At 54.7% G+C, this 55,650-nt stretch carries 61 protein-coding genes and 2 tRNA genes (2 of these 63 running past the window's edge); 29 read left to right on the top strand and 34 right to left on the bottom strand.

Annotated features, from left to right (window positions below; genetic code table 11):
• A protein-coding gene (nrdD, locus tag IFU29_RS17505) for an anaerobic ribonucleoside-triphosphate reductase (RefSeq protein WP_191935048.1) crosses the window boundary here: on the top strand, positions 1-1,865 show its 3' portion. The gene continues 274 nt to the left of window position 1, outside the view; the window shows 1,865 of its 2,139 coding nt (coding positions 275-2,139); its start codon lies beyond the left edge, outside the window; it ends in the stop codon at positions 1,863-1,865.
• On the top strand, positions 1,862-2,326 hold the full coding sequence (gene nrdG, locus IFU29_RS17500) for an anaerobic ribonucleoside-triphosphate reductase-activating protein (RefSeq protein WP_191935047.1): 465 nt from the start codon (positions 1,862-1,864) through the stop codon (positions 2,324-2,326). The genes nrdD and nrdG overlap by 4 nt, the downstream gene beginning before the upstream one ends.
• A gap of 2 nt (positions 2,327-2,328) precedes the next feature.
• Here nrdG and IFU29_RS17495 read toward each other — a convergent pair whose 3' ends face one another.
• Genes IFU29_RS17495 through IFU29_RS17485 form a run of 3 tightly spaced genes read right to left on the bottom strand, consistent with a single transcriptional unit; the run spans position 2,329 to position 4,577 of the window.
• On the bottom strand, positions 2,329-3,525 hold the full coding sequence (locus tag IFU29_RS17495; RefSeq protein ID WP_191935046.1) for a glutathionylspermidine synthase family protein: 1,197 nt from the start codon (positions 3,523-3,525) through the stop codon (positions 2,329-2,331).
• A gap of 2 nt (positions 3,526-3,527) precedes the next feature.
• On the bottom strand, positions 3,528-4,151 hold the full coding sequence (locus IFU29_RS17490; RefSeq protein WP_191935045.1) for a DUF1190 domain-containing protein: 624 nt from the start codon (positions 4,149-4,151) through the stop codon (positions 3,528-3,530).
• A 27-nt stretch (positions 4,152-4,178) separates the two neighbouring features.
• Entirely contained in the window at positions 4,179-4,577 is a 399-nt protein-coding gene (locus IFU29_RS17485) for a DUF350 domain-containing protein (RefSeq protein ID WP_191935044.1), read from the bottom strand.
• Positions 4,578-4,788: 211 nt separating this feature from the next.
• On the opposite strand from IFU29_RS17485, the gene IFU29_RS17480 reads away from it, so the two are divergent.
• Together IFU29_RS17480 and IFU29_RS17475 are read left to right on the top strand one after the other, a co-directional pair.
• Positions 4,789-5,310: a type 1 glutamine amidotransferase domain-containing protein gene (locus IFU29_RS17480; RefSeq protein WP_191935043.1), complete on the top strand. Its 522-nt coding sequence runs from the start codon at positions 4,789-4,791 to the stop codon at positions 5,308-5,310.
• Between the two features lie 101 nt (positions 5,311-5,411).
• Positions 5,412-5,717: a GIY-YIG nuclease family protein gene (locus IFU29_RS17475; protein ID WP_191935042.1), complete on the top strand. Its 306-nt coding sequence runs from the start codon at positions 5,412-5,414 to the stop codon at positions 5,715-5,717.
• On the opposite strand, the gene IFU29_RS17470 is transcribed toward IFU29_RS17475, so the two are convergent.
• On the bottom strand, positions 5,704-6,207 hold the full coding sequence (locus tag IFU29_RS17470) for a GNAT family N-acetyltransferase (RefSeq protein WP_191935041.1): 504 nt from the start codon (positions 6,205-6,207) through the stop codon (positions 5,704-5,706). The two genes, IFU29_RS17475 and IFU29_RS17470, sit on opposite strands and share 14 nt — an antisense overlap.
• Positions 6,201-6,725 (bottom strand): ubiquinone anaerobic biosynthesis accessory factor UbiT, encoded by a 525-nt coding sequence (ubiT, locus tag IFU29_RS17465; RefSeq protein ID WP_423244848.1) that lies wholly within the window; start codon positions 6,723-6,725, stop codon positions 6,201-6,203. Before ubiT ends, IFU29_RS17470 begins: the two co-directional genes overlap by 7 nt.
• A gap of 208 nt (positions 6,726-6,933) precedes the next feature.
• Here ubiT and ubiU point away from each other — a divergent pair, with 208 nt between their 5' ends.
• The 3 genes from ubiU (at position 6,934) to IFU29_RS17450 (ending at position 10,021) form a co-directional block, all read left to right on the top strand.
• The gene (gene ubiU, locus IFU29_RS17460; protein WP_191935039.1) at positions 6,934-7,929 is read left to right on the top strand and encodes a ubiquinone anaerobic biosynthesis protein UbiU; all 996 of its coding nucleotides are present in this window, start codon (positions 6,934-6,936) and stop codon (positions 7,927-7,929) included.
• A gap of 8 nt (positions 7,930-7,937) precedes the next feature.
• Positions 7,938-8,816: a U32 family peptidase gene (locus IFU29_RS17455; protein WP_191935038.1), complete on the top strand. Its 879-nt coding sequence runs from the start codon at positions 7,938-7,940 to the stop codon at positions 8,814-8,816.
• 197 nt (positions 8,817-9,013) lie between these two features.
• Positions 9,014-10,021, top strand: a complete 1,008-nt coding sequence (locus IFU29_RS17450; RefSeq protein WP_191935037.1) for a luciferase-like monooxygenase — start codon at positions 9,014-9,016, stop codon at positions 10,019-10,021.
• 62 nt (positions 10,022-10,083) lie between these two features.
• Here IFU29_RS17450 and IFU29_RS17445 read toward each other — a convergent pair whose 3' ends face one another.
• The 17 genes from IFU29_RS17445 to rlmE all read right to left on the bottom strand — a co-directional run bounded on the left by IFU29_RS17445 (position 10,084) and on the right by rlmE (position 28,241).
• A complete protein-coding gene (locus tag IFU29_RS17445) occupies positions 10,084-12,003 on the bottom strand; it encodes a DEAD/DEAH family ATP-dependent RNA helicase (RefSeq protein ID WP_062744448.1) in 1,920 nt (639 codons plus the stop codon).
• A 16-nt stretch (positions 12,004-12,019) separates the two neighbouring features.
• Positions 12,020-12,076 carry a protein YrbN gene (yrbN, locus tag IFU29_RS22865; protein WP_098053093.1) on the bottom strand — a complete coding sequence of 19 codons (57 nt, stop codon included), beginning with the start codon at positions 12,074-12,076 and terminating at the stop codon, positions 12,020-12,022.
• Between the two features lie 103 nt (positions 12,077-12,179).
• Positions 12,180-13,064: a lipoprotein NlpI gene (gene nlpI / locus IFU29_RS17435; protein WP_191935036.1), complete on the bottom strand. Its 885-nt coding sequence runs from the start codon at positions 13,062-13,064 to the stop codon at positions 12,180-12,182.
• A gap of 129 nt (positions 13,065-13,193) precedes the next feature.
• On the bottom strand, positions 13,194-15,323 hold the full coding sequence (gene pnp, locus IFU29_RS17430; protein WP_191935035.1) for a polyribonucleotide nucleotidyltransferase: 2,130 nt from the start codon (positions 15,321-15,323) through the stop codon (positions 13,194-13,196).
• A gap of 308 nt (positions 15,324-15,631) precedes the next feature.
• Positions 15,632-15,901 (bottom strand): 30S ribosomal protein S15, encoded by a 270-nt coding sequence (gene rpsO / locus IFU29_RS17425; protein WP_062744451.1) that lies wholly within the window; start codon positions 15,899-15,901, stop codon positions 15,632-15,634.
• A gap of 107 nt (positions 15,902-16,008) precedes the next feature.
• Positions 16,009-16,953 (bottom strand): tRNA pseudouridine(55) synthase TruB, encoded by a 945-nt coding sequence (truB, locus tag IFU29_RS17420; protein ID WP_191935034.1) that lies wholly within the window; start codon positions 16,951-16,953, stop codon positions 16,009-16,011.
• A complete protein-coding gene (gene rbfA, locus IFU29_RS17415) occupies positions 16,953-17,378 on the bottom strand; it encodes a 30S ribosome-binding factor RbfA (protein WP_062744453.1) in 426 nt (141 codons plus the stop codon). The genes truB and rbfA overlap by 1 nt, the downstream gene beginning before the upstream one ends.
• A gap of 74 nt (positions 17,379-17,452) precedes the next feature.
• On the bottom strand, positions 17,453-20,146 hold the full coding sequence (gene infB / locus IFU29_RS17410) for a translation initiation factor IF-2 (protein ID WP_191935033.1): 2,694 nt from the start codon (positions 20,144-20,146) through the stop codon (positions 17,453-17,455).
• Positions 20,147-20,170: 24 nt separating this feature from the next.
• Entirely contained in the window at positions 20,171-21,676 is a 1,506-nt protein-coding gene (gene nusA, locus IFU29_RS17405) for a transcription termination factor NusA (protein WP_062744455.1), read from the bottom strand.
• Positions 21,677-21,700: 24 nt separating this feature from the next.
• Positions 21,701-22,153, bottom strand: a complete 453-nt coding sequence (gene rimP, locus IFU29_RS17400; protein WP_048914488.1) for a ribosome maturation factor RimP — start codon at positions 22,151-22,153, stop codon at positions 21,701-21,703.
• 209 nt (positions 22,154-22,362) lie between these two features.
• A tRNA-Met gene (locus IFU29_RS17395) sits at positions 22,363-22,439 on the bottom strand.
• Between the two features lie 48 nt (positions 22,440-22,487).
• A tRNA-Leu gene (locus IFU29_RS17390) sits at positions 22,488-22,574 on the bottom strand.
• 73 nt (positions 22,575-22,647) lie between these two features.
• Positions 22,648-22,980, bottom strand: a complete 333-nt coding sequence (secG, locus tag IFU29_RS17385) for a preprotein translocase subunit SecG (protein WP_191935032.1) — start codon at positions 22,978-22,980, stop codon at positions 22,648-22,650.
• Positions 22,981-23,301: 321 nt separating this feature from the next.
• Positions 23,302-24,636, bottom strand: coding sequence for a phosphoglucosamine mutase (gene glmM, locus IFU29_RS17380; RefSeq protein ID WP_191935031.1), 1,335 nt, complete (start codon positions 24,634-24,636; stop codon positions 23,302-23,304).
• Position 24,637: 1 nt separating this feature from the next.
• Complete coding sequence (gene folP, locus IFU29_RS17375; protein WP_191935030.1) at positions 24,638-25,477, bottom strand: dihydropteroate synthase; 840 nt, start codon at positions 25,475-25,477, stop codon at positions 24,638-24,640.
• Between the two features lie 85 nt (positions 25,478-25,562).
• Positions 25,563-27,497, bottom strand: coding sequence for an ATP-dependent zinc metalloprotease FtsH (ftsH, locus tag IFU29_RS17370; RefSeq protein WP_191935029.1), 1,935 nt, complete (start codon positions 27,495-27,497; stop codon positions 25,563-25,565).
• A gap of 114 nt (positions 27,498-27,611) precedes the next feature.
• Entirely contained in the window at positions 27,612-28,241 is a 630-nt protein-coding gene (gene rlmE, locus IFU29_RS17365) for a 23S rRNA (uridine(2552)-2'-O)-methyltransferase RlmE (protein WP_191935028.1), read from the bottom strand.
• 128 nt (positions 28,242-28,369) lie between these two features.
• On the opposite strand from rlmE, the gene yhbY reads away from it, so the two are divergent.
• On the top strand, positions 28,370-28,663 hold the full coding sequence (gene yhbY / locus IFU29_RS17360; RefSeq protein ID WP_062744461.1) for a ribosome assembly RNA-binding protein YhbY: 294 nt from the start codon (positions 28,370-28,372) through the stop codon (positions 28,661-28,663).
• A gap of 154 nt (positions 28,664-28,817) precedes the next feature.
• Here yhbY and greA read toward each other — a convergent pair whose 3' ends face one another.
• Positions 28,818-29,300, bottom strand: a complete 483-nt coding sequence (gene greA, locus IFU29_RS17355; RefSeq protein ID WP_062744462.1) for a transcription elongation factor GreA — start codon at positions 29,298-29,300, stop codon at positions 28,818-28,820.
• 249 nt (positions 29,301-29,549) lie between these two features.
• Here greA and dacB point away from each other — a divergent pair, with 249 nt between their 5' ends.
• From dacB to IFU29_RS17315, 8 genes are all read left to right on the top strand, one after another.
• Positions 29,550-30,983 (top strand): serine-type D-Ala-D-Ala carboxypeptidase, encoded by a 1,434-nt coding sequence (dacB, locus tag IFU29_RS17350; protein ID WP_191935069.1) that lies wholly within the window; start codon positions 29,550-29,552, stop codon positions 30,981-30,983.
• A gap of 4 nt (positions 30,984-30,987) precedes the next feature.
• Complete coding sequence (gene pmrA / locus IFU29_RS17345; RefSeq protein ID WP_191935027.1) at positions 30,988-31,650, top strand: two-component system response regulator PmrA; 663 nt, start codon at positions 30,988-30,990, stop codon at positions 31,648-31,650.
• Positions 31,647-32,702 carry a two-component system sensor histidine kinase PmrB gene (gene pmrB / locus IFU29_RS17340; protein ID WP_191935026.1) on the top strand — a complete coding sequence of 352 codons (1,056 nt, stop codon included), beginning with the start codon at positions 31,647-31,649 and terminating at the stop codon, positions 32,700-32,702. The genes pmrA and pmrB overlap by 4 nt, the downstream gene beginning before the upstream one ends.
• A gap of 252 nt (positions 32,703-32,954) precedes the next feature.
• The gene (locus IFU29_RS17335; RefSeq protein ID WP_191935025.1) at positions 32,955-34,130 is read left to right on the top strand and encodes an isochorismate synthase; all 1,176 of its coding nucleotides are present in this window, start codon (positions 32,955-32,957) and stop codon (positions 34,128-34,130) included.
• Positions 34,131-34,141: 11 nt separating this feature from the next.
• Entirely contained in the window at positions 34,142-35,755 is a 1,614-nt protein-coding gene (locus tag IFU29_RS17330; RefSeq protein ID WP_191935024.1) for a (2,3-dihydroxybenzoyl)adenylate synthase, read from the top strand.
• An 18-nt stretch (positions 35,756-35,773) separates the two neighbouring features.
• Positions 35,774-36,628, top strand: coding sequence for an isochorismatase (locus tag IFU29_RS17325; protein WP_191935023.1), 855 nt, complete (start codon positions 35,774-35,776; stop codon positions 36,626-36,628).
• Complete coding sequence (gene dhbA / locus IFU29_RS17320; RefSeq protein ID WP_191935022.1) at positions 36,628-37,386, top strand: 2,3-dihydro-2,3-dihydroxybenzoate dehydrogenase; 759 nt, start codon at positions 36,628-36,630, stop codon at positions 37,384-37,386. The genes IFU29_RS17325 and dhbA overlap by 1 nt, the downstream gene beginning before the upstream one ends.
• Positions 37,361-37,798 carry a hotdog fold thioesterase gene (locus IFU29_RS17315; RefSeq protein ID WP_191935021.1) on the top strand — a complete coding sequence of 146 codons (438 nt, stop codon included), beginning with the start codon at positions 37,361-37,363 and terminating at the stop codon, positions 37,796-37,798. The genes dhbA and IFU29_RS17315 overlap by 26 nt, the downstream gene beginning before the upstream one ends.
• 58 nt (positions 37,799-37,856) lie before the next feature.
• On the opposite strand, the gene cgtA is transcribed toward IFU29_RS17315, so the two are convergent.
• The 4 genes from cgtA to rplU all read right to left on the bottom strand — a co-directional run bounded on the left by cgtA (position 37,857) and on the right by rplU (position 40,719).
• Entirely contained in the window at positions 37,857-39,038 is a 1,182-nt protein-coding gene (cgtA, locus tag IFU29_RS17310; protein WP_191935020.1) for an Obg family GTPase CgtA, read from the bottom strand.
• A complete protein-coding gene (locus IFU29_RS17305) occupies positions 39,035-40,021 on the bottom strand; it encodes an EamA family transporter (RefSeq protein ID WP_191935068.1) in 987 nt (328 codons plus the stop codon). Before IFU29_RS17305 ends, cgtA begins: the two co-directional genes overlap by 4 nt.
• A 113-nt stretch (positions 40,022-40,134) precedes the next feature.
• Positions 40,135-40,392 carry a 50S ribosomal protein L27 gene (gene rpmA, locus IFU29_RS17300; protein WP_013204035.1) on the bottom strand — a complete coding sequence of 86 codons (258 nt, stop codon included), beginning with the start codon at positions 40,390-40,392 and terminating at the stop codon, positions 40,135-40,137.
• Between the two features lie 15 nt (positions 40,393-40,407).
• Positions 40,408-40,719 (bottom strand): 50S ribosomal protein L21, encoded by a 312-nt coding sequence (gene rplU, locus IFU29_RS17295; protein WP_062744470.1) that lies wholly within the window; start codon positions 40,717-40,719, stop codon positions 40,408-40,410.
• A gap of 255 nt (positions 40,720-40,974) precedes the next feature.
• On the opposite strand from rplU, the gene ispB reads away from it, so the two are divergent.
• Together ispB and IFU29_RS17285 are read left to right on the top strand one after the other, a co-directional pair.
• Complete coding sequence (gene ispB / locus IFU29_RS17290; protein WP_191935019.1) at positions 40,975-41,949, top strand: octaprenyl diphosphate synthase; 975 nt, start codon at positions 40,975-40,977, stop codon at positions 41,947-41,949.
• A gap of 308 nt (positions 41,950-42,257) precedes the next feature.
• Entirely contained in the window at positions 42,258-42,518 is a 261-nt protein-coding gene (locus tag IFU29_RS17285) for a helix-turn-helix domain-containing protein (RefSeq protein WP_191935018.1), read from the top strand.
• 49 nt (positions 42,519-42,567) lie between these two features.
• On the opposite strand, the gene murA is transcribed toward IFU29_RS17285, so the two are convergent.
• From murA to mlaF, 7 genes are all read right to left on the bottom strand, one after another.
• On the bottom strand, positions 42,568-43,830 hold the full coding sequence (gene murA / locus IFU29_RS17280) for a UDP-N-acetylglucosamine 1-carboxyvinyltransferase (RefSeq protein WP_191935017.1): 1,263 nt from the start codon (positions 43,828-43,830) through the stop codon (positions 42,568-42,570).
• A 79-nt stretch (positions 43,831-43,909) separates the two neighbouring features.
• Positions 43,910-44,164, bottom strand: a complete 255-nt coding sequence (gene ibaG, locus IFU29_RS17275; protein ID WP_062744541.1) for a BolA family iron metabolism protein IbaG — start codon at positions 44,162-44,164, stop codon at positions 43,910-43,912.
• A 228-nt stretch (positions 44,165-44,392) separates the two neighbouring features.
• Positions 44,393-44,689, bottom strand: coding sequence for a lipid asymmetry maintenance protein MlaB (mlaB, locus tag IFU29_RS17270; protein ID WP_191935016.1), 297 nt, complete (start codon positions 44,687-44,689; stop codon positions 44,393-44,395).
• Complete coding sequence (gene mlaC, locus IFU29_RS17265) at positions 44,689-45,324, bottom strand: phospholipid-binding protein MlaC (protein ID WP_191935015.1); 636 nt, start codon at positions 45,322-45,324, stop codon at positions 44,689-44,691. The genes mlaB and mlaC overlap by 1 nt, the downstream gene beginning before the upstream one ends.
• Positions 45,324-45,884: an outer membrane lipid asymmetry maintenance protein MlaD gene (mlaD, locus tag IFU29_RS17260; protein WP_191935014.1), complete on the bottom strand. Its 561-nt coding sequence runs from the start codon at positions 45,882-45,884 to the stop codon at positions 45,324-45,326. The genes mlaC and mlaD overlap by 1 nt, the downstream gene beginning before the upstream one ends.
• 4 nt (positions 45,885-45,888) lie before the next feature.
• Complete coding sequence (gene mlaE, locus IFU29_RS17255) at positions 45,889-46,671, bottom strand: lipid asymmetry maintenance ABC transporter permease subunit MlaE (protein WP_191935013.1); 783 nt, start codon at positions 46,669-46,671, stop codon at positions 45,889-45,891.
• On the bottom strand, positions 46,671-47,492 hold the full coding sequence (gene mlaF, locus IFU29_RS17250; RefSeq protein ID WP_191935012.1) for a phospholipid ABC transporter ATP-binding protein MlaF: 822 nt from the start codon (positions 47,490-47,492) through the stop codon (positions 46,671-46,673). The genes mlaE and mlaF overlap by 1 nt, the downstream gene beginning before the upstream one ends.
• A 228-nt stretch (positions 47,493-47,720) precedes the next feature.
• On the opposite strand from mlaF, the gene IFU29_RS17245 reads away from it, so the two are divergent.
• The 11 genes from IFU29_RS17245 to npr form a co-directional block, all read left to right on the top strand.
• A complete protein-coding gene (locus tag IFU29_RS17245) occupies positions 47,721-48,701 on the top strand; it encodes a calcium/sodium antiporter (RefSeq protein WP_191935011.1) in 981 nt (326 codons plus the stop codon).
• A 15-nt stretch (positions 48,702-48,716) separates the two neighbouring features.
• Positions 48,717-49,703, top strand: a complete 987-nt coding sequence (kdsD, locus tag IFU29_RS17240; protein WP_191935010.1) for an arabinose-5-phosphate isomerase KdsD — start codon at positions 48,717-48,719, stop codon at positions 49,701-49,703.
• Between the two features lie 18 nt (positions 49,704-49,721).
• The gene (gene kdsC / locus IFU29_RS17235) at positions 49,722-50,288 is read left to right on the top strand and encodes a 3-deoxy-manno-octulosonate-8-phosphatase KdsC (protein ID WP_191935009.1); all 567 of its coding nucleotides are present in this window, start codon (positions 49,722-49,724) and stop codon (positions 50,286-50,288) included.
• Positions 50,285-50,860, top strand: a complete 576-nt coding sequence (lptC, locus tag IFU29_RS17230; RefSeq protein ID WP_191935008.1) for an LPS export ABC transporter periplasmic protein LptC — start codon at positions 50,285-50,287, stop codon at positions 50,858-50,860. The genes kdsC and lptC overlap by 4 nt, the downstream gene beginning before the upstream one ends.
• Complete coding sequence (gene lptA / locus IFU29_RS17225) at positions 50,832-51,380, top strand: lipopolysaccharide ABC transporter substrate-binding protein LptA (RefSeq protein WP_191935007.1); 549 nt, start codon at positions 50,832-50,834, stop codon at positions 51,378-51,380. The genes lptC and lptA overlap by 29 nt, the downstream gene beginning before the upstream one ends.
• Before the next feature lie 5 nt (positions 51,381-51,385).
• Positions 51,386-52,111, top strand: coding sequence for an LPS export ABC transporter ATP-binding protein (gene lptB / locus IFU29_RS17220; protein ID WP_191935006.1), 726 nt, complete (start codon positions 51,386-51,388; stop codon positions 52,109-52,111).
• A gap of 48 nt (positions 52,112-52,159) precedes the next feature.
• Positions 52,160-53,593: an RNA polymerase factor sigma-54 gene (gene rpoN / locus IFU29_RS17215; protein ID WP_191935005.1), complete on the top strand. Its 1,434-nt coding sequence runs from the start codon at positions 52,160-52,162 to the stop codon at positions 53,591-53,593.
• A 22-nt stretch (positions 53,594-53,615) separates the two neighbouring features.
• Positions 53,616-53,903, top strand: a complete 288-nt coding sequence (hpf, locus tag IFU29_RS17210) for a ribosome hibernation promoting factor (protein ID WP_062744486.1) — start codon at positions 53,616-53,618, stop codon at positions 53,901-53,903.
• Between the two features lie 176 nt (positions 53,904-54,079).
• The gene (ptsN, locus tag IFU29_RS17205) at positions 54,080-54,562 is read left to right on the top strand and encodes a PTS IIA-like nitrogen regulatory protein PtsN (protein WP_062744487.1); all 483 of its coding nucleotides are present in this window, start codon (positions 54,080-54,082) and stop codon (positions 54,560-54,562) included.
• A 30-nt stretch (positions 54,563-54,592) separates the two neighbouring features.
• The gene (rapZ, locus tag IFU29_RS17200) at positions 54,593-55,447 is read left to right on the top strand and encodes an RNase adapter RapZ (RefSeq protein ID WP_062744488.1); all 855 of its coding nucleotides are present in this window, start codon (positions 54,593-54,595) and stop codon (positions 55,445-55,447) included.
• Positions 55,444-55,650: the 5' portion of a PTS phosphocarrier protein NPr gene (gene npr / locus IFU29_RS17195; RefSeq protein WP_191935004.1), read on the top strand. It continues 66 nt past the right edge of the window; the window shows 207 of its 273 coding nt (coding positions 1-207); the start codon lies at positions 55,444-55,446; its stop codon lies off the right edge, out of view. Before rapZ ends, npr begins: the two co-directional genes overlap by 4 nt.

The following is a 55,650-nucleotide window of genomic DNA, read 5'->3' as shown; positions in this document are numbered from 1 at the left end:
GCGAGCTGCGTGGTCGTCTGAATCATGAGATCCGTGGTCTGGTTGAGCAGAGCAATCCCGCGCTGCTGAATGAAAATGCCAATAAAGACAGTAAAGTGATCCCGACCCAGCGCGACCTGCTGGCCGGTATTGTGGCTAAACACTATGCCCGTCAGCATATGCTGCCGCGTGATGTGGTCAGCGCCCATGAACGCGGTGAGATCCACTATCACGATCTCGACTACTCTCCGTTCTTTCCGATGTTCAACTGCATGCTGATCGACCTGCGCGGCATGCTGACGCACGGCTTCAAGATGGGCAATGCGGAGATCGAACCGCCGAAGTCGATCTCTACCGCCACCGCCGTCACCGCCCAGATCATCGCGCAGGTTGCCAGCCATATTTACGGCGGGACCACGATTAACCGTATTGACGAGGTGCTGGCACCGTTTGTTGAAGCCAGCCTGGAGAAGCACCGCGCGACCGCACTGCAGTGGCAGATTGCGGATGCTGAAGCCTATGCGCATTCGCGCACTGAAAAAGAGTGTTATGACGCTTTCCAGTCACTGGAATACGAGGTCAACACCCTGCACACCGCCAATGGCCAGACGCCCTTTGTCACCTTCGGTTTTGGCCTGGGTACCCGTTGGTCGGCGCGTCTGGTTCAGCAGTCGATCCTGCGTAACCGTATTGCCGGCTTGGGGAAAAACCATAAAACGGCGGTGTTCCCGAAGCTGGTGTTTGCCATTAAAGCCGGTCTGAACCAGGCGGCGGGCGAGCCTAACTACGACATCAAACAGCTGGCGCTGGAGTGCGCCAGTAAACGTATGTACCCGGATATCCTCAATTACGACCAGGTGGTGAAAGTCACCGGTTCATTTAAAACGCCAATGGGCTGCCGCAGTTTCCTCGGGGTCTATGAGGAGAACGGCGAACAGATCCACGATGGCCGGAACAATATCGGCGTGATCAGCCTGAACCTGCCGCGTATTGCGCTGGAGTCGGAGGGGGATGAGAGGCGCTTCTGGGTTCTGCTTGAGCAGCGCCTGCTGCTGGCGAAAAAAGCGCTGATGACACGTATCGCCAGGCTGGAAAATGTCAAAGCCCGCGTTGCGCCGATCCTCTATATGGAAGGTGCCTGCGGGGTACGCCTGAAGGCCGATGAGCCGGTGGCCTCGATCTTCCGCAACGGCAGAGCCTCCATTTCTTTGGGCTACATCGGCATTCACGAAACGCTGAACGCCCTGAGTGGCGGCAGCGTGCATCCTTATGACGATGAACAACTGCGGGCGAAAGGGCTGCAGATTGTCGCCCGGCTGCGTGAGGCCGTGGAAGCCTGGAAAGAGGAGACCGGCTACGGCTTCAGCCTGTACAGCACCCCCAGCGAAAATCTGTGCGATCGCTTCTGCCGCCTTGATGCCGCCGAGTTTGGTGTGGTGCCGGGTGTGACGGATAAGGGCTATTACACCAACAGCTTCCACCTTGACGTGGAGAAGAAGGTGAACCCATACGATAAAATCGACTTTGAGGCGGGCTACCCGCCGTTAGCCAACGGCGGTTTTATCTGTTACGGCGAATATCCTAATATTCAGCACAACCTGAAGGCGCTGGAAGACGTCTGGGATTACAGCTACAGCCGGGTGCCTTATTACGGTACCAATACGCCGATTGACGAATGCTATGAGTGCGGCTTTACTGGCGAATTCGACTGCACCAGCAAAGGCTTCACCTGCCCGAAATGCGGTAACCACGACAGCACCCGCGTTTCCGTCACCCGTCGGGTATGCGGCTATCTTGGCAGCCCGGATGCCCGCCCCTTTAACGCCGGGAAGCAGGAAGAGGTAAAACGTCGGGTTAAACATCTGCACAACGGCCAGCTGGGATGAACATCCATCAGTACTACCCGGTGGACATCGTTAACGGCCCCGGCACGCGCTGCACGCTGTTTGTGTCTGGCTGCGTGCATGAATGCCCGGGCTGCTATAACAAAAGTACCTGGCGGGTAAACTCCGGGGTGCCGTTTACGCTGGAAATGGAAGAACGGCTGATTGCCGATCTCAACGACACGCGCATTCCGCGCCAGGGGTTGTCGCTGTCCGGCGGCGATCCCCTGCATCCGGCTAATCTCGCCGATGTCGGACGGCTGTTACGCCGGGTGCGCCGTGACTGTGCGGGAAAGGATATCTGGATGTGGACCGGCTATCGGCGGGAGGAGCTGGACGCGCAGCAGCAGCGGGTGGTCACAGAGGTTAACGTACTGATTGACGGGAAATATATCCAGGCGCTCAGAGATCCGGCGCTGCGCTGGCGCGGCAGCAGCAACCAGGTCATTCATCAGCTGCGCTGAGATCAGTCAGCAATAAAGTGCGGGATAAACCTTGAACTGTCTTTGGTGATTGGCCCGTTATCCTCACGAATACCGATACCCGCGGCGCTGTCACCCACAATCCAGCTGCCGATCAGCGTATGGTCATGCCCGAACCGGGGTAACGGCGCACTGGCCTGCCAGATACGGGGTTCATCCGCGTATTCGCCGGGTTCACTGGCCAGCCGTTGCCGGCCATCGCGATCGGCATACATCGTGATGTTCGCCCCTTCGCGCGAGAACAATGGTTTACTGACAAAACCGCGCCACTGAGCGCCCATTTCTTCTGCTAAGCGCCAGCCCGGTTTATCCACTTCCCCGGCAAACCAGGCAGGCAGCAGGTTAGGATGCCCGCGATGCCAGCGCCACAGCAGCGGTAAGATGCCCTTGTTACTGAGCACGGTTTTCCACAGGGGTTCAATCCAGCGTTCGCGGCCCTTGCGCAGTAGCGGACCGTAATCATCACGCAGCATCCACTCCAGCGGGTAAAGCTTGAATGCCTGTTCAATCACCCGGTCGTGCAAGTCCGTGAGCACGCCCCCCACGCCCATGCCCACTTCTTCCAGATAGAGAAAGCGCGTTTCAAGGCCTGCCTGTCTGGCGCAATCTTCAAGATACTGCACCGTGCCGCGATCTTCCGCCGATCCCTGACAGCAGCAAAAATAGAGCGGGTGCTGATTGCGCCAGAGCCCCAGCCGGGCGATCAGCTTTTCCTGCAGGGAATTGAACTGATCGGCATGATGGGGGACCGGCCCCCTGCCCGCGACATCGGTCAGCCACTGCCACTGAAAAAACGCGGCTTCATACAGAGACGTGGGCGTATCGGCATTGTATTCCAGCAGCTTAACCGGCCCCTGCCCTCCCCAGCTGAAGTCCATGCGGCCATAGAGTGAGGGTTCGCGGCGCTGCCAGCTGCGGGCAATGGCCTCCCAGTAGAGGGGCGGGATCGCCAGTGCTGTCAGCAGCTCTTCATCGCCGGTAACGCGATCGACCAAATCGAGGCACATCTGATGCAGCTCTTCCGTTGGCCCCTCAATATCCTGCTCGATCTGACGCAGGGTAAAGCGATAGGCCCGGGTTTCATCCCAGTACACCTCATCATCAATGATATGGAAGTTAAAACCGTAGCGGGCGGCAATAGCGGGAAGATCGCGCCGGGGCGTGCAGGCGATACGTATCATCTTCAGCCCCCTGAACGATGATATGAACTGCCGCCAAACCCGCCGCGTGAGACCGTGCGCCCACTGAACTTGTGGGAGTCAGTATCAGCAGAGGAACGCGTCCAGCGTGCTTCACTGCCCGGCGTCCTCAGCGTCTCACGATCGTTCGGGTCACGATAGAAGGCGCGCCCACCACCGTAGTAACCGCCACCGGAAGAGGAACTCCCCTGGACGTCTTCCTGCGGGCGCTTACCCATAGTGAAACCCGCCAGCCGGGGCAGAAAACGGTGTGTTGCCAGGCTGTAATGACAGTTTCCGAGGCCATAATAGCTCTGACAGGCATAACTGTTATCAAACCCCTGTGAACTGGCATCCAGCTGTTGCTGGGCGGCCTGCTCCTGCACCTCACAGGCCCGGAGGGAATAGCCTGCCTGCGTACACTCATTGCTGCTGGAAAAGATGGTCTGCTCTTCCCCCTTATCCTGGCAGCTGTGGAGCAGTGCCATACCGGTGCCGCCCATAATAACCAGCGTCAGCCATGACGTGGATTTACGCGGCGCGTCATTCAGGGCTGCGCCTTGCGAGAAGGACTTAAATTCCACCGACTTTTGACCGCCCGAACGTGAGCGGCGACGTTTCTTTTTCAAGGTTACTGCTTCCCTGCCTGAAAAGTTTTAGTAGGTCATACAGGCTGCATTAATGATCCCTCCGCCAAGGGAGACCCCGCCGAGAAATAAGCCAACAGCCAGATGGTTATCTTCAATATGCTGGCTGATTTTCGGCAGATAAATACGCGCCAGACCAAACACCAGTAATTGTACGACCAGCGCGACTGCACCCCATAAAACATAATCGAGTAAATTGATGGAGTTAATCGCCACGCTGGCCAGCGGGATAATATAACCTAATAGCGCACCAATGAAACCCAGTGCCGCCGCCAGATTATTCTCTTTAATCAGACGCCATTCGTTATGGGGGGTAATGCGGGTGTAGATAAACAGAAATATCAGCACCATTGCACAACTGGTGAAAAAATAGGAGCCGAAAGCGAGTAACAGATGCAGCGTAGCCATGGGTTCGTCCTGAAGGTGATGGGCAGAGTGAGAATTCATCATAAGGGGCGGTACTGGCAAACGCCAGCAGGCTGCATTTTCTTTACCTTTGTGTGCGCCCTCTTTTCCCAAAAAATCAGTAACCTGTGAATTGAAAAGCCACACCGGGTTGATTTTCAGCATCATTGAACCACACTTATTCCGTTCTCAACGAAAGCTCACAGGAGGAAATATGAGCAAGAAGATTGCGGTGCTGATGACCGATGAATTTGAAGACTCAGAATTTACTTCCCCCGCCGAGGCGTACCGAAATGCCGGCCACGAGGTGATTACCATTGAGACTGAGGCGGGTAAAACCCTGACCGGGAAACAGGGTAAAGCCAGCGTGAAGGTCGATAAAAGTATCGATGACGTTCATCCGGCTGAATTTGATGCCCTGCTGCTGCCGGGCGGTCACTCCCCGGATACGCTGCGCGGTGACGACCGGTTTGTTGAATTTACTAAAGCTTTTGTGGCCCTGGGTAAACCCGTTTTTGCCATCTGCCACGGCCAGCAGCTGCTGATTAGCGCCAATGCGGTACGCGGGCGTAAAATGACCACGGTGAAACCGGTGGTGATTGACCTGAAAAATGCTGGTGCCGATTTTTACGATGAAGAGGTTGTAGTCGATAACGATCGCCTGGTCACCAGCCGCACGCCGGACGATCTGCCCGCCTTTAACCGTGAATCCCTGCGTATTCTGAACGCCGCCTGATCGTCTCCCTGGCCAGCTGCGGCTGGCCTTGCCCCACTTAAGATCCCGCCCAATATGCGCTAAAGTAGCCTCCTCCTTCTTTGTGTGGATTGGGACGCTTTATGTATTCTGCTGCAACTGCCGGCTGGCAACTTTATATTGTGCGTACCGCCAGTGGGATGCTGTACACCGGCATCACGAATGACGTGGCACGACGCTTTGCGCAGCACCAGAGCGGTAAAGGCGCGAAGGCATTACGGGGTAAGGGACCGCTTGAGCTGCTGTTTCACTGTGAGGCAGGGGATCGATCGCTGGCGTCAAAGCTGGAATATCAGGTAAAACAGCTAAAAAAGCCGCAAAAAATAAGGCTGGTTGAACACCAGCCTGTGTCACTTGTTCAGTGGCTTGCGGCGCTCAGAAACGCGTAAACGGCGCAGAGAATTCGATGCGGCCTTCCACGCCGTTAAAGGCATCATCTGCCAGCTTATAAACCTGGAAAGTCGCTTCAGTGCCTTCCCAGCGACAGTCCAGCTGGTGGCGCGCAGCCGGCTCAAACCCATAAGGCCCGAAGTAAGCGGGATCGCCCAGCACCACCACGGCGGCATAGCCGAACTCATTGAGCGTATCCAGCCCTTCATAGACAAGCTGCTTACCGATGCCCTGCCGGCGGACGCATTCATCGACCGCCAGCGGCGCTAATCCCACCCACTGACGATCTTCATCGTTCAGCGTGACCGGGCTGAACGCCGCATAGCCCAGCACCTGGCCCTCATCATCCGTGGCCACCACGCCGAGAGTTAACAATCCGTCTTCACGGAGTTGCTGCACCAGCTCCGCCTCGGCAGAGGTGGGGAAACTGCGGCGCAGCAGGCTGTCGATGCTGGCAGCATCGATACCAATTTCGGAACGAATTAACATGAGACACCTGCGCGATCCGCCGGGGAAATCGCGTCCTTTTTCAGTCCGGCTTCAATAAAGTCAGCCAGTTGCATTAGTCCGATGCGTAACGGCCTCGGCATGGATTCCAGATCGATCGCATCCATCAGGTTTTTCACTTCCAGACCCAGCTCGGTATCACCTTCAATCAGCAGACGACGTTGAAAAAACAGGGTATCCGGGTCCTGTCTGCGGGCGGCGATCAGCACCAGATCGTTGGCATTGCCACGAAACCAGACATCGGCTTCCGCGCGTTCGGCTACCTGAAGTTTGCCCTGCTGCAGCGTCACTGACCAGCACAGTTCGAGATCGCTAACCTCGATTCCCAGCCAGCGCCCTTCCAGGAAATCCAGCTCACCTTCCTCCAGCGCCTGCTGAAACTGCCAGCGTAGCAATACCTGCAGTAGCGGTTTCTTCACGGCAAACGGGGTAAACCGCAGTGGAAGGCGCAGCAATTGCGGTCCGTGGCGGACACAGTGGCTGCGTAGCGGGTTCAACACCATTATCACTCCTTACGAATAAATTTCAGCTATTTTGCCACAACAGCAAAATGCGTCTGACGGCTGGATCAACAAAGTGTGCGAACTATACGAGTTTTATCAGGGATCACGAACCCCATCAATACGCCATTAGCTGCCTTAAATCAAAATTTGTCGCCGCTTTCCTCACTAAACTCATCAACTCTTCTGATTAGTTGGATCGACCCCTATGGAACTTCTCTGCCCGGCCGGAAACCTACCGGCGCTGAAGGCGGCCATCGATAACGGTGCCGATGCGGTGTATATCGGCCTGAAAGATGAAACCAATGCCCGCCACTTTGCGGGCCTGAACTTCACCGACAAACGCCTGCAGGAAGCAGCACGCTACGTTCATCAGCGTAAACGCAAACTGCATGTGGCGATCAACACCTTTGCCCATCCTGATGGCTATGTGCGTTGGCAGCGCGCCGTCGATATGGCCGCACATGCCGGTGCTGATGCTTTAATCCTGGCAGATATTGCCATGCTGGCGTACGCCGCAGAAAAATATCCCCATATTGAACGTCATGTTTCGGTACAAGCCTCCGCGACAAATGCGGCTGCCGTTCGCTTTTACCAGCGTAACTTCGATGTATCACGCGTGGTATTGCCGCGAGTGCTATCGATGCATCAGGTTCGCCAGCTGGCCCGCGATACCACCGTCCCACTGGAGGTCTTTGCCTTCGGCAGTCTGTGCATTATGGCAGAGGGCCGCTGCTACCTCTCTTCTTACCTGACGGGCGAATCCCCCAATACGGTCGGCGCCTGCTCACCGGCCCGTTTTGTTCGCTGGCAGCAGACCCCGGCCGGGCTGGAATCCCGGCTGAATGAGGTGCTGATCGATCGCTATGACGCGGGAGAAAATGCCGGATACCCGACGCTGTGCAAAGGCCGTTATAAGGTCGACAAGGCCCATTATCATGTCCTCGAAGAGCCCACGAGCCTCAATACGCTGGCGCTGCTGCCTGAGCTGATGGCAGCGAATATCGTCTCGGTTAAAATTGAAGGGCGTCAGCGCAGCCCCGCCTATGTTGAACAGGTGGCACGTATCTGGCGTCAGGCCATTGATCGCTGTCACGCTGACCCGCAGAACTTTACCGCACAGCCCCAGTGGATGGCGGCGCTCAGTGCGCTGAGTGAAGGCACACAAACCACGCTCGGTGCGTATCACCGGCAGTGGCAGTAGGAGGCAGGATGAAATATTCACTGGGACCAGTACTGTGGTACTGGCCAAAAGAGACGCTGAACGCTTTTTATCAGTCGGCCGCCGACAGTGATGCTGACATTGTCTACCTGGGAGAGTCGGTGTGCAGTAAACGCCGCGCCACGAAAACCAGCGACTGGCTGAGTATGGCCAGGCAGCTGGCTGATGCCGGGAAGCAGGTGGTGCTCAGTACGCTGGCGCTGGTGCAGTCTCCTTCGGAACTGACCGAGCTGAAGCGCTATGTGGATAACGGCGAATTTCTGATCGAAGCCAATGATGTTGGTGCCGTGACGCTGGCCAGCGAAGCCGGGATTCCCTTCGTCGCCGGGCCTGCGCTTAATGTCTATAATGCTGTCGCACTGAAACTGTTGCTGGACATGGGAATGATGCGCTGGTGCATGCCGGTGGAACTGTCGCGAGACTGGCTGATGCAGTTGATCACTCAGTGTGAAGAACTGGGCATCCGCCAGCGGTTTGAGGTTGAAGTGTTGAGCTATGGTCATCTGCCGCTGGCCCTGTCAGCCCGCTGCTTTACCGCACGTTCAGAAAATCGCAGCAAGGATGAATGTCAGACCTGCTGTATTGACTATCCCCAGGGACGCCGTGTACATACCCAGGAGGATCAGCAGGTGTTTGTTCTGAACGGCATTCAGACCATGAGCGGCAGCTGCTACAACCTGGGTAACGACCTGCCCTCCATGCAGGGACTGGTCGATATTGTGCGTCTTTCACCGCAGGATGCAGGAACACTGTCGGTGATCACCCAGTTCCGCGCTAACGAAGCAGGCCAGATGCCGCTGAAGAGGGATCACCACGCAGACTGTAACGGCTACTGGCGACGGGTAGCAGGGCTGGAGCTGGTCAGCTAAATCACGCTCGCGCCGATCCTGGCGGGGAGGATTTCCGCCGGGATAAATCCCGCTATTATAATAACGGTGGATCAGCCGCCCTGCGGCACCGTTAATTTCAGGAGTGCTGCGAACGGACAACAATACGGACAGCAAATGCCTTAATCTGTCTCTTTTGTACCTGGCGCAGCGTCGGCCGTTAGACAAAGTGAGCAACTATGCCTGATAAAAAAAATGTACCGCTTTCGGTACTGGATCTCGCCCCCATTCCTCAGGGTGCATCGGCGCGCGATGCGTTTCATGCATCACTCTCTCTGGCAAAGCAGTCTGAGACTCTTGGTTTTCACCGCTACTGGCTGGCAGAGCACCACAACATGTCCGGGATTGCCAGCGCGGCCACCTCGGTGCTGATTGGGTATCTGGCAGCGAATACGCAAACCCTGCGCCTGGGTTCGGGCGGGGTGATGCTGCCCAATCATTCCCCGCTGGTGATTGCCGAACAGTTCGGTACCCTGGAGTCGCTCTACCCAGGCCGTATCGATCTGGGTCTGGGCCGCGCACCGGGTTCCGATCAGCGCACCATGCTGGCGCTGCGCCGCCACATGGCGGGACATGTCGATAATTTCCCGTCCGATGTCAGTGAACTCATCCGCTGGTTCGATCACACAGGCGAAGAGATGCCGGTGGTACAGCCGGTGCCTGGAACCGGCCTGAAAATCCCGGTCTGGCTGCTAGGATCCAGCCTGTACAGCGCGCAGCTGGCGGCACAGATGGGCCTGCCGTTTGCCTTCGCTTCCCACTTCGCCCCCGATATGTTGCTACAGGCGCTGCATTTATACCGCGAGCACTTTAAACCCTCTGCGCGGCTGGATAAACCCTATGCGATGGTGTGTGTCAACGTGATCGCCGCTGACAGCGATCGCGATGCGCGCTTCCTGTTTACCTCCATGCAGCAGCAGTTTATCAATCTGCGGCGCGGCAAACCGGGTCCGCTGCCCGCACCAGTGGATAACATGGACAACCTGTGGTCACCGTCAGAACAGTACGGCGTGCAGCAGGCGCTGAGCATGTCGGTGGTGGGTGATAAAGATAAAGTCCGTCAGGGGCTGGCGGCGCTGATGCGTGAAACCCAGGCGGATGAAGTGATGGTCAACGGGCAGATTTTTGATACTCAGGCGCGGCTCTACTCGTTTGAGCTGGCCATGCAGGCCCGTAACGCTTTGTAACCCTGACAGCAGGGCAAAAAAAAACCAGCCCGAAGGCTGGTTTTTTTATGGGGCATCAGTGGTTACGCGTCACGACGACGGGTAGGTGCTGCGCCGCCTTCAGTGCGTGGGCCACGTGAAGGGCCACCCGGACGACGTTCACCGCCACGGTCATTGCTGAAGCGACGACCGCCTTCAGCACCACCGCGTGGGGCTCCACCTTCACGGCCAGCGCCAGCGCCAAAGCCACCGCGTGCAGGGCCGCCCGGACGACGTTCGCCGCCACGGTCGTTGCTGCGTGGCTGTGCATCACCAATCAGCTGCATATTCATCGGTTTGTTCAGAATACGCGTGCGGGTGAAGTGTGACAGAACTTCGCCCGGCATGCCTTTTGGCAGTTCGATAGTGGAGTGCGTACCGAACAGCTTGATGTTACCGATGTAGCGGCTGCTGATGTCGCCTTCGTTAGCGATAGCGCCAACGATGTGACGCACTTCAACACCGTCATCACGGCCTACTTCAATGCGGTACACTTCCATATCACCGACGTCACGACGTTCACGACGTGGACGATCGCCTTCTGCGCGGGGTTCACGTGGTTCACGTGGGCCACGATCCGGACGATCGCTGCGGCCGGCCTGGCGGTCATCACGATCGCGGAACTGGCTGCGCGGACGCTGTGGCGCATCAGCAGGAACGATCAGTGGACGTTCGCCCTGAGCCATTTTCAGCAGTGCTGCGGCCAGCGTTTCGATGTCCAGCTCTTCTTCTGGCTGCATTTTAGCCAGCAGAGCACGGTACTGCTCCAGATCGCTGCTTTCCAGCTGCTGCTGAACTTTAGCAGCAAACTTCGCCAGACGACGCTCACCCAGCAGCTCTGCGTTTGGCAGCTCTACTTCAGGAATGGTCAGCTTCATGGTGCGTTCAATGTTACGCAGCAGACGACGCTCGCGGTTCTCAACGAACAGCAGAGCACGGCCGGCACGACCTGCACGACCGGTACGGCCGATACGGTGAACGTAAGATTCTGCGTCCATCGGGATGTCATAGTTAACCACCAGGCTGATACGCTCAACGTCCAGGCCACGGGCCGCAACGTCGGTGGCGATCAGGATGTCCAGACGACCGTCTTTCAGACGCTCCAGGGTCTGCTCACGCAGTGCCTGGTTCATATCACCGTTCAGTGCAGCACTGTTGTAACCGCTGCGCTCCAGCGCTTCAGCCACTTCCAGCGTTGCGTTTTTAGTCCGCACGAAGATGATCGCAGCATCAAAGTCTTCTGATTCCAGGAAGCGGGTCAGTGCATCCGTTTTACGGCCGTACGCAGTCCAGTAGCTCTGGCTGATGTCCGGACGGGTGGTCATGCTTGACTGGATACGCACTTCCTGCGGATCTTTCATAAAGCGCTTGGTGATACGACGGATCGCTTCTGGCATGGTCGCAGAGAACAGAGCAGTCTGATGATTGTCCGGGATCTGCGCCATAATAGTTTCAACGTCTTCGATGAAGCCCATACGCAGCATTTCATCGGCTTCGTCCAGCACCAGGCCGCGCAGGTTAGACAGATCTAACGTGCCGCGTTTCAGGTGGTCAAGCAGACGACCAGGCGTACCCACAACAACCTGTGGTCCCTGGCGCAGAGCGCGCAGCTGCACGTCATAACGCTGGCCGCCGTAAAGGGCTACCACGTTCAGGCCGCGCATATGTTTAGCGAATTCAGTCATCGCTTCTGCAACCTGCACCGCCAGTTCGCGGGTCGGTGCCAGCACCAGGATCTGAGGTGCTTTTACGGTTGGGTCAATGTTATGTAATAACGGCAGCGAGAAGGCTGCAGTTTTGCCACTCCCGGTCTGCGCCATACCCAGCACGTCACGGCCCGCCAGCAGATGAGGAATACACTCAAGCTGGATTGGGGAAGGCTTCACGTAGCCCATGCCGGTCAGTGATTCGAGGAGGTCGGCGTTCAGGCCAAGGTCAGCAAAAGTAGTTTGGATATCAGTCATGTAGTACACGTGCCTCTTAGATTGCGGCGGCCAGTCTACATAACTCGTCGTGAAAACTTTCAGTCATTTTCATCAAAAAGTGTGAACCGGCTCAAATTAGTGGTTTTGACGAACAAAAAGGCCCTCATCCGCTAAGATGATGACTTTTCGAAAAAACGGGCAATGAAGTTCGTCAGCTATTGCTGGTCAGATTCTGATAAATCGTCTTGTGTCTGGCCGAGTAGCGCCAGCTCCAACAATGCATATCGATGCTCAACAAAGTTGTGAACGTTGTTGGCGACCGTCAGCTTGAACAACGCTTCTGCGTTGTCCTTCTCCCCCAGACTTAGGTAATACTTACCTAAATAGAAGTTGGTTTCACTGAGATGTTCAGCGAGCGAGGTGTTATCCGTTGCGTCCGCCTGGAGCCGTTCCATCAGCGTTTTTTCGCTGATATCGCCCAGGTAGAACTCGACAATATTCCATCCCCATTGCTCCTTCACCGCTTTGTCGTAACGCTGCTTGAGCGAGACTTTTGCCTGGTCTGCGTTGATCTCACGTTCAGTGAGATACAGCCACAGGCTGCGGAAGGGATCGTTAGGATCGTCTTGATAAAACGCCAGCAGATCATCTTGCGCCAGTTTAAATCTTCCGCCGTAATACAGAGCGATACCACGATTTAAACGCGCATAATTGTAAGTTGGATCAAGCTCAAGTACAGAATCAAACGCTTCATAGGCAGCATCAAAGTTGCCTGCCTGCGTTAAATATATGCCTAAGTAATTGAATACTTCAGGCATATCCGGTCTGATAGACAGCGCTTGTGAAAAATCATTTCGCGCCAGTGCTCTCAAACCGAGACTATCATACAACACTCCGCGCTCATATAACAGCTGTGCGCGTTCATCATCGGTCAATGACCGACTGGCAAGTATTTGTTCCATGCGCGCGAGAATGACTTCCTGCTGCAGCGTAGGCTGCAAGGGGACCGCCAGTACTTCGTTCTTACGCCAATCGGTGTTGCTGCATCCTGCCAGCGTCAAAGCTGTCGCAACAATACACCAGCGCAAAAATGGCTTCATTTACCACTCCCGAAAACAAACATTGGGATGCACATCCTGTCATCCGCCTGCCGTTCACAAGGCCATCCAGCCCTCGCGATGAAACAATCCTCCGCACCCGAAGGTGCGGAGAACTCAATGGTCTTGCCGTTACTCTGCTTCAGGTGCTGCAGGAGCTTCAGCTTCAGGCTGGGCCTGTTCGCTGGCTTCTTTGATGCTCAGGCGTACGCGACCCTGACGGTCAACTTCCAGTACTTTCACTGGTACTTCCTGGCCCATCTGCAGGTAGTCTGTCACTTTCTCAACGCGCTTATCAGCGATTTGAGAGATGTGAACCAGACCTTCTTTACCACCGCCGATAGCAACGAAGGCACCGAAGTCAACGATGCGGGTCACTTTACCGTTATAGATACGGCCCACTTCGATTTCTGCGGTAATCTCTTCGATACGACGGATAGCGAATTTCGCTTTCTCACCGTCAGTCGCTGCGATTTTAACCGTACCGTCATCTTCAATTTCAATGGTAGTACCGGTCTCTTCAGTCAGCGCACGGATCACAGAACCACCTTTACCGATCACGTCTTTAATCTTATCAACGCTGATCTTGATGGTATGGATGCGTGGAGCAAACTGAGAGATATCGCCACGCGGGGTGCTGATTGCCTGCTCCATAACGCTCAGGATATGCAGACGCGCACCCTTAGCCTGGTTCAGCGCTTCATGCATGATTTCGCGGGTGATGCCTTCAATTTTGATGTCCATCTGCAGCGCGGTGATACCTTCACGGCTACCGGCTACTTTGAAGTCCATGTCGCCCAGGTGATCTTCGTCACCCAGAATGTCTGACAGAACAACGAAGTTATCGTTGTCTTTCACCAGACCCATCGCAATACCGGCTACGGCTGCTTTGATAGGGACACCGGCGTCCATCAGTGCCAGAGAAGCACCACATACAGACGCCATGGAGGATGAACCGTTAGATTCAGTGATTTCAGACACGACACGTACAGTGTACGGGAACGCATCGCCTTTTGGCATGACGGCCAGAACACCACGTTTCGCCAGACGACCGTGACCAATTTCACGACGCTTAGGCGAACCGACCATGCCGGTTTCACCGACAGAGTACGGAGGGAAGTTGTAGTGGAACAGGAAGTTATCAGTACGCTCACCCATCAGTTCATCCAGGTTCTGCGCATCACGGGCAGTACCCAGTGTCGCGGTAACCAGTGCCTGAGTCTCACCACGGGTGAACAGTGCTGAACCGTGGGTACGTGGCAGAACGCCGGTACGCACATCCAGACCACGGATCATGTCTTTTTCACGGCCATCAATACGTGGCTCGCCGCGCAGAATGCGGCTACGTACCACGTCTTTTTCCAGCGCGTGCAGAATGTCGCTGATCTCACCGGCATCCAGTGACTCGTCTTCAGCCAGCAGGGTCGCGGTGGTTTCTGATTTAATCACGTCAACCTGAGCATAGCGCTCCTGTTTTTCGGTGATACGGTAAGCGTCGCTCAGACGGGCTTCAGCCAGCGCAGCGATACGGGCGTTCAACGCGTCGTTCGGTGCTTCTGGTGTCCAGTCCCAGCGAGGTTTGCCTGCTTCAGCCACCAGTTCGTTAATGGTGTCGATAACAATCTGCTGCTGCTCATGGCCATACACCACAGCACCCAGCATCTGGTCTTCGCTTAACAGTTCAGCTTCTGACTCCACCATCAGCACTGCGCCTTTGGTACCGGCAACGACCAGATCCAGTTTGCTCTCTTTCAGCTCATCGGTCGTTGGGTTCAGCACGTACTGGTCGTTCAGGTAACCGACGCGCGCAGCACCGATTGGGCCGTTGAACGGCAGGCCAGAGAGTGACAGCGCCGCAGAAGCACCGATCAGAGCAACGATGTCCGGGTTAACCTGTGGGTTAACGGAAACAACGGTAGCGATAACCTGCACTTCGTTGACGAAACCTTCCGGGAACAGTGGGCGCAGCGGACGGTCAATCAGACGTGAAGTCAGTGTTTCGCCTTCGCTTGGACGGCCTTCACGACGGAAGAAGCTGCCAGGGATACGACCAGCAGCGTAGGTACGCTCCTGATAGTTAACAGTCAGCGGGAAGAAATCCTGACCTGGTTTTGCATTTTTACGGCCAACAACTGTCACGAACACCGCGGTGTCGTCCATGCTTACCATCACGGCAGCCGTTGCCTGGCGGGCCATCATACCGGTCTCAAGAGTGACGGTATGCTGACCATACTGGAATTTTTTTACGATCGGGTTCAGCAAAATTAGTTCCTTAACTTCAGGGCCGGTAGTTTTTTATACCGACCGTGGATATTTAATCTTCATTTTGCATCCTCGCGACTAATGACAACCCTAACCCCAGATGGGATAAAGCCTCTCATTAGCCGCGCGAACGTCTGCAACTGAAGATCACACTCAGCAACAATACAATAGTTTGCGTGTAATTGCTGCCGCTTGCTTGAAAAAAGGGGCCTTAAAGGCCCCTTTCCAGCGAAACTCGCACCAGGTTGTCCGATGACCCACTTACACTTTCAGAAGATCCGAAACCGTGGCGGGACAACCTGTAAGACTTAGCGACGCAGACCCAGACGTTCGATCAGGCTGGTGTAGCGTGCAACGTCTTTACGCTTCAGGTAATCCAGCAGCTTACGACGCTGGGATACCATGCGCAGCAGGCCACGACGGCTGTGGTGGTCTTTCTTGTGCTCAGAGAAGTGACCCTGCAGATGAGTAATCTGCGCGGTCAGCAGTGCAACCTGAACTTCAGTAGAACCACTGTCGTTTGCGCCACGACCGAAATCAGCAACGATCTGTGCTTTAGTTTCAACACTTAGAGACATGAGACAACTCCAAAAATTAAGATAAATGTACAGGCGCCGATCTCTAATTCAGCAACCCAGTGTAAAGCCGCGCCATTCTACTCTTCGCGCTACTTAAGCGCAAATAGCTAGTCGAAATATTCTACAACCAGCCGGCGCGGGGCAACGCGTCCATCGTCGGCGATTTCCGCCATACCGATAAACTTCTGCTCCTCGCCTTCCGTTACCCGCACCAGTCCGCTGGCGGGGGCCCCTGCAACCTGTACCGGCATGCCCTGCTTAAAGTAAGCCGCGACAGCACTCAGCAGATTCACCACGGGATACTCTGCCGCCGGACTGTCCATTGGCATCAGCAGTGCGTCCAGCAGGTCGGCAGGTGACTGCTCGCTACGGTGAGCCTCTTCCGTCAGGGCATTAAGCTGTTCCAGCGTCACCATTTTTTCAATGGGATACGTGGCTACCTGCAAACGGCGCAGGTAGGTGACGTGCGCACCGCAGCCCAGCTTTTCACCAAGATCGTCAATGATAGTGCGAATGTAAGTGCCTTTTGAGACATGGATTTCCAGCTCAAGCTCATGGCCTTCGTGACGAATAAACAGCAGTTCATAGACCGTGATACTGCGCGACTCGCGCGGCACTTCGATGCCTTCACGGGCATATTCGTACAGCTTGCGGCCCTGGTATTTCAGCGCTGAATACATGGACGGGATCTGCTGCGTTTCACCGCGGAAACTGTCCAGCGCCTGCGCCAGCGTCTCGGCACTGAACGCGACCGGACGCTCGCTGACAATCACCCCATCGGCATCGGAGGTATCGGTGCGCTGCCCGAGACGGGCAATGACCCGATAACGCTTGTCCGATTCCAGCAGATACTGGGAAAACTTGGTCGCTTCACCCAAACAGATCGGCAGCATGCCGGTCGCCAGAGGATCGAGCGCGCCGGTGTGGCCCGCGCGATTGGCGTTATACAGGCGTTTGACTTTCTGCAGCGCGTCGTTGGAGGACAAACCGCCAGGCTTGTCCAGCAACAGAACGCCATGGATATCACGACCGCGACGACGAGGACGACTCATTACTCTGCTTTGCCTTCTTCCTGGTTCTCTTCCTGGCCATCTTCAACCGGGCCACGACGCTCTTCGTCATTTCTGACCACGTTCGTTACCAGGTTAGACATGCGCATCCCTTCAACCAGTGAGTTGTCGTAGAAAAACGTCAGCTCAGGCACGATACGCAGGCGCATCGCTTTGCCGAGAAGGGAGCGGATATAGCCAGCCGCATCACCGAGGGCACGCAGGCCGCCTTTGATAGCTTCTTCGTCTTTATCGTTCAGGAAGGTCACGAACACTTTGGCGTAGGCCAGGTCACGTGACACATCCACACCGGAAACCGTTACCATCATGCCCAGGCGCGGGTCTTTAATCTCACGCTGCAGGATCATGGCGATCTCTTTTTGCAGTTCCTGAGAAACACGCTGCGGGCGACCGAATTCTTTCGCCATAATTTTATCTCTCTTATAAAAGATTGGGAGGCCAGAAGCCTCCCAAATTAGTGTTGTTGATTGCGGACGTCGACTTAGTCGATGGTGCGCTGGATTTCGATAATTTCGAAGACTTCGATCATATCGCCAACACGCACATCGTTGTAGTTCTTCACGCCGATACCACATTCCATGCCGTTACGGACTTCGTTAACGTCATCTTTGAAGCGGCGCAGAGATTCCAGCTCGCCTTCGTAGATCACCACGTTGTCACGCAGAACACGGATTGGGTTGTGACGTTTGATATTACCTTCCGTCACCATACAACCGGCGATGGCACCAAATTTCGGTGATTTGAACACGTCACGTACCGCTGCCAGACCGATGATCTGCTGTTTGTACTCTGGTGCCAGCATCCCGCTCATCGCGGCTTTCACTTCGTCAATCAGATTATAGATGACGGAGTAGTAACGCAGATCCAGGCTTTCTGAGTCGATCACGCGGCGCGCTGAAGCATCAGCACGCACGTTGAAGCCCACCAGGATGGCGTTAGAAGCTGCAGCCAGCGTCGCGTCGGTTTCAGTAATACCACCTACGCCGGAACCGATGATTTTCACTTTTACTTCATCAGTAGAAAGCTTCAGCAGTGACTCGGAGATAGCTTCGACAGAACCCTGTACGTCAGCTTTCAGCACGATGTTCAGCTCGGAAACTTCGCCTTCAGTCATGTTCGCAAACATGTTCTCCAGCTTAGATTTTTGCTGACGTGCCAGCTTAACTTCACGGAATTTGCCCTGACGATACAGTGCCACTTCACGCGCTTTCTTCTCGTCACGTACGACGGTCGCTTCATCACCCGCTGCCGGAACACCGGACAGACCGAGGATCTCAACCGGAATAGAAGGACCGGCAGTCATCACTTCGCGGCCCATCTCGTCACGCATCGCACGCACACGGCCGTATTCGAAGCCACACAGAACGATATCGCCTTTATTCAGCGTACCTTCACGAACCAGAACTGTTGCGACCGGACCACGACCTTTATCCAGGAAGGATTCGATTACCACACCGCTTGCCATACCCTGACGAACAGCGCTCAGTTCCAGCACTTCCGCCTGCAGCAGGATAGCGTTCAGCAGGTCATCAATACCGGTACCGACTTTCGCTGAAACGCTGACGAACATGTTTTCGCCGCCCCACTCTTCCGGGATAATCCCGTACTGAGTCAGTTCAGTTTTAACACGGTCTGGATCGGCATCAGGCTTATCGCATTTGTTCACCGCCACGACAACCGGCACTTTGGCCGCTTTCGCATGCTGGATCGCTTCGATAGTCTGTGGCATCACGCCATCGTCTGCAGCAACAACCAGGATAACGATATCCGTTGCCTGAGCACCACGAGCACGCATTGAGGTAAACGCGGCGTGGCCTGGGGTATCCAGGAAGGTCACCATACCGTTGTCAGTTTCAACGTGGTAGGCACCGATGTGCTGGGTAATGCCGCCCGCTTCGCCAGAGGCGACTTTCGTGGAGCGAATGTAGTCCAGCAGGGAGGTTTTACCGTGGTCAACGTGACCCATGATGGTCACGACCGGTGCACGAGACTCATGCACAGCATCGGTATCACGGTCGCTCATGACCGCTTCTTCCAGCTCGTTTTCGCGGCGCAGTGTCACTTTGTGACCCATTTCTTCCGCGACCATCTGAGCAGTTTCCTGGTCGATGACCTGGTTGATGGTGGCCATGGCGCCCATTTTCATCATCGCTTTGATGACCTGGGAACCTTTCACCGCCATCTTGTTAGCCAGTTCCGCTACGGTGACAGTCTCACCGATAATCACGTCACGGTTAACCGCCTGTGCTGGCTTATTGAAGCCCTGCTGCAGGGTGCTTGGCTTGCGCTTGCCGCCTTTACCGCCGCGAACCTGCGCACGCGCTTCTTCACGGTCAGTTTTCGCTTCAGAATGCTTGTTGCCTTTCTTGCGAACCGGGGCTTTAGCCGGACGAACAGCAGTACGTGTACGGCGGTCACCTTCGACCTGCGCGTCATTTTCGTCTTCTGCTGCACGAGCATGAGTTGAAGTGGTCACGTGATAATCAGAAGTGTCTTCGACTTCTTTAACCTGTGTCCACTCTTCGCCTTTCTCTTCCGCCATTTTACGTGCCTCTTCGGCTACGCGCTTCGCTTCTTCTTCGATCTTGCGACGCGCTTCTTCTTCCGCTTTACGCTTCAGTTCAGCCGATTCCGCTTCGCGGCGGGCTTTATCGGACTGAGAGGCCCGGGTCATTTCGTCGGTATGTTGATTGCTCACTTTATCTTTTTCCGCCGCTTCACGTTTGGCTTTATCAGCTGCCTCACGCTTGGCCTGCTCCTCGGCTTCACGCTTTGCTTTGTCTTGAGCTGCGCGCTGGGCCTGTTCTTCAGCCTCGCGACGAGCCAGTTCTTCCGCTTCACGCTCTGCCTGGGCTTCCGCTTCTGCCTGTTCAGCATCTGCCGGATCGCCTTTTACATAAGTGCGTTTTTTGCGGACTTCGATTTGCACCGACTTACTTTTGCCCCCGGTGCCTGGAACATTCAAGGTGCTGCGCGTTTTGCGCTGCAGAGTAAGCTTACCAGATCCACCGCCATGTTCGCGGTTCAGATGGGTCAGCAATGTCTCTTTTTCGTGCTGGGTAACAGAGTCGGTTTCAGACTTTTGGATCCCTGCGTCAGCAAATTGCTGTACCAGGCGTTCTACCGGTGTCTGAATCTCTGCGGCCAGCGATTTTACGGTTACATCTGTCGTCATGCTGTTCCTTCCTGCTACAGTTTATTACGCGTCGTCGCCGAACCAACAAATATTTCGTGCAGCCATAATCAGCTCACCAGCCCGTTCATCGTTCAGGCCCTCAATATCTGACAGATCGTCCACACCCTGCTCGGCAAGATCTTCCAGCGTACGTACGCCTTTAGCTGCCAGCTTGTAGGCCATCTCGCGCTCCAGACCTTCCAGGTTCAGTAAATCTTCCGCTGGTTGGCTGTCGCCGAGGCTCTCTTCCTTGGCCAGTGCCAGGGTGGTTAACGCGTTTTTAGCTCGGTCGCGCAACGCTTCTACTGTCTCTTCATCAAGACCGTCGATTTCCAGCAGCTCGTTAATCGGCACATAAGCCAGCTCTTCCAGGGAAGAGAAGCCCTCTTCGACCAGAACGGTAGCGAAGTCTTCGTCGATATCGAGATGTTTGGTAAAGACGTCGATGGCAGCATGAGCTTCAGCCTGATGCTTGGCCTGCAGGTCGTCGACCGTCATCACGTTTAGCTCCCAGCCACTTAACTGTGAAGCCAGACGCACGTTTTGGCCATTACGGCCGATCGCCTGAGCCAGATTACCGGCTTCTACTGCGATATCCATGGTGTGATTATCTTCATCCACCACGATAGAGGCGACATCCGCCGGGGCCATTGCGTTGATCACGAACTGAGCAGGATTATCATCCCACAGCACGATATCAATACGCTCGCCACCCAGCTCACTGGATACCGCCTGAACACGCGCACCACGCATACCTACGCAAGCACCGACCGGGTCGATACGCTTGTCGTTGGTTTTCACAGCGATTTTGGCTCGGGAGCCTGGATCGCGCGCAGCGGCTTTAATTTCAAGTACTTCTTCGGCAATTTCCGGCACTTCAATGCGGAACAATTCGATCAGCATTTCCGGTTTGGAACGGCTGACGAACAGCTGAGCACCACGCGCTTCAGGGCGCACAGCATACAGCACGCCACGGATACGGTCACCCGGACGGAAGTTTTCACGCGGCAACATATCTTCGCGAATGATCACGGCTTCTGCGTTGGTATTAGAACCATCGTTTGGTCGGACTTCGAGCGAGATATTATCGCGGTTTACTTTCTTCACCACGCCAGTGATGATTTCGCCTTCCTGCTCGCGGAACTGATCGACGACCATCGCGCGCTCAGCTTCACGAACTTTCTGTACGATAACCTGCTTGGCAGTCTGCGTGGTAATACGGTCAAAGGTGACAGATTCGATCTGGTCTTCAACAAAGCCACCCAGGCCCAGTGATTCATCTTCGTAGACGGCGGCTTCCAGCGTGATTTCACGCGTCGGCATCGTCACTTCGTCCACAATCAGCCAACGACGGAAGGTATCGAAGTCGCCACTTTTGCGATCGATACTGACGCGAACGTCAATTTCCTGCTCGTATTTTTTCTTGGTGGCTGTGGCCAGCGCGCTCTCCAGCGCTTCGAAAATCTTCTCGCGTGGGAGGGACTTCTCATTAGAGACCGCTTCTACAACAGCTAAGATTTCTTTGTTCATCCTGGTATGCCTCAATCCGGACTTTTAAAAGTGGGGAACCAGGTTCGCCTTCTGGATGTTACTCAGCGCGAACACTTCGTCGTTACCCTCAACGGCAACAGTAATCATCTCGCCTTCAACAGACTTAATGATACCCTGCCATTTGCGACGGTTCTGGACCGCCATACGCAGCACCAGGCTCACTTCTTCGCCAGTAAAACGTACATAATGTTCTGCGGTAAACATCGGGCGGTCAAGACCAGGCGAGGAAACTTCGAGGTTATAAGCCACGGTAATCGGGTCTTCGACGTCGAATACCGCACTGACCTGGTGACTCACATCAGCGCAATCATCAACATTGATGCCATCTTCACTATCAATATAGATGCGCAAGGTGGATGTGCGACCGCGTACAAACTCAATACCAACCAGTTCGTAGCCTAGCGCTTCTACCGGTGCTGAGATCAGCTCTGTTAATTTTTGCTCTAATGTGGACAATCCCACCCCCAAGACGTAAAAAAAGGGCCTATAGCCCAGTGATGCTGCTTCCTGATAACAAAAAACCCCGAAATATCGGGGCTTAGTGCGACTGGACCCTGTACACCGCCGTCGGCGGCTCGGCACAATCCAAGAGAATTTTTTTCAAAATCAACTGAGATACCTATGTGATGTATACAGTTTATTTGAAAAAGAACTCTAAGGGAAAGTGGTTGCGGGGGCCGGATTTGAACCGACGACCTTCGGGTTATGAGCCCGACGAGCTACCAGGCTGCTCCACCCCGCGTCCGAATACTACGCAAAACTTGCAGAATTTGCAAGCACAACTGAGATTTGGTACCGAGGACGGGACTTGAACCCGTAAGCCCATGCGGGCACTACCACCTCAAGGTAGCGTGTCTACCAATTCCACCACCACGGCACTAAAGAGGCGACTATTTTATTTCTGTCGCGTCGAAATCATTACTGCTTGTACTGCTGAGGTACTGTACTGCTTACTGCGGGATATCGCTGCCCGGCGCTGCCGGTTTAGCAGGCGAAGTCTGTTGAGACTGTGCTGGCTGAGTCAGGTTTTCCCACTCGCTTCCTTTCTGGGTTTTGTTGCTGTTGATGTTACCCAGAACCAGACTGATAATGAAGAACAGGGTCGCCAGCACTGCAGTCATACGGGTCATGAAGTTACCAGAACCGTTAGAACCGAACAGCGTACCAGAAGCGCCTGCACCAAATGATGCTCCCATATCAGCGCCTTTACCTTGCTGAAGCATGATCAGACCCACAAGGCCGATTGCCACAATAAGGAAAACTACTAAAAGAGCTTCGTACATAATCAACCTTGTTCCTGGTGCGTTACACGCACATCAAAAGCATCAAGCCAGTTAGTCTTAATAAGCAGTTCACAACCTGCCTATGAAGCGGGTGTGAATACTAACCAAAGGCGTCCGCCCGTGCAAGGGCAATTTTATGTGCGCTCGCCGAGTGAGGAAAAAATCAGCGAAATGGTGAATTTACTATCGGGTTGAGCCTGTTTTCAGCCCGTCACCGGGAAAGGATACGCGAAAATAAAGTATGGACGACCGGAAAAAAAACCGTCCACACTTCCTATACCCGCCCTGGGCCGATGTTTTATTTCGCGCTACTGCAAAGGGTTATACCGCTTTTACCGCGTCGGCGATGCGGTGCGCCAGGGCGGTGACCTGCGCTTCGTCTTCCCCCTCCACCATCACGCGGATCAGCGGCTCCGTACCGGATTTACGCAGCAGCACGCGGCCGCGCCCTTTCAGTTCGGTTTCGACGTCTGCCGTGACGGCCTTCACGGTGGCATCTTCCAGCGGATCGTGGGTGCCGCTGAAGCGCACGTTGACCAGAATCTGCGGCAGCAGTTTCATCCCGCTGCACAGGTCATGCAGGCTCATATGGTTGCGGACCATCGCCGTCAGCACCTGCAGTCCCGCCACAATTCCGTCGCCGGTGGTGGTTTTATCCAGCAGGATCACATGGCCGGAATTTTCAGCCCCCAGTCGCCAGCCTTTCTCTTTCAACTTTTCCAGCACGTAGCGGTCGCCCACTTTCGCCCGGGCAAACGGAATACCCAACTGTTTCAGCGCCAGTTCCAGGCCCATGTTACTCATCAGTGTTCCCACCACACCACCGCGCAGCTGGCCCTGACGCAGGCCTTCACGGGCGATCAGATAGAGGATCTGGTCGCCGTCGACTTTATGGCCAAGGTGATCCACCATCATGATGCGGTCACCGTCACCGTCGTAGGCCAGGCCTACATCGGCCTTTTCCGCCAGAACACGTTCCTGCAGCAGGCGCAGGTCGGTCGCCCCGCACCCTTCATTGATATTCATGCCGTCCGGCTGTACGCCGATAGCAATCACCGTCGCGCCCAGCTCACGCAGCACGTTTGGCGCAATGTGATAGGTGGCACCGTTGGCACAGTCGACCACGATTTTCAGGCCGTTCAGGCTCAGTTCACTGGGGAAGGTGCCTTTGCAGAACTCAATATAACGCCCGGCGGCATCCACGATGCGGCTGGCTCTGCCCAGTTCAGCAGACTCCACGCAGGTAATCGGTTTTTCCATCTCCGCTTCAATCGCCTCCTCCACTTCATCCGGCAGCTTAGTGCCTTCGGTAGAGAAGAATTTAATGCCATTATCATCAAACGGATTGTGCGAGGCAGAAATAACAATACCGGCCTCTGCACGGAACGTGCGGGTCAGGTAAGCAATCGCAGGGGTAGGCATCGGACCGGTGAACGCCGCCGACAGGCCGGCGGCCGCCAGACCAGCTTCAAGCGCCGACTCCAGCATATAGCCGGAAATACGCGTGTCTTTGCCAATGATAATTTTTTTGGAACCATGACGCGCCAGCACTTTACCGGCGGCAAAACCCAGCTTCAGCACGAAATCAGGCGTGATGGGGGACTCACCCACTTTGCCGCGGATGCCGTCTGTACCGAAATATTTACGTTCACTCATTCTATTTTTCTTCCCTTGCAGACTGTGTGGCTTCGACGACACGCATCGCCTCTACGGTTTCTTTCACATCGTGTACGCGCAGAATATGGGCACCCTGCATCGCGGCTATTACCGCACAGGCAAGACTGCCCGTCAGGCGGTGCGATGGACCCACGTTCAGGAGCTGGCCCACCATACTCTTACGTGACATACCGACCAGCAGCGGCAGACCAAAGTGGTGATAATCGCCCAGGTGCGCCAGCAGTTGATAATTGTGGGACAGATTCTTACCGAAACCGAAACCCGGGTCGAGCAGCAGTTGCGATTTTTTGATCCCGGCGGCTTCGCAGCGGGCGATTTGCGTCACAAAAAAATTATCCACATCGCGCAAAATGTTCGCGTAATGCGGTGCCTGCTGCATGGTCTTTGGCTCGCCCTGCATGTGCATCAGGCAGACCGGCAGGCCGGTTTCCGCAGCAGCGGCCAGCGCACCAGGCTCTTGCAGGGAACGGATATCATTGATGATATGCGCGCCTACGCGGGCGGATTCGCGGATCACTTCCGGTTTTGACGTATCGACTGAAATCCACACCTCAAAACGCTGCGCAATGGCTTCTACCACCGGGATAACCCTCTCCAGCTCCTGCTCAACGCTCACTTCCACTGCACCGGGACGCGTTGACTCGCCACCCACATCAATAATCGTCGCCCCGGCGTTAATCATCTCATTGGCGTGCGTCAGTGCCTGGATTAACTCGTTATGCTTGCCGCCGTCAGAGAAAGAGTCAGGGGTGACATTCAGGATCCCCATAACGTGAGGATGCGAAAGGTCGAGCACAGAATCTCTGGCATACAGCTTCATAACAGCGGGTCTCCGGTAAATCAGGTATAAAAAAACCCCGGACATCGCCGGGGTTCATCGTTACTGCAGTTTACAGCGCAACGTATTACTTGTCGCCTAACTGCTCTGACATGGTGTTACCTGGGTTTGGCGTATTCGGTTCATCGACCGGACGCGGTGCCTGCGGCGTACCATTGCTATCAGAATTACTGCTGCTACCCGGATCTGTCCAGCCTGCTGGCGGACGCACTTCACGACGTGCCATCAGGTCGTCGATCTGTGGAGCATCAATCGTTTCATACTTCATCAGGGCATCTTTCATCGAGTGAAGGATATCCAGATTTTCTCCGAGGATCACGCGGGCACGTTTATAGTTCACTTCAACCAGAGACTTCACTTCCTGGTCGATGATACGCGCGGTTTCATCAGACATATGCTTGGCTTTTGCAACAGAACGACCCAGGAAAACTTCACCCTCTTCTTCTGCATACAACAACGGACCCAGTTTCTCAGAGAAGCCCCACTGTGTGACCATGTTGCGGGCAATCGACGTAGCGACTTTGATGTCGTTAGACGCGCCGGTAGAAACATGTTCCACACCGTAAATAATCTCTTCTGCCAGGCGGCCACCGTACAGCGTGGAAATCTGGCTTTCCAGTTTCTGACGGCTGGCGCTGATCGCATCACCTTCAGGCAGGAAGAAGGTCACACCCAGTGCACGTCCACGTGGGATAATCGTCACTTTGTGAACCGGGTCGTGTTCTGGCACCAGGCGACCGATAATCGCATGGCCTGCTTCGTGATAAGCGGTCGATTCTTTCTGCGCTTCGGTCATCACCATGGAGCGACGTTCTGCCCCCATCATGATTTTATCTTTGGCTTTTTCAAACTCAACCATCGATACCACGCGCTTGTTGCCACGGGCAGCAAACAGGGCAGCTTCGTTGACCAGGTTAGCCAGGTCAGCACCGGAGAAGCCAGGCGTACCACGAGCAATGATGGCGGCTTCAATATCGGTAGACAGTGGCACACGACGCATATGGACTTTCAGAATCTGTTCACGTCCGCGCACATCTGGCAGGCCAACCACCACCTGACGGTCAAAGCGACCTGGACGCAGCAGAGCCGGGTCAAGAACGTCAGGACGGTTAGTCGCAGCAATGACGATGATACCTTCATTACCTTCGAAGCCATCCATTTCAACCAGCATCTGGTTCAGGGTCTGCTCACGTTCGTCGTGACCTCCGCCTAAACCGGCACCGCGCTGACGGCCTACTGCATCAATTTCATCGATGAAGATAATGCACGGCGCTGCTTTTTTAGCCTGTTCAAACATGTCACGGACGCGGGATGCACCCACACCAACAAACATTTCGACGAAGTCAGAACCGGAAATGGTAAAGAAAGGTACTTTTGCTTCGCCAGCAATTGCTTTCGCCAGCAAGGTCTTACCGGTACCCGGAGGACCGACCATCAGTACGCCTTTCGGAATTTTACCGCCGAGTTTCTGGAAGCGGCTTGGCTCACGCAGGTATTCCACCAGCTCGCTAACTTCTTCTTTTGCTTCGTCACAACCGGCAACGTCAGCAAAGGTGGTTTTGATTTGATCTTCGGTCAACATGCGGGCCTTGCTCTTGCCGAAGGACATCGCGCCCTTTCCGCCGCCGCCCTGCATCTGACGCATAAAGAAGATCCAGACACCAATCAGTAGGAGCATTGGGAACCATGAGATGAAGATCGACGCCAGCAGGCTCGGCTCTTCTGGTGGTTCGCCCACTACTTTCACATTTTTAGTCAACAGGTTATCGAGCAACTTGGGATCGTTGACGGGAATGTAGGTCGTGTATCGATTACTGTCTTTTTTGGTTACGTTAATCTCACGCCCGTTAATACGTGCCTCGCGGACCTGATCCTGGTTCACTTCCGACAGGAAGGTTGAATAATCAACCCGACGGCCATTCGACTCGCTGGGCCCAAAGCTCTGGAATACAGACATCAGCACGACTGCGATGACTAACCAGAGAATCAGGTTTTTCGCCATGTCACTCAAGGGATTAACCTCATATTACAACTGTGTTAACAGACAGCGTAGGGTACGCCATATCCTTCATACTTGAAACCGCTGAGGTGCTGACAGCCGTTCCAGTTATTCGGGTTAAGGTTTGCGCCCTGTCGCTACAATGTACACTTCACGCGATCGAGAGCGCGAAGCGTCCGGCTTACGAATTTTTACTTTCGTAAACAGGGAGCGAATTTCCCGGAGGTATTCTTCAAAGCCATCTCCCTGAAACACTTTCACTAAAAAGCTGCCGCCAGGTGCCAGAACGTCACGGCACATTGCTAACGCAAGCTCACATAAATACATTGAACGGGGAATATCCACCGCAGGCGTACCGGTCATATTGGGTGCCATATCTGACATCACAACCTGAACTTTGGTCTCCCCTACGCGTTCCAGCAGGGCTTTCAGCACCAGTTCATCACGAAAGTCGCCCTGCAGGAAATCGACACCGACGATAGGATCCATCGGCAGGATATCACAGGCGATGACGCGACCTTTTGACCCAATCTGCGTTACAACATATTGCGACCAGCCGCCGGGAGCCGCGCCGAGGTCAACCACGGTCATGCCGGGTTTGAACAACTTATCGCCTTGCTGTATTTCGTCAAGTTTAAACCAGGCGCGCGAACGCAGCCCTTTTTTCTGTGCCTGAAGCACATATTTATCGCTAAAGTGTTCCTGTAGCCAGCGGCTGGAACTGGCCGAACGCTTTTTACCAGTCATACAATTTCCAACTATGATTCAACGTATGCGATAAATAAACCGCGCAAATCAGCGTTGCCGATTTGGTGATACACCAGAGATGGCGGTAGAATGACCCGTTTTCAATCCCAATGTAAGTAAAAAATACGATGAATCTGAGTACCAAACAAAAACAGCACCTGAAAGGCCTGGCCCATCCTCTGAAGCCCGTTGTTATGCTGGGCAACAATGGTTTGACCGAAGGGGTGCTGGCCGAGATCGAACAAGCCCTTGAGCACCATGAACTTATCAAGGTGAAAATCGCCACAGAAGATCGTGAGACGAAAGCCCTGGTGGTCGAGGCCATCGTGCGCGAAACGCGTGCAGTTAATGTGCAGGTTATCGGCAAGACGCTGGTGCTGTACCGTCCAACGAAGGAACGCAAGATCGCCATTCCGCGTTGATAAGTCGATCGGTTTTCGAACCGATCTGCCCATCTTAAGCTCAGGACGGGAGAAAGTGCCATGCTCCTGACTCTGATAAAAGGCCGCACAGCGGCCTTTTTCTTATCTTTACAAAACATTCAGCAATACACCGGATATTTTGGCAGGGAAGAAATCAGAGGTATTCCACTTTTATGATTTCATATTCCACGTCGCCACCCGGGGTTTTAATAATGGCAACGTCATCCGCCACTTTACCCACCAGGCCACGCGCCATCGGTGAATTTACAGAAATCAGATTCTGTTTAAAGTTGGCTTCGTCATCCCCCACGATACGGTAGGTTGACTCTTCATCTGTATCGACATTCAGCACGGTCACCGTGGCACCAAAAATAACGCGGCCATTCGCATTGCCCGCCATTTTGGTGACATCAATCACCTGCGCATTAGACAGTTTAGCTTCAATTTCCTGAATGCGGCCTTCACAGAACCCCTGCTCTTCACGGGCAGCGTGATACTCGGCATTTTCTTTCAAATCGCCGTGTTCACGCGCATCAGCAATTGAGGCAATAATTCTGGGGCGTTTAACGGTTTTCAGCTCTTCGAGCTCTTCGCGCAGTTTTTCCGCGCCCCTTAACGTCATCGGAATCTGGTTCATCTCAATACCTCTTAAAATCTGTCCTGTTCAAAGTGTCGTCATCCTGACGGGTGGCATGCAGAAAAGGCGTCCTGCGGCGCTTACTACTGATTTGAAACGAAAGAAGCCTGACCCGGAGCAAGCTCCAGGCCAGGATCGATTTTGCAATTTGATACGTATTTTACCCCAGAGTTCACTGGGGGTCATCGTTTACTTTGCACCGCAATGCACCGTAGTATGACAGCATCACCTGTCAGTTACCGCGAGATTATGCGATTTTCACGAATTGTTACCGGCTTTACCTGCGCATTTATGCTGCAAGCGCAGGCTGCGCCTGTGGAAGACTATACTCAATATCTTCCCGATGGTGCGAACCTTGCGCTGGTTGTGCAGAAGATTGGCGCTACCACGCCATCGATCGACTATCACAGCCAACAGATGGCCTTACCGGCCAGTACCATGAAGGTGATCACCGCGCTCGCTGCCCTGCTACAGCTTGGCCCGGATTACCGGTTCCATACGCAGCTGGAAACGAAGGGCAGCCTCAGCGGTAATACGCTGCGCGGTGACCTGGTCGCCCGATTTGGTGGCGATCCTACGCTGACCAGGCAGGATCTGCGAAATATGGTCAGTGCGCTGAAAAAACAAGGCGTTGAACATATTGATGGCAACCTGGTGATTGATACCTCGGTGTTTGCCAGTCACGACAAAGCGCCGGGCTGGCCGTGGAATGATATGACACAATGCTTCAGTGCCCCACCGGGCGCGGCCATTGTTGACCGTAACTGCTTTTCCATTTCACTGTACAGCGCTCCGACGCCAGGCGATAAAGCCTTTATTCGCGTCGCATCGTGGTATCCGGTCAATATGTTCAGCGAAGTGCGCACGCTGGCTAAGGGTTCTCCAGATGCACAATACTGTGAACTGGACGTGGTGCCAGGAGAGCTGAATCGCTTTACGCTTACCGGCTGCCTGACACAGCGAGCTGAACCCTTACCGCTGGCCTTTGCCATTCAGGATGGGGCCAGCTATGCCGGTGCGATCCTGAAAGCCGAGCTGCAGAATGCCGGGATTGATTATACTGGTCATCTGGTCCGACAGACGCTGGTGACCCAACCCGGAACCGTGCTGGCCGAAGCGCAGTCCGCACCGCTGCACGATCTGCTTAAGATTATGCTGAAGAAGTCGGACAACATGATCGCTGACACCGTCTTCCGCACCATTGGCCATGAACGCTTTGGCGTGCCGGGAACGTGGCGTGCAGGGTCGGATGCCGTGCGTCAGATCCTGCGTCAGAAGGCAAATATCGATATGGGCAACAGTATTCAGGTTGACGGTTCGGGCCTGTCACGTCACGATTTGATCTCACCGGCGACCATGATGCAGGTGCTGCAATATATCGCGCAGAATGATGCCCAGCTGAATTACATTTCCATGCTGCCGCTGGCCGGTTACGACGGAACATTACGCTATCGCGGTGGCCTGCACGAAGCGGGCGTCGATGGTAAAGTGTCGGCTAAGACAGGTTCTCTGCAGGGGGTATATAACCTCGCAGGCTTTATGACCACAGCCAGCGGCCAGCGCGTCGCGTTTGTGCAGTTCCTGTCTGGTTATGCCGTGCCACCGGAGGATCAGCGCCAGCGCCGTATCCCGCTGGTCCGCTTCGAAAGCCGTCTGTACAAAGACATTTATCAGAACAACTGAGCTAATGAAAATACTGATCGTTGAAGACGATATGCTGCTCCAACAGGGATTAACCCTTGCCCTTACGGGCGAGGGTTATGCTGTGGATTGCGCTGTCAACGCCGCCCAGGCCGTGGCGTATGTGTACAGCGGTCAGTACAGTCTCATCGTGCTGGATCTCGGTCTGCCGGACCGTGATGGTACCGACCTGCTGCGGCAGTGGCGCAAGGAGCATGTCGACCTGCCGGTCCTGATCCTGACGGCACGCGATGCCCTATCCGATCGCGTTGAGGGCCTGGATGCCGGCGCAGACGACTATCTGATTAAACCCTTTGCCCTGGTGGAGCTTAAGGCCCGTGCCCGCGCGCTGATCCGCCGTTATCAGGGCCGAAGCGACAACCTGCTACAGCACGGTGATATTGCGCTGAACCTCTCTTCCCAGCAGGTGGTGGTTGATGGCCACCCCGTTGAGGTCACACCGAAAGAGTTTTCCCTGCTGACCCGCCTGCTGATGCGCATCGGGCAAACCGTACACCGGGAAACCCTGCAGCAGGATCTTTACAGCTGGCAGGATGATAATGGCTCTAACACGCTTGAAGTGCATATTCACAATCTGCGCCGTAAGTTAGGGAAAGATCGCATTAAAACCGTGCGGGGCGTGGGTTACCGGCTGGAAGAGCGCGAATGAACAGTATGCGTCGGCGTTTACTGATGATGCTGGCGCTGATCCTTCTCAGCTGTCAGCTGATGAGTGCCTTCTGGCTCTGGCACGAAAGCCGAGAGCAGATCAGCTTCCTGGTCAATGAAACGCTTTCTGCCCACGCGCGTAATGACCACGTTGAAAATGAAATCCGGGAGGCGATTGCCTCGCTGCTGCTACCGTCGCTGGTGATGGTCTGCTTTACCCTGTTGCTCTCTTTCTGGGCCATCAGCTGGATTATCCGCCCGCTGCGCTCTCTGCAAAAAAGCCTGGTCGCCCGTTCTGCTGACAATCTTTCTCCTCTGCCACTACATTCAGAGATGGATGAAATCGTTGCCGTCACCGGGGCGCTGAACCAGCTTCTGGGCCGTCTGGACCACACCCTGCAGCAGGAGCGCCTGTTCACCGCCGATGCCGCACACGAGCTGAGAACGCCGCTGGCAGGCCTGCGCCTGCACCTTGAGCTGCTGGAGCAGGAAGGGGTTAAACAGGGACCGATGCTGGTTGAGCGCATCGACCAGCTGATGCATGTCATTGAACAACTGCTGATGCTGTCCCGTGCGGGGCAAGCGTTGGCCAGCGGCCATTATCAGACGCTGAGCTGGCACCAGATCATCGATCCTCTGCGGCAGGAAATGGATGAACTTTTGGCGCTGCGGCAGCAGACCCTGACCATCACCACCACCACCACGCGTACGGTTCAGGGCGATGCCGTACTTCTCAGGCTGATGCTGCGTAACCTGCTGGAAAATGCCTCACGCTACAGCCCCGCAGGCAGCACGGTGACGCTACTGCTCGAAGATCATGAATCAGGCAGCCGGGCCACCGTCCGCGATGAGGGCTCCGGGATTGATGCCGGTGCGGTGAATGAGGCGATTAAAGCCTTCCGACGGATGGACCAGCGCTACGGTGGCAGTGGGCTGGGGCTGAATATCGTCCAGCGTATTGTGCAAATTCATCATGGTCACCTCAGCCTGACCAACCGCAGCGACCGCAGCGGCCTTAACGCAGGCTGCTGGTTGCCCGCTCATCTCGATTAGCTGCCCTGCCCTGACGCCATTCTGCCTGATCCAATCAGTCATGCTTACCTTTTGTGTGGGATCGTTCTTCCGGTCATTCCGCTGATAAACTCAGTCATAGCGGCACATAACGCTACCTGTGTAAAAAATTCCTTACGATAACTAAATTAATTTACCTTTATTGACACTCTGTGTTAATCGACGTAGCTTACTGGCTCTGAAAGCAAATGATAATAGTTATTACTACGTTTATCATTTAAATGAGGATGCCCGATGGAATCGTTAACGTCACACAGCACGCTGAAGTTTGCCTCACAGGCCGCCGCCAGTGGCTTTTTCTTTATGTCTCCCTGGCGCAGTCTGGCCGCACAGGGCTGCTTTACGACCGTCACCACCCCGGCTTTCGGGGGAGAGGCGCTGGAAGGTGTATTCCAGCAGGAAATCCGCCAGCGATTCCTTGAGGCGAAACGTCAGGGAATTGAAAAGCCGATCGTCGTCGGGGCCATCCCTTTTGATCCCAGCCAGCCCTCTTCGCTGTTTATCCCGGAATCCAGCCAGTACTTCGATAGCAACGCCTTTCTGCAGCAAATGGGTGCGCCAAAAAGCCCGTTACCTGAGGTGGTTCGTCGTACTGCCCTGCCAGCGCAGCCGGCGTTTATGCAGATGGTCAGCCAGGCCGTTGCCGCGACTGGCGCACAGCAGCTGGATAAAGTGGTGCTGTCCCGACTGATGGAGATTGTCACTGCGGAAAAGGTAGACATTGCCAACCTGATGACGCGACTGATGACGCAGAACCCGGGAAGCTATAACTTCCACGTTCCGCTGCCGGAAGGGGGCTCCCTGCTCGGTGCCAGCCCTGAGCTGCTGCTGCGCAAGCACCACAGCCGCTATTACACCCATCCCCTGGCCGGTTCTGCCCGTCGCGACAGCGATCCGCAGAAAGACCGTCTTGCAGGTGAGCAGCTGATGGCCTCGGTTAAGGATCGCTACGAGCATCAGCTGGTGACCGATGCCATGCGCGATGTGTTACAGCCGCGTAGCGCCCACCTCGTGCTGCCGTCCACGCCCGAACTGCTGACCACCTCAACGCTCTGGCATCTGGGGACGGCAATTGAAGGCGAAGCAAGGGATAAAGCCGATACCGCGCTTTCGCTGGCTTGCCTGCTGCATCCGACGCCGGCCCTGAGCGGCTTCCCCCACGCCACTGCGCAGCAACTGATTGCCGAACTGGAGCCGTTCAATCGTGGCCTGTTTGGCGGTATTGTCGGCTGGTGCGATGAGCAGGGTAACGGCGAATGGGTCGTCACCATCCGCTGCGGAAAGGTCAACGGCAATCGCGTTCGCCTGTTTGCCGGAGCCGGTATTGTGCCGGCCTCCTGCCCGGAATCGGAATGGCGGGAAACCGGTGTCAAACTGAACACCATGCTACGGGCATTTGGCCTTAACTAAAGAGTGCTGTCATGACAATTTCTTATACCCGCTGGCCGGAGGACCTGGCCGCCCGATATCGTACTAAAGGCTACTGGCTGGATCTGCCGCTCACGGACATCCTGCAACGCCATGCCAACAGCAGCGACATTGCTGTTATTGATGGCGCACGCCGCTTCCGCTATCAGGATCTGGCTCAGCAGTCAGATCGGCTGGCCGCGTCGTTACAGCGCCGCGGCCTGCGGTGCGGCGACACGGCGCTGGTACAACTGGGTAATGTTGCTGAATTCTATGTGACGTTTTTCGCCCTGTTGAAAATGGGTGTCGCCCCGGTGAATGCGCTGTTCAGCCATCAGCGCAATGAACTGAGCGCCTATGCGCTGCAGATCCAGCCCGCCCTGCTGATTGCAGACCGGCAGCACAGCCTGTTTGCCAGCGATGCGTATCTGACTCAGCTTCAGCAGGAGATTCCGGCACTGAAGGTGATAGCGATGCACAACGATAACAGTGCTGCGCTGTCACTGTCAGGCATGATTGACGAGGGGACCGGGGAATTCACTCCCTGCCCGTCTGCCGCCGATGAAGTTGCCTTCTTCCAGCTGTCGGGCGGCAGCACCGGTACGCCGAAGCTGATCCCACGTACCCACAATGATTATTACTACAGCATCAGGGGCAGCGTCGAAATTTGTCAGTTCAGTGAACAGACGCGTTACCTGAATGCCCTGCCCGCTGCGCACAACTATGCCCTGAGTTCGCCAGGCTCCCTCGGCGTGTTTTACGCTGGCGGCTGCGTGGTGATGGCAAACGATCCCAGCGCCAGCCTCTGCTTTCCGCTGATTGAACAGCATCAGGTCAACGTCGCCGCGCTGGTGCCACCGGCCGTCAGCCTGTGGTTACAGGCGATTCAGGAGTGGGGCAGTAACCAGGCGCTGGCCTCACTCACCCTGCTACAGGTAGGCGGGGCAAGACTCAGCGAATCGCTGGCGGCACGCATTCAGACGGACATCGGCTGCCAGCTACAGCAGGTCTTTGGTATGGCGGAAGGTCTGGTCAACTACACCCGCCTTGATGATGACTTGTCGCATATTCTCACCACACAGGGCCGCCCCATTTCTGACGATGATGAAGTCTGGGTTGCCGATGAACAGGGGCACCCGCTGCCCCCAGGGGTAACCGGCCGTCTGATGACGCGTGGTCCCTATACCTTCCGGGGTTACTACAACAGCCCGGAACATAATGCCGCCAGTTTTGATGCGCAGGGCTTCTACTGCTCCGGCGATCTGATTGCTATCGCCGAAGATGGCTACATAACCGTGCAGGGCCGTGAGAAAGATCAGATCAACCGGGGGGGCGAGAAGATCGCCGCGGAGGAGGTCGAAAATCTGCTGCTGCGCCACGAAGATGTGATCCATGCGGCCCTGGTGTCGATGGAAGACAGTCTGATGGGTGAAAAAAGCTGCGCCTTTATTGTCGCACGCCGTGCGCTTAAGCCGGTGGTACTGCGACGTCACCTGCGCGAGCTGGGTGTGGCCGAATTTAAACTGCCGGATCGTATTGAGTGCGTAGAGGCATTGCCGCTGACCCCGGTGGGGAAAGTCGACAAAAAACGCCTGCGCCAGCAGCTGGCCACTCAGCAAAACGGATAACTTTTCAGGAGAGACATCATGGCGATCCCAACGCTACATTCTTACGCGCTGCCAACCGCAGCCGAACTGCCGACTAACAAGGTCAACTGGGCATTTGAGCCAGCGCGCGCCGCACTGTTGATCCACGATATGCAGGAATATTTCCTCAATTTCTGGGGCGAAGGCAGCCCTCTGATCGAGCAGGTGGTGGCCAACATCGCCCGTCTGCGTGAATACTGCAAATCTCAGGGGATCCCGGTTTTCTACACCGCACAACCGAACGAACAAAGTGCCGAAGATCGCGCTCTGCTGAATGATATGTGGGGACCGGGACTGAACAGACATCCTGAACAGCAGAAAGTGGTAGCAGCCCTGGCACCGGACGACGATGACCAGGTGCTGGTCAAATGGCGCTACAGCGCGTTCCATCGCTCCCCCCTGGAGTCGATCCTCCATGAAAGCGGACGAGATCAGCTGATTATTTGCGGTGTGTATGCACATATCGGCTGTCTCACTACCGCTACGGATGCGTTTATGCGCAACATCAGGCCATTTATGGTGGCCGATGCCCTGGCTGACTTTAGCCGCGAAGAGCACATGATGTCGCTGACCTACACCGCTGGCCGCAGCGGCCGCGTCGTCATGACAGAAACCCTGCTGCCACTGCCACAAAGCAAAGCACAACTACGCGCTGTGGTGATACCGCTGCTGGATGAGGACAGCGAAGGCATTGAAGACGGTGAAAATCTGGTGGACTACGGACTGGATTCCGTACGCATGATGGCCCTGGCTGCCCGCTGGCGCCAGGCGCACAGCGATATCGATTTTATCGCGCTGGCAAAGAACCCCACGATTGACGGCTGGTGGGCACTGCTTTCACGGGAGAGTGCGTAATGTCATGCAGCTTTGACTTCAGCGGCAGGCAGGTATGGGTCACCGGTGCAGGCCAGGGGATTGGTTATCACACTGCACTGGCGTTTGTTGCTGCGGGTGCCTCCGTGGTGGGTTTGGATCGGCAGTTTGCGTCCGGCAATTACCCGTTCCGCTGCGCCCTTGTCGACGTTGCTGATGCCGGGCAGGTGAAAGAGGTTTGCCAACGCCTGCTGGCGGAAACGCCGCACCTGGATGTGCTGGTGAATGCCGCGGGCATTTTACGCACCGGCACCACCGAAGAACTCGCGGTGGAAGACTGGCAGGCATGCCTGGCGGTCAACGCTGGCGGTGCGTTTAACCTGTTCCAGCAAACGCTGCCACGGTTCCGTCAGCAGCGTGCCGGGGCAATTGTGACCATCGCCTCTAATGCTGCCCATGCTCCACGTATCGGAATGTCAGCCTACGGCGCATCGAAGGCTGCCCTGCGCAGTCTCTGCCTCACCGTCGGGTTGGAAATGGCTCCGTTTGGCGTACGTTGTAATATCGTATCACCAGGTTCCACAGACACCGCGATGCAGCGGAGCCTGTGGCATACGCCGGAAGACGAACAGCAGATGATTGCCGGCTACCCCGAGCAGTACAAACTGGGCATTCCGTTGCAGAAAATCGCTCAGCCACAGGAGATTGCCAGTACGGTGCTGTTCCTCGCATCGGACAGCGCCAGCCATATCGTGATGCAGGATATTGTCGTCGATGGCGGAGCGACCCTCGGTGCCTGATATGTGGAAACGGCAAAGCAGCCTGGCAGAACTGAATAAGATGGCTGAAGGTACTCTTATTGCTGGTCTGGGAATGGTCTTTACCCGCCTGGAAGCGGACTGGCTTGAAGCCACCATGCCGATGGATGCCCGGACACAGCAGCCTTTTGGACTGCTGCACGGCGGTGCTTCTGTGGCGCTGGCGGAGTCCCTGGGCTCCATGGCGGGATGGCTCTGTTCGCAGCCGGGTCAGAACGTGGTAGGGATTGAAGTCAGTGCCAGCCATCTGCGCGCGGTCTACAGCGGAACGGTTCGCGGTGTCTGCCGCGCGCTGCATCGCGGCAGCCTGAATCAGGTGTGGCAGATTGAGATCGTTAACGGTCAGGATCAGTTGTGCTGTATGGCCCGGCTCACCACCGCTATTATTGGCTGAACCGGCCTGCCGGAAAGCAAAACGGGACGCCAGAGGCGTCCCGTTTTTTTCGCGTCGGTTAACGCTGATAGACCGTTTCGACACCTTCTTCGTCGTCTTCGTCCCAGTCGTCATCCCAATCATCATCTTCGTCTTCAACTTCAGGCTGTGTCTCTTCCAGCTGCTGACGGTGATAGTCGTCCCACATGAATTCCACTTTCTCTGGCTGTTTCGCTTCCAGTTCGGCTTCTTTCGGGTTGGCATTGATAAAGGACATCAGGTCCCAGCACAGCGCGTTGACGCCAGAGCGGTTAGCCGCCGAGATCAGATAATATTTCTCCGTCCAGCCTAAGGCGTCAGCAATCGCTTTAGCCCGCGCTTCCGCCTCTTCCTGATCCAGCAGATCAACCTTATTGAATACCAGCCAGCGTGGCTTCTGGAACAGCTTATCGCTGTATTTTTCCAGTTCACCCAGGATAATGCGCGCGTTCTCAATCGGATCGCTTTCATCAATCGGAGCAAGGTCAATGGTGTGCAGCAGCACACGGCAGCGCTCAAGGTGCTTCAGGAAGCGGATCCCCAGACCGGCACCGTCCGAAGCGCCTTCAATCAATCCTGGAATATCGGCCACGACGAAGCTCTGCTCACTGTCCATACGCACTACGCCAAGGCTGGGCACCAGGGTAGTAAACGGATAGTCAGCCACTTTTGGCTTGGCCGCGGAAACCGCACGGATAAAGGTCGATTTACCGGCATTAGGCAGACCGAGCATACCGACATCGGCCAGTAGCATCAGCTCCAGCTGCAGATCGCGCTTTTCGCCCGGCGTCCCCATGGTTTTCTGGCGAGGGGTGCGGTTTACGGATGACTTGAAACGGGTGTTACCCAGACCGTGCCAGCCGCCTTTGGCAACCATCATCTTCTGCTGATGATGTGTCATATCGCCGAGAGTTTCACCGGTGCCCTGGTCAATAATACGCGTGCCGACAGGCACCTTGACCACGATATCAATACCACGCTTACCGGTGCAATCACGGCTCTGGCCGTTCTGCCCGCGTTCCGCACGGAAAGATTTTTCAAAGCGGTAATCGATCAGGGTATTGAGGTTTTCATCAGCCTGCATATACACATCACCGCCATCACCGCCATCACCGCCGTCCGGGCCACCGCGTGGAATATATTTCTCACGACGGAAGCTCACGCAGCCATTGCCGCCATCGCCAGCCACTACCAGGATCGTCGCTTCATCAACAAACTTCATTTTACTTCTCCGTCACTCATACGCCCGTGGCCCGATGCAGATGGCACCGGTACGGGATTGCTCCGCCGTGGCCATAAGCGATGACCAATTGCGGAAAACATGGCGCCTGACACCACAACCACTGCGCCGACAAACCCTAAGGTATTGAGCTGCGGAATCGCAAAAAAGTCGGGCCAGCCAAGCGATAAAAATTCTGAAAACAGCAGGGTAAACAATGGCGTCAGCGTCACAATTGCGCTGACCTGCGCCGCCTGCCAGCGTGCGTAGGCTTCCGCCAGTGCGCCATACCCCACGAGGGTATTGAGCACACAAAAAATCAGACAGCCCAGTTGCCAGCTATCTAATTGCCCTATCAGTTCAAGATGAGCCAAAGGCAATAACGTCACTGCACATAAAGTGTACAGCAAAAACAGGATTTGCTGCGAACCCAGTCGACGCAGTAATATTTTTTGCGTCACCCCATAGATGACCCAGACCAGCGCCGCACTGACGCCAAGGATCACACCCCAAGTGTAATCGGTCAGGCGGGTAAAGATCTCTGCCAGGCTGGTATTAAAAAACATCACCAGTCCGCAGAGTAGCATGGCCACGCCAATCACCTGGCTGCCGCGCATTTTCTCCTTCAGGATAAAGACGCTGGCCAGCATCATGCCTGGCGGTGCCAGTTGGGCAATCACCTGAGAGGCCGTAGGGCTGAGGTACTGCAACGAAGAACCAAACAACACGAAGTTACCCACCAGTCCGGCGGTAGCAACCACCACCCACACCAGCCAGCGCGGATGCCGAAAGAAATCACGCGGCGGCAGCTGTCGCTTCAGGGCAAGGATCGTGCCCAGGCCTAAGGCTGCAAAGGAAAAGCGATAAAACACGACGGTGAATGGGTCCATCACCTGTAGCACCATTTTCATGGCAATCGGTAATGAGCCCCAGCTCATAGCGGTCACCAGCGCCAGCGCAATGCCCATTCCTGCCTGCTGTTTGATCGCTAACATCAGTGTTCCCTGACAGAATGTAAAAAGCCCCGCAGTCTAGTGCGGGGCTTTTCTTTTCGCAGCAGTGAACGGCCTGAAAGCCGTTCCGCGGCACGAAAACCTAATTACTCAGCAACGATGCTGATGTACTTACGGTTGTTCGGGCCTTTAACTTCGAATTGGACCTTGCCGTTTGCCGTAGCAAACAGGGTGTGGTCACGACCGCAGCCTACGTTGGTGCCCGCGTGGAATTTAGTGCCACGCTGACGAACGATGATGCTACCAGCCAGTACAGATTCGCCGCCGAAACGTTTTACGCCCAGACGTTTTGCATTGGAGTCGCGACCGTTACGGGTCGAGCCACCAGCTTTCTTATGTGCCATTTGTCAGATCTCCTGTTATGCGCTGATGCCAGTGATCTTCACATCAGTGAACCACTGACGGTGACCCTGCTGCTTACGGTAATGCTTACGGCGACGGAACTTAACAATCTTGATTTTGTCGCCACGACCGTGAGCTACGATTTCCGCTTTGATCACGCCGCCTGAAACTAAAGGCGCGCCGATTTGAACGTCTTCGCCATTGGCAATCATCAGAACCTGGTCGAATTCAACGACTTCGCCGGTTGCGATGTCCAGCTTTTCCAGGCGAATGGTCTGGCCTTCGCTTACTCGGTGTTGTTTACCACCACTTTGGAAAACAGCGTACATATAAACTCCGCTCTCGCGCTTGCCTTCTTTGATTTCAGGCTGCGCTATAAATATTCACAATAGGGCGCGAATTCTACGCAACTTCCTCGGTAAAGACAAGTGTCTGTTGCGCTGTATTGCAGAAAAAAAACGCAACATGAATGGGGGCGTTTCACCGCCGCATTTTTGCAGTACAATCTGTCATACATTTCATGCCACCGGCACGGGTAAAGGCGCTTATCATAGCAGCGAACTGAGCGATAGCTGAACAGACTGATGAACTTAGAACAGATAAACGAACTCACCGCGCAAGATATGGCGGACGTCAATGCGACAATACTCGACCAGCTGAACTCGGATGTATCCCTCATCAATCAGCTGGGTTATTACATTATAAGCGGCGGAGGTAAGCGCATTCGTCCGATGATCGCAGTGCTTGCAGCACGCGCCATCAATAACTACGACGGTAAACAGCACATCACGGTCGCGGCACTGATTGAATTTATTCACACTGCGACGCTCCTGCATGACGATGTCGTGGACGAGTCTGACATGCGTCGCGGTAAAGCCACCGCTAACGCGGCTTTTGGCAATGCAGCCAGTGTGCTGGTCGGTGACTTTATCTATACGCGCGCCTTCCAGATGATGACCAGCCTCGGCTCGCTGAGAGTGCTGGCGCTGATGTCAGAAGCGGTCAACGTCATTGCTGAAGGCGAAGTCCTGCAGCTGATGAACTGTAATGACCCGGATATCACCGAAGAAAGCTACATGCGGGTGATTTACAGCAAAACCGCACGCCTGTTTGAAGCGGCCGCCCAGTCGTCTGCCATTCTGGCGGGGGCCAGCGAGGCGCAGGAGCAGGCATTGCAGGATTACGGTCGTTTCATTGGCACCGCTTTCCAGCTTATCGACGACCTGCTGGATTACAGCGCCGATGGTAAAACGCTGGGTAAAAACGTCGGGGATGACCTGAGTGAAGGGAAACCAACCCTGCCTCTGCTCCACGCCATGCGTAACGGCACACCAGAACAGGCCAGCCTGATCCGTTCGGCTATCGAAGACGGTAACGGCCGCCATTTACTGGAACCCGTTCTGGAAGCGATGCACCAGTGTGGATCACTGGAATGGACGCGGAGCGCGGCGGAACAGGAGGCGGATAAAGCCATTGCCGCTCTGAAAATCCTGCCTGAATCTCCGTGGCGTAGTGCGCTCGAAGCGATTGCACATATGTCCGTTCAGCGCGAGTTTTAGTTGCTGAAACAATAAGGAAAGTGCGGACTGTCCGCGCTTTCCTTATTTTCTGCCCCTTCTCTGTTCATAACCCGATTCCTCTCCCTTCTTGCTGAAATTACCCGTCGCCGCACCGACACTTTTGCGTAGCGTTACGCAAAAAAGCATCTTACATCTGAAATTAACTGGAACTTAATGGAAACTATTTGCTATAAATATCCTGTTATAGCGAATGATAACCCGTCGCTTTACCAGGAAATACCGACCACAGGCTGGCACCGGCAACATTCTGCCCCTGCCTGACCACAGTGCACATGGAGGATAAGCACATGAAACAGACCCCGCAAGACTGGCATCCTGCCGACATCATCGCTGCGCTACGCAAAAAAGGCACCACTCTCGCCGCTCAGTCGCGTCTGGCGGGCTTGAGCTCATCAACGCTCGCCAATACGCTGTGTCGTCCATGGCCGAAAGGAGAATGGATCATTGCGGATGCGCTGAACGTTCATCCGGCAGAAATCTGGCCCAGCCGTTATTACGACCCGGTAACGCACCAGCTTATTGACCGTAAAAAACTGATCCGGGGATAAAAAAAAGGGCCGGTATTCGCTACCGACCCTCGTTTTACTGCTGAAAAAGTTACTCTTCGCCGCTGACGCGCTGAATATTGGCACCGAGGGCAATCAGCTTGTCTTCGATATGCTCATATCCCCGGTCAATATGATAAATACGATCGACCACGGTCGTGCCTTCCGCAATACAGCCTGCCAGCACAAGGCTGGCGGAGGCACGCAGGTCGGTCGCCATCACCTGGGCGCCAGAAAGTTTCTCTACGCCATGGCAAATCAGCGTATTACTTTCAATTTCACCGTGTGCGCCCATACGCACCAGTTCAGGCACATGCATAAAGCGGTTTTCGAAAATGGTTTCAGTGATCACCCCGGTTCCTTCCGCCACCAGATTCAGCAGGCTGAACTGCGCCTGCATATCGGTCGGGAAGCCAGGATGAGGTGCCGTACGCAGGTTAACCGCTTTTGGCCGTTTACCGTGCATATCCAGACTGATCCAGTCGCTGCCCACTTCAATTTCGGCACCCGCTTCGCGCAGTTTGGCCAGTACCGCATCCAGCGTATCCGGCTGAGCCGCACGGCAGACAACTTTGCCGCCGGAAATGGCAGCAGCCACCAGGAACGTACCGGTTTCGATACGGTCAGGCAGTACGCGATAGACACCACCCCCCAGGCGCTCTACGCCTTCGATGGTAATGCGATCGCTGCCTGCACCAGTGATTTTGGCTCCCAGGGTGTTGAGGAAGTTGGCGGTATCAACGATTTCCGGCTCACGTGCAGCATTCTCAATAATCGTGGTCCCGGTAGCCAAGGTCGCGGCACTCATAATGGTCACGGTCGCGCCAACGCTGACCTTATCCATCACGATATGTGCGCCTTTGAGACGGCCATTGACTGAGGCCTTCACATAGCCCTCTTCCAGCTTAATCTCTGCGCCAAGCTGTTCCAGACCGGTAATATGCAGATCAACCGGACGGGCACCGATCGCACAACCGCCAGGCAGTGATACTTGCCCCTGACCAAAACGCGCCACCAGCGGCCCCAGGGCCCAGATAGATGCACGCATGGTTTTCACCAAATCATAAGGCGCACAGAAAATATTGACGTCACTGGCATCCAGATGCACGGAACCATTGCGTTCCGCTTTCACACCCAACTGACTGAGCAGTTTCATGGTGGTATCGATGTCTTTCAGTTTCGGGACATTCTGAATCTCTACCGGCTCTTCAGCCAGCAAAGCAGCGAACAGGATCGGCAATGCGGCATTTTTAGCGCCGGAGATTGTGACTTCACCACTCAGTCGGGTCGGACCCTGTACACGAAATTTATCCATTGCAACTGCTCTCTGTTGTCAGTCAAAAAATCTGCTGCGCAGACGCTCACCACGCGAGGCGGGGTAAGCTCTGCACAGCTTAGAAACCGTTTAGCTTACGGTCGCGCGCCCACTCTTCAGGGGTGTAAGTCTTGATGGACACCGCATGGATGCGATTATCCGCAATATATGCCATCAGGGGGGCGTAAACCGTCTGCTGTTTCTTAACGCGGCTCAACTCACCAAACAGCTCACCCACGGCGATAACCTGGAAATGGCTGCCATCACCCGTTACGTGGACTTCCTGCAGCGGTAACGCGCCCATCAGCACGGACTGAATTTCACTATTTTCCATGATGCTTTCAAATTCACTTGATATTAAACAGGCACACATCTTAGTGGAATCTGCCCCACTCTTAAACAAGCAAAAAATGCCTGGGGTAAGAGAAAAAGCGTAAACGGGAAGGGATAACCACTCAGACGATGCAGGGAGGAAGGAACCGGGGAGCCGGTTCCTGGGGTAAAAATGAGCAAACTCATGATGTTCCGCTAAGGTCAGGTGGGAAACACCTGCCGCAGTGATTTACTCACTGCCCGGGATAATTTTCTGCAAGTTATACAGTGTGATCAACGATCGGAGCTTATCCGTAATGCCGGTAAACCGGGGAACGCGCCCCCGTTGTATGGCAATCTGTCGCAGGTGAACCAGCAAAGCCAGCCCACCTGAGTCAACGCGCTCCAGTCCGGAGACATCTATCGTCTCAACCCACTGCATCACCGCATCACGCTGTTGCCACAGGGGTAACAGCGTTTCGCGCTCCAGTTCTCCCGAGAGGCGCAGAGTATCCGACTCCACCTCCCAACGCAGTTGATCGCTCATTACGACTGCTTATTAAGAGTAATCGGTTGGTTAGCATAGGATTTCAGCTGTTCTGTTAATCCATCAATGCCTTTCTTACGCAGGATATCGCTCCACTCATTCTGTTTCGTGGTGATCATGCTGACGCCTTCAGCAATCATGTCGTACGCCTGCCAGTGGTTGCTCACGCTATTTTTACGCCACTGGAAGTCCAGGCGGACTGGCGGACGCCCATTCGGGTCAATGATCGTTACGCGAATGGCAATAATATTGGCATCGCCCAGTGGCTGCGCCGGGGCGATCTGGTAGGTCTGTCCGTTATACATGGCCAGTGCCTGACCGTATGCCTGGGCCAGGTAATCACCAAAGGCTTTGAAATAAGCCTCACGCTGCGCAGGCGTAGCATCTTTGTAGTAGCGGCCCAGCACCAGTGCACCGGCGTATTTAATCTGCACATACGGCAACAGTTCATCACGAACGATCTGACGCAGATAGTTTGGATCCTGCTTGATTTTAGGTTGTTCCGTTTTGAGACGCGTAAAGGTTTTTTCCGCTGCCTCTCCCATTAATTTGTAGGGATCGGTTTGATCCGCGGCCGCATTTGCCGCCAGGGGAGCGACAATCAGCATCGCGACCATCAGTAAACGTTTAAACATTATTTAACCTCTTCTGGATTGTTCGCTGCCGGTGCAGATTCTGCTGCAGGCTGTTCGCCCGTGGCAGCTGCATTTTTGTCTTTGTCGTCACCACTGCCACTTTTGTACAGGAATTGCCCAATCAGGTCTTCCAGTACCATAGCGGACTTCGTGTCCTGAATCGTACCACCATCTTTCAGTGTAGCAGTGCCCATTTCCGGGTCGTCAAAACCGATATTCATGGCAAGATATTGTTCACCCAACAGACCCGAAGTGCGCACCGCCAGTGAGCTGGTATCAGGGATATTGTTGTACTTATCTTCAATATCCATGGTCACTTTAGGCGAGTAATTTTTCGGGTCGAGGCTGATATCCACCACACGACCGATCACCACACCGCCCACCTTCACCGGTGAACCGGCTTTCAGACCACCGATATTATCGAAAGTCGCATAGAGCTTCCAGGTGGGCTCGTTGCCGAGTGATTTAAGGTCAGCCACGCGCAGACAGAGAAAAATAATCGCGCATAGCGCCAGCATTAAAAAGGCACCTACCCAAATTTCGCTTTTTTTCGTTTGCATCGAATCAGTTCCCAAACATCAGTGCCGTAAGCACAAAATCCAGACCGAGCACTGCCAGTGAGGCATGTACTACGGTACGCGTCGTTGCCCGACTGATCCCTTCAGAGGTCGGAATGGCGTCATAGCCGTTAAACAGCGCAATCCAGGTCACGGTCACCGCAAAAACGGCACTTTTGATCACGCAGTTGATAATATCGGTGCGCAGATCGACCGCGTTCTGCATCGCTGACCAGAAGAACCCGGGGTCGATCCCCTTCCAGCTGACCCCCACCAGTCCGCCACCAAGAATGCCGACTGCGACAAAAATCAGGGTCAGCAGCGGCATACTGATCACCCCCGCCCAGAAACGCGGTGAGATGATGCGACGTAGCGGATCAACAGCCATCATTTCCATACTGGAAAGCTGTTCGGTGGCTTTCATTAACCCAATTTCAGCGGTCAGCGCCGACCCGGCACGCCCGGCGAACAGTAGCGCGGTGACCACCGGTCCCAGTTCGCGCAGCAGAGAGATCGCCACCATCATTCCCAGGCTGGTTTCAGCACTGTAGGTTTTCAATACCAGATAACCTTGCAGACCCAACACCATACCGATGAACAACCCTGAAACCAGGACAATCAGTAATGACAGTACGCCAACGCTATATAACTGTTTTATCAGTAACGGCGTATGTTTACGAAAGCGGGGAATGCCAAATAACGCATGGAATAACATTAGCCCTGCACGGCCGAAGGAGGCGCAGGTGTTAATCCCTTGTCGCCCTAGTGATGCCAGTGCGCGTAAAAACATCAGTCTTTCACCCTCCCTGAGCCGACCAAATCTTGCAGATAATCCCCTGCCGGGAAGCGGAACGGCACTGGCCCATCGGCAATGCCATCAATAAACTGTCGAACACGGGCATCATTATTTTCACGTAATTCTGGCGCGGTACCCTGCGCAATCACTTTTTGATCGGCAATGATATACGCGTAGTCAGCAATACTGAGCACTTCAGGCACGTCGTGGGAAACGACAATACAGGTCACGCCTAAAGCGTGATTCAGCTCATCGATTAATTTGACCAGTACGCCCATAGTAATGGGATCCTGCCCGACGAACGGCTCGTCGAACATGATGAGGTCGGGTTCCAGCGCGATAGCACGCGCCAGCGCAGCACGCCGCGCCATCCCCCCTGACAGCTCGGAGGGCTTAAGATTTGCCGCCCCCCGCAACCCAACGGCTTCCAGCTTCATCATCACCGTGCTGTTCAACAACGGCAGCGGTAATTTGGAATGTTCCCGTAACGGCCATGCTACGTTGTCAAATACCGTTAAATCGGTAAACAAGGCTCCTGACTGGAACAGCATGCTCATTTTTTTTCGCGCCTCATAAAGCCGCGAACGGGACAGCGTAGGTATATTCTCACCGTTAAACCAGATCTGGCCACTATCTGGCGGGATTTGACCACCAATCAGACGCAGCAACGTGGTTTTACCAATGCCGGAGGGCCCCATGATAGCGGTCACTTTTCCTTTGGGCACCGTAAGCGAGATGTTATCGAAAATCAGCCGGTTGCCACGGGAAAAACTCACCCCCTGGACATCCACCAGATTCATCTCCGTCTGGCTCATAGTTACCTCGACCTCTATTCTAAGACGATTAATTTACTCCCGATGGTAACGTATTAACCCTCGGACCGGGCATTTTTACAGAAACTTACCTCTGTTGCGTAGCTAAAGCTGGCATAAGTTTTACTTTTTGTCCTGAGATCGTCAAAATCATGGCCACTAAAATGACCTTGCCTGACGTCGTTGCCGCTAGCCGCCTTTGACGATAATACCTCATTAAAAGGACACTTCATGCTCGTCGCTACAGCACTACTGATTATCGGTTTAGTCTTACTGGTTTATGGAGCCGATCGTCTGGTGTTTAGCGCCGCTATTTTGTGTCGTGCTGTCGGTATCCCGCCGCTGATCATCGGGATGACCGTCGTCGGAATCGGCACTTCGCTGCCTGAACTGATCGTCTCTTTCTCTGCCGCCTCGCACGGGCAGATGGATATTGCTGTCGGTACCGCGATGGGATCGAATATTACCAATATTTTGCTGATTCTGGGAGGCGCAGCACTGCTTCACCCGTTAAGCGTACATTCGAACCTGGTGCGTCGTGAACTACCGCTGATGCTGCTGGTTACCCTGTTGTGCGGCGTCACGCTGTTCGATAATGAACTGAGCCGCAATGATGGTCTGGCCCTGATCGCCATCGCGGCACTCTATCTGTGGTTTATTATCAAGATTGCCCGCCGGGCTGAACGCGATAACAATGATTCGCTGACGCGTGAGCAACTTGCCGAACTTCCCCGTGACGAGGTGGGCAATACCGTTGCTTTCCTGTGGCTGGCGGTGGCGCTGATTGTGCTGCCGATGTCCACGCGCATGGTGATCGATAACGCAACGGTCATCGCTGACTATTTTGGCGTCAGTGAGCTGGTGATTGGTCTGACGATCATTTCGGTAGGCACCAGCCTGCCTGAACTGGCCACCGTCATCGCCGGAGCATTAAAAGGTGAAGATGATATCGCCATCGGTAACCTGATTGGTTCTAACATCTATAATACCGCGATTGTGCTGGGTCTCCCGGCGCTAATCCACCCCGGTACGCTCGACACCGCTATTTTTGCCCGTGACTACTGGGTGATGCTCGGTGTCAGTGCTGTGTTCACACTGATCTGTTTGCAGCGCAGTCGCCGCATTGGTCGGCTGGCTGGCGCGTTGTTGCTGTGCGGATTTATCGTCTGGGTAGGAATGCTGTATGGCTTCCCCTCAGTGACCTTCTGGTAAAAGGACTGGAGAATTATGGCGCATATCACTGCCCATCCCGACTTTGACTTTCAACAGGCCGGGAAAGAAGTACTGCGAATTGAACGTGAAGGGCTGGAGCAGCTCGACCAGTACATCAATGATGACTTCACCCGCGCTTGCGAACTGATCTATCACTGTTCCGGTAAAGTGGTCGTGATGGGAATGGGTAAATCCGGGCATGTGGGGAAGAAGATCGCTGCCACCTTCGCCAGCACCGGTAGCCCGGCTTTCTTTGTTCATCCTGCGGAAGCCAGCCACGGCGATCTTGGGATGGTGAGCCCCAGTGACGTCGTGATTGCCATCTCGAATTCCGGCGAGTCTTCAGAAGTTCTGGCCCTGATCCCGGTGCTGAAACGCCTGCGGGTTACGTTGATCTGCATGACGGGACGGCCGGAAAGTGCAATGGGCCGCGCAGCAGATGTGCATCTCTGTGTTAAAGTGCCGCAGGAAGCCTGTCCGCTGGGCCTTGCCCCCACCACCAGCACCACGGCAACCCTGGTGATGGGGGATGCGCTGGCCGTCGCACTGTTGAAAGCACGGGGCTTTACGCCGGAAGATTTCGCACTCTCCCACCCTGGCGGTGCGCTGGGCCGTAAGCTGCTGCTACGCGTTGATGATATCATGCACTCCGGTAGCGATATGCCGCATGTGAGTCGCGATGCCTCACTGCGAGATGCCTTGCTGGAAATAACACGTAAAAACATGGGGATGACGGTAATCTGCAACGATTTAATGAAAATCGAAGGCATCTTTACCGACGGGGATTTACGCCGCGTGTTTGATATGGGCATCGATATCCAGCGTGCCGGCATTGAAAGTGTCATGACGCCGGGCGGTATCCGCGTCCGGCCCAATACGCTGGCTGTCGATGCACTGAATCTGATGCAGAGTAAGAATATTACCTGCGTGATGGTCGCCGATGGCGACACTCTGCTGGGCGTGGTGCATATGCATGACATGCTGCGGGCCGGCGTTGTTTAACAAAGGAAGTCGAGATCAATGAGTGATTCATCAGCCACCGTAGCGACCTGCTACGGCCCGGTTAGCCAGCAGGTCATCTCCCGCGCGCAGAAAATCAAACTGCTGATCTGCGATGTGGACGGTGTGATGTCGGATGGCGTGATTTACCAGGGCAACAGCGGTGAAGAGCTGAAAGCCTTCAACGTCCGTGATGGCTACGGTATCCGCTGCCTGCTAACCAGCGACATAGAGGTGGCGATTATTACCGGCCGTAAAGCCAAACTGCTGGAAGATCGCTGTGCCACACTGGGGATTACTCATCTTTACCAGGGACAGACTGATAAGCTTTTGGCCTTCCGTGAACTTCTGGATACACTGTCACTCAGTGCTGAACAGGTTGCCTATATCGGCGATGACCTGATTGACTGGCCAGTTATGGCCGAAGTCGGCCTGAGCGTTACCGTTGCTGACGCCCATCCCGTTCTCCTTCCGCGCGCCGACTATGTGACGCGGATTGCGGGTGGCCGTGGTGCAGTGCGGGAAATTTGCGATCTTCTGTTGATTGCACAGGGTAAGTTTGATGAGGCCAAAGGGCAGTCTGTATGAGTAAAACGAGACGCTGGATAACGCTGATTCTGGCACTGATCGCCATTGTGCTGATCGGCTGGAATCTGACTGCGACGGATGACAATGACGACGCGGTAAACAATGGCAACAATGAACCGACGTATATGAGCGATAATTCACATACGGTCGTTTATAACCCTGCGGGGTCACTGAGCTATAAGCTGGTCTCAGACAAAGTGACCTATTTCTCAGCCGACGCAGTGAGCTGGTTCGACAATCCGGTAATGACAACGTACGACGAGAATAAGGTGCCCACCTGGTCGGTCCGGGGGGATAAGGCCAAACTGACGAACGATCGCATGTTGTATCTTTACGGGCATGTTGAAGTGAACAGCCTGACAAAAGACACACAGCTTGAGCGTATCAAAACGGATAACGCTCAGATCAACCTGACGACGCAGGATGTTACCTCTGACGATCAGGTCACACTTTATGGCCGCAGCTTTAACTCTACAGGTATGAAGATGCGTGGGAATTTACGGAAGAAAACTGCCGAGTTGATTGAAAAGGTCAAAACATCTTATGAAATTCAAAATGAACAAAAGCCTTAAATTACTGACTGCTACCCTCCTGTTCGCGGCGAGCGTTCCGGCTTTTGCCCTGACCGGTGACTCAGAAAAACCGGTCAACGTTGACTCGGAAAATCAGGCGCTGGACATGCAGGGCAACGTGGCCACCTTTACCGGTAAAGTCATTGTGACCCAGGGAACGATTAAAATTACGGCGGATAAAGTCGTGGTGACCCGTCCGGGCGGCGACAGTAATAAAACCATTGTGGATGCCTACGGCAACCCGGCGACGTTCTATCAGATGCAGGACAGCGGTAAACCCGTCCAGGGCCACGCGCAAAAAATGCATTACGAGCTGGCCAAAGACCTGGTGGAGTTAACCGGTGACGCCTATCTGGAACAGCTGGACAGTAATGTTAAAGGCGATCGCATTACCTATCTGGTGAAAGAGCAAAAAATGCAGGCCTTTGGCAGTTCCGGCAAGCGTGTCACTACCGTACTGGTGCCGTCACAGCTGCAGGACAAAGGCACACCGTCAAACGGTCAGAAAAAGAGTAACTAACGAACATGGCAACCTTAATTGCGGAAAACCTGGCGAAGGCCTACAAAGGCCGTCGCGTGGTTGAAGATGTCAGCCTGCAGGTCAAGTCTGGCGAAATCGTGGGTCTGCTTGGCCCAAACGGTGCAGGTAAAACCACAACGTTTTATATGGTCGTTGGCATCGTACCCCGCGATGCCGGCCGCATTATCATCGATGATGAAGACATCAGTATTCTGCCGCTGCACGCCCGCGCGCGTCGTGGTATTGGCTATCTGCCACAGGAAGCCTCCATTTTCCGTCGTCTGAGCGTGTTTGATAACCTGATGGCGGTGCTGCAGATCCGTGACGACCTGACCAGCGAACAGCGTGAAGATCGTGCGAATGAGCTGCTGGAAGAGTTCCATATCGAGCACCTGCGTGACAGCCTGGGTCAGGCGCTGTCTGGCGGTGAACGCCGCCGTGTCGAGATTGCCCGCGCGCTGGCGGCTAATCCGAAGTTCATCCTGCTGGATGAACCCTTTGCCGGTGTTGACCCGATTTCCGTTATTGATATTAAAAAGATCATTGAACACCTGCGCGACAGCGGGCTGGGTGTCCTGATCACCGACCACAACGTCCGTGAAACGCTGGCAGTCTGTGAGCGTGCCTATATCGTTAGCCAGGGGCATTTGATCGCCCACGGCACCCCGGAAGCGATCCTGGCCGATGAACAAGTTAAGCGTGTCTATTTGGGCGAAGAGTTCAGACTCTGATAAGGTGTTTGCATTCGGTAAGTTTTCTGGGGAATTAAGACTCTGAACATGAAGCAAGGTTTACAACTCAGGCTCAGTCAACAGCTTGCCATGACGCCACAGTTGCAGCAGGCCATTCGCCTGCTGCAACTCTCTACGCTTGAGCTCCAGCAGGAAATTCAGTTGGCGCTGGAAAGTAACCCGTTGCTTGAACAAACCGACATTCATGAAGAAGTCGATACCCGCGAATATCAGGAAACTGAAGCGCTGGATACCCGGGAAGCGCTGGAACAGAAGGACATGCCTGAAGAACTGCCGCTGGACGCCACCTGGGACGAAATTTATACCGCAGGGACCCCGTCCGGTACCGGGACGGATTACCACGATGATGAACTGCCCGTCTATCAGGGTGAAACCACCCAGACACTGCAGGACTATCTGATGTGGCAGGTAGAACTGACGCCGTTCACCGACACTGACCGGGCGATCGCCACCTCGATTGTGGATGCGGTGGACGATACGGGGTATCTGACGGCCTCGCTGGAAGAAATTCTGGAAAGTATGGGCAGCGATGAGCTGACTATCGACGAAGTGGAAGCCGTGCTGAAACGTGTACAGCGATTTGATCCGGTCGGCGTCTGCGCTCGTGATTTACGCGATTGCCTGCTGGTTCAGCTGTCACAATTCGCGGCCGATGTTCCCCTGCTGAAAGAAGCGCGTCTGATTGCCAGCGAGCATCTTGATCTGCTGGCGAATCATGACTTCCGCAGTCTGATGCGCGTCACCCGCCTTAAGGAAGAGGTGCTCAAAGGTGCTATGCAGGTAATACAGACCCTTGACCCGCGTCCAGGGCAGTCGATTAATACTCAGGAACCCGAGTATGTCATTCCGGATGTGCTGGTACGTAAAATCAGTAACCGCTGGACCGTTGAGCTCAATGCCGACAGCGTGCCGCGCCTGAAAATCAATCAGCACTATGCGTCGTTAGGCTCCAGCTCACGCAGCGACAGTGATTCGCAGTTTATACGCAGTAACCTGCAGGAAGCGAAATGGCTGATTAAAAGCCTGGAAAGTCGTAATGACACGCTGCTGAAAGTGACACGCTGCATCGTTGAGCAGCAGCAGGCCTTTTTTGAGCAGGGCGAAGAGCATATGCGCCCGATGGTGCTGGCCGATATTGCCAGTGCTGTTGAAATGCATGAATCGACGATTTCCCGTGTGACCACCCAGAAATATCTGCACAGCCCACGGGGCATCTTTGAACTGAAGTATTTTTTCTCCAGTCACGTCAACACCGAGGGCGGAGGCGAAGCCTCATCCACGGCTATCCGTGCGCTGGTGAAAAAGTTAATCTCGGCGGAGAATCCCGTCAAACCACTCAGCGACAGCAAGCTGACCTCCATGCTTTCCGAACAGGGGATTATGGTAGCAAGGCGCACTGTGGCAAAATACCGAGAGTCTTTATCCATCCCGCCATCAAACCAGCGCAAACAGCTGGTCTGAACGAACTGAGAAGGAAGACACTATGCAGCTCAATATCACTGGACAACACGTAGAAATCACCGAACCACTGCGCGAATTTTTGACTGAAAAGTTTGCCAAACTGGAACATTATTTTGATCGCATTAATCAGGTCTATATTGTGCTGAAAGTGGAGAAAGTGACACAGATTGCAGATGCTACGCTGCATGTGAACGGTGGGGAGCTGCACGCCACCTCGGAAGATAAAGATATGTACGCGGCGATTGACGGGCTGATTGACAAGCTGACTCGCCAGTTAAATAAACATAAAGACAAGCTTAAACAACACTAAATTCACCATGCGTTGATGGTTTTTCAGCAGCCACCCCTTTAAAGGTTAAGCTGAAAGCGGTATCGGCTCGTATTCTTCCGGGAATACGAGCCGTTAATCAATACAGCATGTTAATCTTGACTCCGAAACGGGGAAGAGGATAACTCGCCTGCGGCAGTGAAAAGTTAAGTGAAACTATGATGAACAATGATTTGAAACTGGAACTGGGCTCCGTGCTGAGCGTCTCATGTACGCGTAATGGCGTGCATTGCCAGAGCAAAAAACGGGCGCTGGAAATTATCAGCGAACTGGCAGCTAAACAGCTAAACCTTCCGCATCAGACAATTTTTGAAGCGATTCTGACGCGTGAGAGAATGGGAAGTACCGGTATCGGTAATGGCATTGCCATCCCGCACGGCAAGCTTGAGGAAGATACGCTGCGTGCCGTCGGCGTTTTTATTCGCCTTGACCAGCCCATTGCGTTCGATGCCATTGATAATCAGCCTGTGGATCTGCTGTTTGCCCTGCTGGTACCCGCCGATCAGTGTAAAACGCATCTGCATACGCTCTCACTGGTGGCCAAGCGCCTGGCGGATAAAACCGTACTGCGGCGTCTGCGTTCCGCACAGAGCGATGAAGATCTTTATGCGATCATCACGGAAGATCACGAACAGAGCTAGTCAGGCAGGTTAAATGAGGGGAATTGTGAAATGGTGCTGATGATCGTCAGCGGTCGTTCAGGCTCAGGAAAATCTGTGGCGTTACGCGCCCTGGAAGACATGGGTTTTTACTGCGTGGATAATCTGCCCGTGGTCCTGCTGCCTGACCTGGCGAATTCGCTGGCCGAACGCAACATATCTGCTGCGGTAAGTATTGATGTCCGCAACATGCCGGAATCTCCGGAAGTGTTTGAAACCGCACTTAACAGTTTACCAGACTGTTTTTCGCCGCAACTTCTGTTCCTTGATGCTGACCGTAATACCTTAATTCGTCGCTACAGTGATACACGTCGTCTGCATCCGCTCTCCAGTAAAAATCTGTCGCTGGAAAGCGCCATTGATGAAGAGAGCGATCTGCTGGAGCCCCTGCGCTCCCGGGCCGATTTGATTATCGACACCTCAGAGATGTCCGTGCACGAGCTGGCCGAGATGTTGCGTACCCGCCTGCTGGGCAAGCGAGAGCGTGAACTGACGATGGTGTTTGAGTCCTTTGGCTTTAAGCACGGCATTCCGATTGACGCTGATTACGTATTTGACGTGCGATTTTTGCCTAACCCGCACTGGGATCCCAAGCTGCGCCCGATGACCGGACTCGATCGCCCGGTTGCTGCCTTCCTCGATCGCCACACGGAAGTGCATAACTTCATCTATCAGACGCGCAGTTACCTTGAGTTATGGTTACCGATGCTGGAAACCAATAACCGTAGCTATCTGACCGTGGCGATTGGGTGTACCGGCGGCAAACACCGTTCCGTCTACATTGCCGAACAGCTGGCAGATTATTTCCGCTCTCGCGGTAAGAACGTACAGTCCCGTCACCGCACGCTGGAAAAACGTAAGTCATGACCGTGAAACAGACCGTTGAGATTAAAAACAAGCTGGGCATGCACGCCCGTCCGGCGATGAAGCTGTTTGAACTGGTACAGAGTTTTGATGCGGAAGTGCTGCTGCGTAATGAAAGCGGCACAGAAGCTGAAGCCAGTAGCGTGATTGCCCTGCTGATGCTCGACTCTGCCAAAGGCGGGCATATCGAGGTGGAAGCCAGCGGA

It is taken from the genome of Erwinia persicina (genome assembly GCF_014838825.1).
Classification (GTDB): domain Bacteria; phylum Pseudomonadota; class Gammaproteobacteria; order Enterobacterales; family Enterobacteriaceae; genus Erwinia; species Erwinia persicina_A.
This window is presented reverse-complemented; position numbering and strand designations above follow the sequence as displayed.

What these genes read in the sequence shown, in the direction of transcription:
- mlaC (WP_191935015.1), bottom strand. Translation starts at nt 45,324, where the DNA reads ATGTTTAAACGTTTACTGATGGTCGCGATGCTGATTGTCGCTCCCCTG.
- hpf (WP_062744486.1), top strand. Translation starts at nt 53,616, where the DNA reads ATGCAGCTCAATATCACTGGACAACACGTAGAAATCACCGAACCACTG.
- ispB (WP_191935019.1), top strand. Translation starts at nt 40,975, where the DNA reads ATGAACTTAGAACAGATAAACGAACTCACCGCGCAAGATATGGCGGAC.
- truB (WP_191935034.1), bottom strand. Translation starts at nt 16,953, where the DNA reads ATGAGTCGTCCTCGTCGTCGCGGTCGTGATATCCATGGCGTTCTGTTG.
- rplU (WP_062744470.1), bottom strand. Translation starts at nt 40,719, where the DNA reads ATGTACGCTGTTTTCCAAAGTGGTGGTAAACAACACCGAGTAAGCGAA.
- IFU29_RS17335 (WP_191935025.1), top strand. Translation starts at nt 32,955, where the DNA reads ATGGAATCGTTAACGTCACACAGCACGCTGAAGTTTGCCTCACAGGCC.
- IFU29_RS17285 (WP_191935018.1), top strand. Translation starts at nt 42,258, where the DNA reads ATGAAACAGACCCCGCAAGACTGGCATCCTGCCGACATCATCGCTGCG.
- infB (WP_191935033.1), bottom strand. Translation starts at nt 20,146, where the DNA reads ATGACGACAGATGTAACCGTAAAATCGCTGGCCGCAGAGATTCAGACA.
- pmrA (WP_191935027.1), top strand. Translation starts at nt 30,988, where the DNA reads ATGAAAATACTGATCGTTGAAGACGATATGCTGCTCCAACAGGGATTA.
- rbfA (WP_062744453.1), bottom strand. Translation starts at nt 17,378, where the DNA reads ATGGCGAAAGAATTCGGTCGCCCGCAGCGTGTTTCTCAGGAACTGCAA.
- pmrB (WP_191935026.1), top strand. Translation starts at nt 31,647, where the DNA reads ATGAACAGTATGCGTCGGCGTTTACTGATGATGCTGGCGCTGATCCTT.
- IFU29_RS17475 (WP_191935042.1), top strand. Translation starts at nt 5,412, where the DNA reads ATGTATTCTGCTGCAACTGCCGGCTGGCAACTTTATATTGTGCGTACC.
- nusA (WP_062744455.1), bottom strand. Translation starts at nt 21,676, where the DNA reads ATGAACAAAGAAATCTTAGCTGTTGTAGAAGCGGTCTCTAATGAGAAG.
- IFU29_RS17470 (WP_191935041.1), bottom strand. Translation starts at nt 6,207, where the DNA reads ATGTTAATTCGTTCCGAAATTGGTATCGATGCTGCCAGCATCGACAGC.
- IFU29_RS17455 (WP_191935038.1), top strand. Translation starts at nt 7,938, where the DNA reads ATGAAATATTCACTGGGACCAGTACTGTGGTACTGGCCAAAAGAGACG.
- mlaD (WP_191935014.1), bottom strand. Translation starts at nt 45,884, where the DNA reads ATGCAAACGAAAAAAAGCGAAATTTGGGTAGGTGCCTTTTTAATGCTG.
- IFU29_RS17495 (WP_191935046.1), bottom strand. Translation starts at nt 3,525, where the DNA reads ATGATACGTATCGCCTGCACGCCCCGGCGCGATCTTCCCGCTATTGCC.
- secG (WP_191935032.1), bottom strand. Translation starts at nt 22,980, where the DNA reads ATGTACGAAGCTCTTTTAGTAGTTTTCCTTATTGTGGCAATCGGCCTT.
- IFU29_RS17330 (WP_191935024.1), top strand. Translation starts at nt 34,142, where the DNA reads ATGACAATTTCTTATACCCGCTGGCCGGAGGACCTGGCCGCCCGATAT.
- cgtA (WP_191935020.1), bottom strand. Translation starts at nt 39,038, where the DNA reads ATGAAGTTTGTTGATGAAGCGACGATCCTGGTAGTGGCTGGCGATGGC.
- greA (WP_062744462.1), bottom strand. Translation starts at nt 29,300, where the DNA reads ATGAACCAGATTCCGATGACGTTAAGGGGCGCGGAAAAACTGCGCGAA.
- IFU29_RS17325 (WP_191935023.1), top strand. Translation starts at nt 35,774, where the DNA reads ATGGCGATCCCAACGCTACATTCTTACGCGCTGCCAACCGCAGCCGAA.
- folP (WP_191935030.1), bottom strand. Translation starts at nt 25,477, where the DNA reads ATGAAGCTGTATGCCAGAGATTCTGTGCTCGACCTTTCGCATCCTCAC.
- IFU29_RS17315 (WP_191935021.1), top strand. Translation starts at nt 37,361, where the DNA reads ATGGCGGAGCGACCCTCGGTGCCTGATATGTGGAAACGGCAAAGCAGC.
- glmM (WP_191935031.1), bottom strand. Translation starts at nt 24,636, where the DNA reads ATGAGTGAACGTAAATATTTCGGTACAGACGGCATCCGCGGCAAAGTG.
- yhbY (WP_062744461.1), top strand. Translation starts at nt 28,370, where the DNA reads ATGAATCTGAGTACCAAACAAAAACAGCACCTGAAAGGCCTGGCCCAT.
- ibaG (WP_062744541.1), bottom strand. Translation starts at nt 44,164, where the DNA reads ATGGAAAATAGTGAAATTCAGTCCGTGCTGATGGGCGCGTTACCGCTG.
- ptsN (WP_062744487.1), top strand. Translation starts at nt 54,080, where the DNA reads ATGATGAACAATGATTTGAAACTGGAACTGGGCTCCGTGCTGAGCGTC.
- mlaF (WP_191935012.1), bottom strand. Translation starts at nt 47,492, where the DNA reads ATGAGCCAGACGGAGATGAATCTGGTGGATGTCCAGGGGGTGAGTTTT.
- rpoN (WP_191935005.1), top strand. Translation starts at nt 52,160, where the DNA reads ATGAAGCAAGGTTTACAACTCAGGCTCAGTCAACAGCTTGCCATGACG.
- dacB (WP_191935069.1), top strand. Translation starts at nt 29,550, where the DNA reads ATGCGATTTTCACGAATTGTTACCGGCTTTACCTGCGCATTTATGCTG.
- IFU29_RS17450 (WP_191935037.1), top strand. Translation starts at nt 9,014, where the DNA reads ATGCCTGATAAAAAAAATGTACCGCTTTCGGTACTGGATCTCGCCCCC.
- kdsD (WP_191935010.1), top strand. Translation starts at nt 48,717, where the DNA reads ATGGCGCATATCACTGCCCATCCCGACTTTGACTTTCAACAGGCCGGG.
- rapZ (WP_062744488.1), top strand. Translation starts at nt 54,593, where the DNA reads ATGGTGCTGATGATCGTCAGCGGTCGTTCAGGCTCAGGAAAATCTGTG.
- IFU29_RS17485 (WP_191935044.1), bottom strand. Translation starts at nt 4,577, where the DNA reads ATGGCTACGCTGCATCTGTTACTCGCTTTCGGCTCCTATTTTTTCACC.
- murA (WP_191935017.1), bottom strand. Translation starts at nt 43,830, where the DNA reads ATGGATAAATTTCGTGTACAGGGTCCGACCCGACTGAGTGGTGAAGTC.
- lptB (WP_191935006.1), top strand. Translation starts at nt 51,386, where the DNA reads ATGGCAACCTTAATTGCGGAAAACCTGGCGAAGGCCTACAAAGGCCGT.
- nlpI (WP_191935036.1), bottom strand. Translation starts at nt 13,064, where the DNA reads ATGAAGCCATTTTTGCGCTGGTGTATTGTTGCGACAGCTTTGACGCTG.
- IFU29_RS17445 (WP_062744448.1), bottom strand. Translation starts at nt 12,003, where the DNA reads ATGACTGATATCCAAACTACTTTTGCTGACCTTGGCCTGAACGCCGAC.
- mlaB (WP_191935016.1), bottom strand. Translation starts at nt 44,689, where the DNA reads ATGAGCGATCAACTGCGTTGGGAGGTGGAGTCGGATACTCTGCGCCTC.
- lptA (WP_191935007.1), top strand. Translation starts at nt 50,832, where the DNA reads ATGAAATTCAAAATGAACAAAAGCCTTAAATTACTGACTGCTACCCTC.
- ubiU (WP_191935039.1), top strand. Translation starts at nt 6,934, where the DNA reads ATGGAACTTCTCTGCCCGGCCGGAAACCTACCGGCGCTGAAGGCGGCC.
- lptC (WP_191935008.1), top strand. Translation starts at nt 50,285, where the DNA reads ATGAGTAAAACGAGACGCTGGATAACGCTGATTCTGGCACTGATCGCC.
- mlaE (WP_191935013.1), bottom strand. Translation starts at nt 46,671, where the DNA reads ATGTTTTTACGCGCACTGGCATCACTAGGGCGACAAGGGATTAACACC.
- IFU29_RS17480 (WP_191935043.1), top strand. Translation starts at nt 4,789, where the DNA reads ATGAGCAAGAAGATTGCGGTGCTGATGACCGATGAATTTGAAGACTCA.
- nrdG (WP_191935047.1), top strand. Translation starts at nt 1,862, where the DNA reads ATGAACATCCATCAGTACTACCCGGTGGACATCGTTAACGGCCCCGGC.
- kdsC (WP_191935009.1), top strand. Translation starts at nt 49,722, where the DNA reads ATGAGTGATTCATCAGCCACCGTAGCGACCTGCTACGGCCCGGTTAGC.
- IFU29_RS17245 (WP_191935011.1), top strand. Translation starts at nt 47,721, where the DNA reads ATGCTCGTCGCTACAGCACTACTGATTATCGGTTTAGTCTTACTGGTT.
- dhbA (WP_191935022.1), top strand. Translation starts at nt 36,628, where the DNA reads ATGTCATGCAGCTTTGACTTCAGCGGCAGGCAGGTATGGGTCACCGGT.
- rlmE (WP_191935028.1), bottom strand. Translation starts at nt 28,241, where the DNA reads ATGACTGGTAAAAAGCGTTCGGCCAGTTCCAGCCGCTGGCTACAGGAA.
- rpsO (WP_062744451.1), bottom strand. Translation starts at nt 15,901, where the DNA reads ATGTCTCTAAGTGTTGAAACTAAAGCACAGATCGTTGCTGATTTCGGT.
- ftsH (WP_191935029.1), bottom strand. Translation starts at nt 27,497, where the DNA reads ATGGCGAAAAACCTGATTCTCTGGTTAGTCATCGCAGTCGTGCTGATG.
- rpmA (WP_013204035.1), bottom strand. Translation starts at nt 40,392, where the DNA reads ATGGCACATAAGAAAGCTGGTGGCTCGACCCGTAACGGTCGCGACTCC.